Raw genomic sequence first — 57,671 nt, forward strand, 5'->3', positions numbered from 1 at the left:
GGCCACCGCGGCCAGGTACTCACGAATAGCATCTTGAATGTTCGTCAGCGCCTCTTCCTCCGTATCGCCCTCGGACCAGCACCCCGGAAGTCCGGGTACCGAAACGCTGATACCTTCTTCGGTACGGTGAAAAACCACGGTGTATTTCATTTCGAGCGACCTTCTGGTAGGTTCAAATCGTTTTTTAAACCCGCGTCCCGCCCACGGTCAGCCCATCCACCCGCAATGTCGGCTGGCCGACGCCCACGGGCACGCTTTGGCCGTCTTTTCCGCAGGTTCCGACACCGGTGTCGAGCTGCAAATCGTTGCCGACCATGCTGACACGCGTCAGCACATCGGGGCCGTTGCCGATCAAGGTTGCACCCTTGACCGGTCGGGTGATCTTCCCATCTTCGATCAAATAGGCTTCGCTGGCGGAGAACACGAATTTGCCCGAGGTGATGTCCACCTGGCCGCCACCGAAATTCTTGGCGAACAGCCCTTTTTTCACCGAAGCGATGATTTCTTGCGGATCGTGCGGTCCTGCCAGCATATAGGTGTTGGTCATGCGGGGCATGGGCAGGTGGGCATACGATTCGCGGCGGCCGTTGCCGGTGGGCGATACGCCCATGAGTCGGGCGTTGAGCTTGTCTTGCATGTAGCCTTTGAGGATGCCGTTTTCAATCAAAACCGTGCATTCCGTTGGCGTGCCTTCGTCGTCGATGGTGAGCGAACCGCGCCGGCCGGGCAGGGTGCCATCGTCGACCACGGTGCAGAGCGGCGAGGCCACGCGTTCGCCGATACGTCCGGCGAAGGCCGAGGTGCCCTTACGGTTGAAATCGCCTTCCAGTCCGTGGCCTACCGCTTCGTGCAGCAACACGCCCGGCCAGCCGGGGCCCAGAACGACGGTCATGGTTCCTGCCGGAGCCTCGACCGCTTCCAGATTCACCAGGGCCTGACGCACCGCTTCCCGGGCATATTCGATCGCCCGGTCTTCTTTCAGGAAATAGCGGTAATCGGTGCGGCCCCCGCCGCCGGCACTGCCTTGCTCACGGCGTCCGTTCTCCTGGACGATCACGGTGACGTTAAGCCGCACCAAGGGACGCACGTCGCCGTGGAGTGCACCGTCCTGTCCTATGACCAGAACGACCTCGTGACTGCCGGCCAGGTTCACTATGACCTGCTCGACGCGTGGATCGAGCCTCCGGCATTCCTCGTCCAGACGTTTCAGGAGGGCGATCTTTTCTTCCTCGGGCAGCGACTGGAGCGGGTCGATCGGCCGATAGAGCTGTGGTGGACGAAGGATTCCGGCAATTTCCCGTTTGCCTTGCGCTCCCTCTCGTGCGATGGTCCGCGCGTTCTTGGCGGCTTCGAGTAGGGTGGGGAGCGTGATTTCGTCGCTATAGGCGAAACCGGTCTTTTCACCGGAAACAGCGCGCACTCCGGCTCCCTGTTCGATGCTATGGCTGCCTTCCTTGACGATGCCGTCTTCCAGCACCCAAGACTCGAATCTGGTGGATTGAAGATAAACGTCGGCGGCATCCACCGACGCGCTCAGAAGCTGCCCCATGATGCGATCGATGTCGCTGTTCATGAGACCTGCCGGCTCCAACAGGGTTTGCCGGGCGATGATGAGGGGATCGTGATTCATAATATGCGTTTGGAGTTGAACTGGTGGTGAGCGCTAACCTATTTTGTTGGAGCTTTCAGCGGCAACGCAGTTTACGGTGCGTCAGCGCCGGAAACGCTGTCCGGACTTTCTGCAAGCGGTCGCGATCGAACTCCGCAGTGACCACTCCTGCGCCTTGGGGAAGACAGGCGACTACCTGGCCCCAAGGGTCCACTATCATACTGTGGCCGAAGGTTTCGCGGCCGCTGACGTGAAAACCGCCCTGATTGGCGGCGATCGTATAGCACAGGTTTTCGACCGACCGCGCACGCACGAGAATCTCCCAGTGAGCGGCGCCGGTCTGCGCGGTAAAAGCCGACGGGACGGCGAGTATATCCATACCGCTGTCCGCCATCTGCCGGAATAGTTCGGGGAAGCGGAGGTCGTAGCAAATCGACAACCCCAGCCGGCCGAATGGCGTGTCCAGAACCAGCGCTTCATGACCGGGATCTATTGTATTGGACTCGTGATACTGCTCATCGGTGCCCGGCACGCTGACATCGAACAGATGAATCTTGTCGTAGCGGCCTACCCGCTCGCCCTTGTCGTTGTACACGAGGCAGGCAGCGTAGACCTTGCCGTGATTGGCGCGGATCGGCATGGTGCCGCCAACCAGCCAGACTTTTAGCCGTTCTGCCGTCCTGGCCAGAAAATCCTGAATAGGTCCGGAACCGTCCGTTTCGGCAACGCTTAGTTTGTCGGTTTCGGATTTACCCATGATGGCGAAATTTTCCGGCAGCACGATCAGGGTGGCACCCTGGGACGCGGCTTTCTCGATTAACCGTCCCGCTTCAATCAGATTGCCGCTGACGTTGGGGCTGGATGCCATTTGGATCGCGGCGAGAACCGTTTTACTCATTCGTGTTTGTCTCCGTTTCGTTGCCAAAACCCGATAAATCTTTCATGCCGTTCCAGGCGCGGTCGAGGAGGTCGAGCGGCAAGCTGCGGCTGATCTTGGTGATTTCCGGTTCATCCCAACTGCCCTTGACGGCATACTGGGTTGCAGTGATGCTGTCCACTTCCTCGCCGACCAGTTGTTGCGCCAAAAGCACGGCGGCACCGACCGCAGGCCCGCCGGCCAAAGCGCCTGCGATGGGTAGCGCAACGCTGGTGCGGGGAATGACAGTGACGATTTGATCCAAATCTCTCGCCACCAGTCCGGCACGTCCGTCGATGACGATTTTGGCGGGAACCGCGTCGATCAGAAAGCCTTTCGTCACAGCTTGACCCCCGCCTAGCCTAAAGGTTCCCGTGACGCTGTCGTAGGCCAAGCCCTCGCCGAATAGATCGCTGAAATCAAAGGACAGTCTGCGCCACAGGGTGCTCAAGTTTAGCATACCAAGCACCCGGCCCAGCCCCGGTTCGACCTTAAGAATCGCTCCCTTGCCAAGTTTCATCCGAATCTCGCCGGTAACGCTCTCGCGCGCGAACTGCTGCGGCCCGCCCGGCCAGGACAAGGCAAAGTCGATATCCGAAGCGGTATCCCTGACTTCCCCGGCATAACCGACCGTGCTCAATAGCTCGCCGAGATTTTCGGTGTGGAGTTTCCCTTCGAAACGAGTGGACACGGTCTGATCTGCCGATCGGGTCCAGCTGCCTTCAATGTCGAAGCGATGGTTCTTGGTTCCGCCGGATAAGGTTTTGATGATCATGCCGTGGGCCCGACGTTCGGTTCGAAAGCCGAACGGTCCCAGATCGGTGTTCTGCCAGATCAGCCGCTTCGCATTGAGCTCGAGATTCGGCACCGCGGACGGATCGATGGTTTCTCCACTCCCCGGCTCGGCTTTGACGGCTTTCAGTCTGGGGAGCTTAAGGTATTCCAAGTCGAAAGCTATTGAATCGGCCGTAGCGTTGAAGCTTCCTCTGCCGTAAGCACTGTCGATGTAGCCCCGCCAGTCCTGGTTTTCGCGCGTCATGTCCAGGGTCAGGGAACCCAGAGGGTCGCCGCTCCAATACAGTGTTCTGATGTTCAGGTCCAGTTTTCGTAGAAGCGGAGCAGGGGACCGGTGGTCCGGGATGTCGAGCAGCAAGCGTCGCCACTCGGCGGCGTCGAGTTCATCCAATTGGGCGGCGATCGCCAGTCCGGGTTCCTGGGTCATAGCAGGTAGCAATCTCCCGATACCCACGCTGCCGCCTTCCAGGACGAAGCCGGCATCCGCCTCCGAAAACCTGAGTTTGGCGGTGACGTTGTGTCCATAATAGAGCTGAACCGGAATCTTGCTTCCGGCGCTAAGCGAGGTTTCGATGTAGAGGTTTTTCTTTGCTTTTTCGCGCTTTCCGAGCGGTGCCGGCAGGTCCAAGGCTACGCCCGTCATCGTGGAGGACAGCGATAACGCCAGTGAATCGCTTTCGCCATCGAGCGAGTTCGGGATCCGAAGACCGAACCGGTAATCGGTGGAGCCGCGCGCGAAACGCCAGAAATTTCCCGGGACTCGTTCCCGAAGATCCGGTACGCCAACGAGGCCTTTGATTTCAACTTCGGTTGATGCCCTTTCCTGCGAGACGCGGATGAAGGCGGGGTGATTGAACACCGAGGCGCGAATGGCGTCGGCGCTCAAACCGCTCTGTGTGAAATGTAGGGGGCCATTGATGTGTTGCAGCTCCACCCCAATGTTCTCTACATCAAACGTGGCGTCTTTGAATTCGACTTGACCGTCGATTTCGATCTTGCCTAGCTCCCGATTCAGCGGAACGGCTAAATTCAGTGAAATATCCGTATTGCCGGCCGTGGTCACGAATTTGCCGAGTCCGGCGGGAATTTCGCGGAGAGGCGTTTGAGCGAGGAAATCCAGGATAGCAGGCACCGTGGCTCGGACGTTTCCGCTCAGTTTAAGCCAGGGTGAATGCTGCAGATCGTTGGCTTCGGCATGCGCCTCCACGATCTCGCCCTGACCGATGCGGCCTTTGGTCAAGGCGAGCTCCAGACCTGGGCCGTAGAAGCGCACGGCGGCATTCGTTTGGGTTAGCGGCGGCCAATCCGGATGAAAGCGGAATGTGAGGTCTTGCGCATCGATCGACGCCTGGAATACGCCTTCGTTCCGATGAAACGGGAAATCGGCGACAGCGCCGTGGAACAGAAGATCGACACTGCGGACCTGTCCGCCGATGAGCGCCGTTTCCAGCTGGCGCGAGGTTTCGGGAGCGATTGCGAACGGCAGGTAATGTTTGATGGCGGCAATCGGCGTCTCGCCGAGTCGTACGCGAAGATCGACAAAAGGCGAGGAATCCGCCTTTTTAGGCAGGACGATGCTAAATCGTCCGTGCGCGGTGAAATCGGCGTTCTCGAGTGAAAACGAGCGTGACGAAATCGACCAATCGGTGTCGGCTTGCTGCCAAGACAGATCGGCTGCTGCCTTGGTGAGTTGGATCGGACTTTTCAGCCCCATTGTGGCCGGCTGGATCGTTCCGTTTTCAGTGGACACCGAAATCCGGCCAACTCCATCGGTACCGCACAGCGTTCCGCTCAGGCCAGAAACGCCCGGAAGCGATTCCCAGGCATTAGAACCAAAGCTATCGAACGTTCCACACAGGGCCAGGCGCTCGCCGAGCGGGCCATCGGGTGCGAAGTAAAAACGGACATTCCGCAGGGTGCCGCGCGGCTGAAGTTTTTTCAGAATTGCTCCCGTTTTTTCGTCGAGTAGCGGGAACATGTGTAAGACCGTGTCGACGTCGTTCAAATCCAGATACGACGCCGCGGCACGTATGGTGGAGACTGTTCCGTCGGCGCGCCGGGAGAGAGCGAGCGCCACCTGGGTTTCGGGCCAGGCGTCGGTCAATGCCGGCCTGAAACGGTCGATGTCCAGGCGCCAACCCTCGTTATCCCGCTGCCATCGGAACCGGCCGTCCAGGGAGGCCATGGCCAACTGGCTCTCGGTTTCGGCACGCCCTTGCAGCGCGAAGACCGGTCTCGCCAGCTCGATTTTGCCCGCCGCCGAGTCCAGTCTACCAGCCCAGTGTCCCCAGAGCTCGAAGTTTGCCAGGCCGGACTTGATGGCGAAGTCCGATGCCGGCAGGACATCGGCGATTCGAGCCATGTCCACGCGCTTGGCTTCGAGGTAAAGCGTTCCGGACCATTCCTTGGCGTGGAAGAGATTGCCTTCCGCAACCAGGACGAGCCGAAAGGATTGGCCGAGGCTTGCTGGCAAGGCGATATCAGCGCCGAGCCGGTGTTTTCCGTTGTCGTTGACGAGTCGGATGTTTGCCTTTCCGAGAGGTAAAGGAGGAAGGTTCCGCTGCAAATCCTGCCACTCCAGCTCACAGTCCAGCAGCTCGAAGCGGCCATCGGCTATGAGCCAGGCCGGCGGCTGATCGTGCACTTGCAGCCCCGCGATACCAAGTGTGCCGTCTTGCTCGCGTCTTATCGACAGTTTCGCGCCGACGATCTCGAACCGGTCGAAGCTGGGCTGGCCGGTCAACAAGGTGCGTAGCGGATCAAGGTCGAGACGGACGGTTGCGAAGCTTATTGCCGATTGGCCCAGCGCGTCGAGGATGTGGAAGCCGTCGACCGACAATACGGGATGGAATCCTCGCAAGCGGGCGGACAGACCCTCGATTCGGAGAGTTTCGCCAATCAGGGAACCGATTTGTGTTTCCAGGCTATGGCGATAGTCCGATGCCTTGGGAAATACCCAAAAGCGCAGGGCGGTAACCGTCAGTGCCAACGGAATGATGAGGCAAAGGCAAAGATAAAGCGCCGTCCGACGGATGAAACGGAGAAGGCTTTTCAAGAGTACGCACTAAAGCAGGACGACATCGTATTGCTCCTGGGTGTACTGCGCTTCCGCACGGAACTTGATGCGAACCCCTAGGAACGTCTCCAGTTCCGACAAAGTGTCGGCCTCCTCGTCTAGCAGGCGCTCGACGACTTCGTTGGATGCCAGCACGAGGAGTTCCTGAACATTATATTGACGCACTTCGCGAATGACTTCCCGGAAAATCTCCAAGCAGACCGTCTCCGGGGTTTTCAGCACACCCCGACCACCGCATGCGGGGCAGGGTTCGCACAGGATATGTGCCAGGCTTTCTCGAGTGCGCTTGCGCGTCATCTCCACTAGCCCGAGCGAAGACACCTCGCTGATGGTGTTCTTGGCATGGTCTTTTTCCAGGCTTTTTTCCAGTGCGTGCAGGACCTGCTGCTTGTGTTCCTCGTCCCGCATGTCGATGAAATCGATGATGATGATCCCGCCGATGTTGCGTAGCCGCAGCTGCCGTGCGATGGCCTGTGCCGCCTCCAGGTTGGTCTTGAAGATAGTCTCTTCGAGGCTCCGCCCGCCGACGAAGGCACCTGTGTTGACGTCTATGGTCGTCATCGCCTCGGTCTGGTCGAACACCAGATGTCCACCGGACTTGAGCATGACCCTTCGCTCCAGAGCCTTCTGGATTTCATCTTCTACACTGTAGAGATCGAACAAAGGCCGTTCGCCGGAATAGTGTTCGATGAGGGGGGCTAGTTCAGGGACGAATTCCTTGGCGAATTTGAGCAGGCGACCGTAGGTTTCACGCGAGTCAACCCGAATCTTTTCCACTCTGGCCCGGTGCAGATCGCGCAGAACCCGCATGCTGAGCGGCAAGTCCTCGTGCAGCAGGGTTTTCGGCTTGACCGTCTTGATGCGTTGCGCGATGGAGTTCCACAGCTTGAGCAGGAACAGCATGTCGTTGCGGAGTGCGGACTCTTCGACGCCCTCCGCGGCGGTGCGCGCGATGAACCCGCCCGTCGCGTGTTCTCTCTGAAAAGTTTCGATCACGTTGCGCAGCCGCATCCTCTCCTTTTCACACTCGATGCGCTGCGATACGCCGCAGGTACGGCTATAGGGCATGTAGACCTGGTACACCGACGGAATCGCGATTTCGGTGGTGAGCCGTGCCCCCTTGGCGCCAATGGGGTCTTTTACGACTTGTACGACCAGTTCTTGTCCGTCGTGAAAAATCAGCTCGATCTGGTCGGTCGGTGCCTTTTCGCGATCGACCGCGCCTAAATCTGAAATATGTAGAAATGCCGCGCGTTCCAGCCCAATGTCGACGAAAACCGCTTGCATGCCCGGCAGTACCCGGCAGATCTTGCCTTTGTAGATGTTGCCGACCAGCCCGCGGTTGCGGGTCCGCTCGATCATGACCTCTTGCAAGACGCCGTTTTCGACGAAGGCGACGCGGGTTTCCCGCAGCGTGACGTTGATGAGTATTTCGTCGCTCATGCGTCGGCTAAGGAAAAGGGATGTTCAGGACCGAGATACCGACCCGTTTCAAAAGCTCCGCCGTCTCGAAAAGCGGGAGGCCCATGACCCCGGAATAGCTGCCGGAAAGATGCCGGACGAAGATCGCACCTTTGCCCTGTATGGCGTAGGCGCCGGCTTTGTCGCGGGGTTCGCCGGTTGCCCAGTAGGCTTCGATTTCTTTTCGGCTTATCGGGCGAAACGTTACACAGCTCACGTTCAGGGCTTCCCAATGCGCGTCTCCTTGTCGCAGCGAAACGGCGCTCAAGACCTGATGTTCCCGACCGGCCAGCCGTGAGAGCATGTGCAAAGCGTGCTCGAAATCTTGCGGCTTACCCAGGATGATTCCGTCCAATACGACCGCGGTATCAGCCGCCAGCACTGGAAGTCTGCCGCCGCTATTGCGCCAGGTTTCCAGCGATTTTTCCGCCGCCACACGTTGGACGTAGGCTTCGGGCGACTCTTCCGGGTGCGGTTGCTCTTGAATCTCCGCTGGCGCCACGTCATAGCTGATGCCGAGTTGATCCAGCAGTTCACGACGGCGGGGCGATGCGGACGCCAAGATGATCTGTGGACTTTCGGTGTACATGCTAGCGATGGTAAGGGTGATGCTGCAGGATGCTCCAGGCTCGATAGATTTGTTCGGCCAGGATGATGCGAACGATCGGGTGAGGAAACGTCAATTTCGACAAGCTCCATCGTTGATTCGCTCGTTTCAAGCAGGCCGGCGAAAGCCCATCCGGCCCCCCCACCAGAAGCGCCACGTCGCGTCCACTTTCGAGCCAGCGTGCCAGGGCTTCGGCCAGCTCAGGCGTACTCCATTCCTTTCCAGCCACATCGAGTGCGACGACATACACGTCGCGCGGCAACGCCGCCAGCATTCGATCCCCTTCATCCTCGGTCACCCGGGCGATATTGACGGTCTTCCCTCGCTTTCCGGGAGCGATTTCCTTCAACACCAGTTCGCACTCCCTAGGGAGGCGTTTAGCGTATTCGGAATAAGCGTCAGTCACCCAAGCCGGCATTCGGTTACCGACCGCCACCAAATGAATCCGCATAGCACAGCGCGTCGCAAAAAAGCCGATTATAAGGCAAGCGACCGCATTGGCTGACTGCTGTGAATGCGCCGTGGGTGGTGCCGAACGAGGTGAGACCGCGCTGTATGGTCCCGTCCCCGGAAGTCCGGATTGGGCGGGACCAGCATAAATCGTATCGGTTGCGAACGAGGGCTATTCCAAGCCGAGTCGAAGATCGTCTCCTGATTCTCACCGATTCATCTTCGGTGCGTGACCAATCACGCCAGTTGCAGCATCTTGTTGAGCGCCAGTTTCGCCCAGCGCGCGTCGCTCTCCGGCACCTTGATGCGGTTGACGACATGTCCTTCCACCAGATTTTCGAGCACCCAGAGCAGATGCTGCGGGTCGGTCCGGAACATCGTCGAGCACATGCACACGGTAGGGGACATGAAATAAACATCTTTGCCCTGCGGCCTGAGTTCCTCGGCCAGGCGGTTAACCAAGTTGAGCTCCGTACCCACCAGCCAGCGGGTGTTCGGCTCCGCTTCGCGCACGGTTTTCAGAATGTATTCCGTCGAGCCGATGCAATGGGCTTTCTGGCAGACCTCGAAGCAGCATTCTGGATGGGCGATCACGCGCGTGTCCGGGTAGCGCTCCAAGAAGCGGTCGATGTGCTCGGGACGGAACATCTGATGCACCGAGCAGAAGCCTTTCCAGAGGATGATTCTTGCCCGGCGGATTTCGTCCTCGGTTAGACCGCCCATGGGCTTAGTGAAATCCCAGGTCACCATTTCGTCGAGCGGAATGCCCATGCGATAGCCGGTATTACGCCCGAGATGCTGATCGGGGAAGAACAGCACCTTTTGCCGCTGACCGAAGCTCCACTCGAGGATCTTTTGGGCGTTGCTGGAGGTGCAGACGATGCCGTTGTGTCGTCCGCAGAAGGCTTTCAGATCGGCCGCCGAATTGATGTAAGTGACCGGCGTCACGATCTCGTCGGGATCGAACACTTGCCCGAGTTCACTCCAACACCGTTCGACCGCGGCCAGGTTTGCCATGTCGGCCATTGAACAGCCTGCAGCGAGGTCGGGCAGAATCGAGACTTGTTCGGGACGCGACAAGATGTCCGCTACCTCTGCCATGAAATGTACGCCACAGAATACGATGTATTGGGCGCTGGATTTGGAGGCTTCGCGGGACAGCTTGAGCGAATCGCCGGTCAGATCGGCGTGGCGGAAGACTTCGTCGCGCTGGTAGTGATGGCCCAGAATCACGCAACGATCGCCGAGCTTTCGCTTGGCGGCGATGATTCTTTCCTCACACTCGGCGTCATCCAATAGGGCGAATTGCTGTATGGCAAGAGCGGATGTGGACATGATTCGGCAGTAACACGACTGTAATGAGGCGGTGTTAAAGCCGATAATAACACAGCAAAATAGTGTGTAATAGTTTGCGTGATAGTCAGGGCGAACCAAACGATGGCGCGACCTTGCGGTGAACTATATGAGAGTCGGATCGCAATGCATTTCGGGTCTGCCAAAGCAACAACGAATAGTCGTCTAGCCATCGTCGAAAAGCATAGCCAGTCGGGGATTCACGGTCAGCACATATGCATCGGTGTCGTGAAAGAACTCACGGACCAGGGATCCGGATAAGTCAGCTTGCCGACCGAAACCTCCACGGCGGTAGCCGTCAACCGCGTGAGCACCGCTTTCAACCATTCCCTGCTTTTCTTCCCCTGCGATCGCCCAATGTCGTTCAAAAAATCGTACGCGCTGAACCGCCATCGAACACCACCTCAGTCCACCCTGTCGGCTCCAAACCAACGTCGGGTTGAGCGTTTGGTGGTGAACAACTCGGGAATGATGAAGCCTGAAGTAGATCAATGCTTCAGAGGGCTCAGCGATGGTGGTTTAGATGCTTCTCTGTCAGCACTGCGGATAAGCGAACGTACGGAAGCCACGGCCCGCCAACTGTGGAACCGTCTTTCGGCGAGCTATCGTGAGGCCCAGGTTTACACCGATGGCTGGGAACCGTATGCCGCTGTGATTCCCATGAACCCACATCGGCCTTGCCCGAAATCGGCGGGTCGAACGTTGGAACAAGACCTTATGGCAGCGCCTGGCGCCCTATACCCGCAAATCGATCCCCATGCATGAAGCCTGCATCAGGTTTTTTCTCCACGAGGACAATCTCGATCGCATCATTCTCTAGTTAATCACTACCCGGTGCGGAACCGACCACTGAATAGGTCGAAGCGCCGATCCGACCACCACCCGAGCGGCATTCTCTGCACCGTGAGCGAATGGCAGAGGACGGGCGAAAGTCCGCCCGCGGCGAAGGCAGTAATGGCGAAGCGCCAGCCCCAAACCAGCAAGCCACAGGATCTGCTTATCCACAGTTTTTGTGGATAACGTTGTGACTCGACCGTCGATATTCGCGCTTTTGACTTGATTTCCAATACCTTACGCTCGGTGTAAAGAAAATGAACGATCCGTTACAGTCGTCCGATTTTGGGGCCGAAGACGATCAGATCACCACAGCATTTGATGCGGATGTCAACATCGCCTCTTGGCTTAGCCATCGGGATATCGTGACCGCGATAGAGTCCCGTATCGAGGTTCGGCGGTCCTTCGGAGGAAAACAGCAGAAGGCTAGCGGGTATCGTGCGAAACAGGCGAAGCATACTCGGCTAACAAGGCCATGATATCCGTATCGCAGGCCCCGCAGCCGGAACACGCACCAGTCGCTCTCGATAGGCTCTCCAGGTCGTTGACGCCTTTATCGACGAGTCGCTTAATCTGTGCCGTCGTCGTCCCGCTGCAGCGGCAAATCACATCCTTTTTCTGGTCTGGATAGTCAATGGTCATTTCAGCAAAGGAAATCTCGAATGCTATCAGAGGAGGTTCAGCATTATTTCAGCTTAAAAAGTAGGGGAGTTTAGCGATCCGGTGAGCGAAGACCGTGCGAAAGCCGGCCGTGTGGCTACGGTCTCCGCGTCCCCGTTGATTGGGAAGAATGCTGGACCAGAAATGTGCGACTGGGCAGAAATCGATCCCCAATGCAAGGAATAAGCCGCCGTTCGCCCCACACATTGCGGGCGAAGAGGAGCTCGTCACCAGGCGCGATATTATATCGTGGTGTTTACACGAGCCGACTTGGTACGTCGAACAGGGCGGCAAACGTCGACACAGAAGAAAAACGGGCGAAGCGGCCGTACATAGTTAAGACCAGTTCATCGCCCGGGGCACCTGTAGAAAGCAATTTGATTTCGACCGAGAGCATGGGGGAACACAGCAAAATCGAGTGGACCACGCACACCTTCAATCCCTGGGTGGGGTGCACGAAGGTAAGCCCGGCCTGTGACCACTGCTACGCCGAGACCTGGGCGAAGCGGAGCGGTCTCGTCACCTGGGGACCCTCCCAGCCACGCCGGAGAACCAGCGAGACTTACTGGAAGATGCCCTTGAAGTGGAATTGCGAGGCCAAGGCAACGGGCACCCGGCCGCGTGTCTTCTGCGCGTCGCTGGCGGACGTGTTCGATAACGAAGTGCCGGACGGCTGGCGCGCCGATCTGTGGGCGCTGATTCGGTCCACGCCCGAGTTGGATTGGATACTCGTAACGAAGCGGATCGGCAATGCCCCTCGGATGCTGCCGCCCGACTGGGGACCGCTCGGTTACCCGAACGTCTGGTTGCTGATCACTGTCTGCAATCAGGACGAGGCCTCCCGTGACATTCCGAAGTTATTGACCGTACCGGCACGGGTTCGTGGCCTGAGCGTCGAGCCACTGCTTGGAGCGATTGGTTTAACGACGCTCTTGGCGGGTGAAAACCGCAGGCTCGACTGGGTCATCGTTGGCGGCGAGTCCGGCGGACATGCCCGGCCGATGTCTCCGGATTGGGTGCGGGCGCTCCGCGACGAATGCGCCGCCTTGGGGACCGCGTTCTTTTTCAAGCAATGGGGCGAATGGGCGCCTGTGTCAGAGGGAGAAACGTATCCGCGCACGGCGCGGCTGATCGATGTCGAGGGCAAACGCCTCCGCCGGGCGGGCAGGAAGGTCGCGGGTCGCCTGCTCGACGGATGCGAATGGAACCAAATCCCGGAGCCGCGCCGATGAAGGAACCGACCGCGCCGTACCGGGTGCAACTGCGCCGTACCAAGGGGTGGCGTATGCCGCCGAATACCGTCAAGGTGGATCGCTCGACCCGCTGGGGCAACCCACATCCGCTGGACGCTTACCCTCGAGAGTGGTCAGTCGACGAGCGGCGACGACGTGCGCAGGCGGACTTTCGGGCCGACCTCGAGGCCGGCCGGTTAAGTTTCACCGTCGCCGATGTGCGCCGTGAACTTCGCGGCAAGAACCTTGCGTGCTGGTGTCCGCTGCCGAAGCCCGGAGAACCCGACAACTGCCATGCCGCCGTGCTGCTCGAAATCGCCGGGTCCGATCCTGCGCCTCAAACTTCGAAGTGCCCGGATTCGCGGGAGCGGAGAGGCGAGTAATGAATCCGATCCACGACCTCCTGCCCATCTGCAATTCGTCAACCCAAACCCTCTGCGCTTTTTCTGGACTTCGATGGCGTGCTTCATCCCGGCCCATCGGGGACACTTCGATACCGGCCGGCGTTTGAAGAGATCCGGTCAGGCTATCCGGACATCACATCGCCATTTCATCGAACTGGCGGGAAGGGGAGCCATTTGACGAACTCCTCGACTAATTTTCGGCGGGCTTTCGAGATCGCATCATCGGGGCGACGGAGGTCATTTCCGGACCGTATGCTCGGCAGCAGGAGATCGAGGCGTATTGCCGTACGTTTGGCATCGAACGCTGGCTGGCGATCGATGACGATGAAACGCTGTTCGTGCCAAGTGCCCGCAACTCATCCTGCTCTCGGGTAAGGATGCCCTGGACGAAGTCGGTCGGAGAAAGCTGGCGGATCGCCTCTCGGCGTGGACCCACTCTTCCTGGATGCGGTCCTAGACAATGCATCGAAAAAGTAACGGGTGAGGCCTAGAACCCGCCGATCGGGATCAAATTCCATGAAGCTTGCCCGGCTGACTCAGGTCGCCTGGGCAACCGGCTCTACCAGCGTGGGATCGTCGTTCTTCGGGCTGTTCACCCGCCGGCTTACGGGATAAAGCCGCATGGGTTCGACCGCAAACGGTTGTAGGAGAGCCTGGACGGTCTCCAACGGGGTTTCAGGATCAAGCCATACGTCATAGGCGGACGGTGGCAGGATCACCGGCATGCGGTCGTGGATCGTCGCCATGAGGGTATTCGCCCGAGTCACAATGATCGTGCAGGATTCGATCGTCTGTCCATCGCCCTCCCAGCGGTCCCATAGTCCTGCCAAGGCGAACGGTTCTCCGGATTGAAGGCCAATCGCATAGGGTTGTTTGCCCGTTCCTTCCGCTTTCCATTCGTAAAAAAAGTCTGCGGGAATCAGGCAGCGGCGTTTTCGGAATGGCTGCCGATAAGCGGGTTTGTCGGCCACCGTTTCCGCCCGCGCGTTGATAGTGGAGTAGGGCAGTTTAGACTCCTTGGCCCAGAAGGGCAGAAGTCCCCAGGTCAGCGGGACCATCTCTCGCTCGCCCTCAGGATCCAACCGCACAGCTAGGACGGGCTGTGTTGGCGCGACGTTATAGCGAGGCCGGGCATCGAAAATCCGGATCTTCGTTTCCGAAATCTCGAACTGCCGCGCGAGTCGTCCCGGAGGAGTGTATTGGGCAAAGCGTCCGCACATGGGGACAGTGTAACGCGATTGGGCGACAGTCGTCTCCTGATATGGGCACACCGAGCCGTTACGAAGATAAACCGGAGGTCGGTCCGAAGACCAGCCTCCGGCGAATTGAGTATGCAGCCGGTTGTCATGGACCGTCTGCTTGTTCGCCTAACTGTCGCGTCTCGTGTGATTATTTACCGAGAAGGAGTTATGCTCTGTTCGAAGCCCGGAGCCTTCTCCAGGAGATATTCGGTTCGTCCAAGTGAGGTTTCTCTCCATGCAGATTCGTCTTCATAAGAACGCCCGTACCACCCCGGCCGTTCGGCAGGCCATTCAAGCGTCCACGTTGAGCGAGCGCGCCTTGGCCCAAAAGCATGGCATTAGCCGAACGACCGTCCGCAAGTGGAAACACCGCTCCTCGGTCGAAGATGCCTCACACCGGCCCCACACCCTCAGAACCACGCTCACGCCCGCCCAGGAAGCCATCGTGGTCTACCTCCGCCAAGCTCTGCTCCTCCCCTTGGATGATCTCCTGGCCGTGACCCGGGAATTTCTCAATCCCGCCGTGTCCCGTTCCGGGCTAGACCGCTGCCTGCGCCGCCACGGGGTGGCGTCCCTCAAGACCCTGCTTCCGCCTACAGAGAAGGCGAAGGTCAAACCCTTCAAGGCCTATGAGCCCGGCTTCCTTCACCTGGATGTTAAGTACTTGCCCGCCATCGACGGCGAACCCCGCCGATACCTGTTCGTCGCCATCGACCGCGCCACCCGCTGGGTCTATGTCGCCCTCAAGCCCAACCGCACCGCCTTAAGCGCAAAGGACTTCCTCAAAGCGGTGATTCAGGCCGCGCCTTTCCGCATCCAGAAATGCCTGACCGACAACGGCTCGGAGTTTACCGACCGTTTCCTGACCCGAACTCGGCAGCCCTCGGGGACGCATGAGTTTGACCGCCTCTGTACTGAACAAGGCATCGAACATCGCCTGATTCCGCCGGGCCGGCCCCAAACGAATGGCCTGGTGGAACGCTTCAATGGCCGCATCGAGGAGGTGTTGCAAACCCATCACTTCGATTCAACCGCCGATCTGGACACCACCCTGCACCGCTATGTCGAGCTGTACAATCATCACATTCCCCAAAAGGCCTTAGGCCATCTCACCCCGATCCAGGCTCTCAAAAACTGGCAACTGTCCCATCCTCATCTTTTTCGAAAGAAGGTTTACGATCTTGCGGGACTTGACACAAACACGTTTCCGGCCGCTAGCGATCCTAAACTACTAAATCAGATACTCGTCCGCATAAGCTAATTAGTTAAGGAAACACAATCCACCCAATGACCAATGAATCAGATGCCTTATTCTCTTAACGGCAAACGCCATTCCCTCGATATGGGTAATGTCGATGTGACGTTTTTCTATCCGTCTGGCAGTGAAAGGCAAGGTGTCTGCTTCGACGCATAATCAATCTTTGGCAACGCTCTTGCGTTTTCTATAGAGAGCGATTGGCCAGCGATTCACCGGGGCTCAAAGACGTGAGCACCATCAGGATTTATATCCACGGTGCTGAATCAGATAGACGAGGTGTGGTCAGTGCCTTGAACGGATTGAACTGGAATTCTTCCCGTCTGGTGTAACGGCCCAACACTTTCGTCAAGAAAGGATCGCCAATCTACACCGGATATCCGGCGCCGGCACTTTCGGCCGGGACCAACGGTACTTCGCCCAGAGGACAAGGCTTTTCAGATCTTGTTTTGGAAACGTTCAGGGTAATTCAAATTGCTTTCAATAAGGCCGCGGAATCGGTGGGTTACGGCGCGTTCATAGCCCAGTGATCGAGAAAAGCTGTCTGGTACGCGCCTAACCCACCCTACGTAATGTTCACTTGAATGCCGAATAGAAGTAAGAAACTTAGCACTGATATGAGGTTGGCAAAGTCCCTCTTCGGCAAGCTGTGATAGGCGCTGCCGTTTAACAAGTATCCGGCCTTTTTGTGTCCTAGTAAAAGCAGGAACAGCTATTCAGCGTTGCCGCGGAACCAAGTGGTCAAAATTGCAACCCGCCGTTGCGCAGCACGTGCGTATCGCGCAGGCGGCGGGTCAGGCCGACTCGATCGAAGTATTCCAGGATATGGATGGCGAGCTTTCGGCCGGTGCCGATGCGGTCGCGGAATGTCGCGGCCTTTATCGTGCCGTCGGGGGTTTCCCGGGCAAGGCCGCGGACGATATCGGCCAGGGTGGCGACGGCCGTTCGGTCGAAATAGTGATCGTGCGCGACACGGTAAACCCGGCCCATGCGCGCCGCCTGCATCAGAAGCTTCCGCACCGCTGTTTCGTCCAGGGATTCCGCGCGAGCAATATCGCGCACCCGGGGCGGCTGGAAAGGACGTTCCAGGAGCAGGGGCGAAATTCGCTGCCATAGCTGTTCGTCCGCTTCGGAAAGGGTGATTTCGTGGCCCGGCAGGTGCCACCAGGAACCGTCCCGCGCACACAGCCCTTCTTCGAGCAGTTCGGCCAAGAGCTGTGCGAAAACTGCCCGTTCCAGCCGTGGTGCGGTACGAAGGCGCAGTTGCTCGGAGTTGAGACCTAGCGAGTCGGGCACGTCTTCGTGCTCTTTCTTGAGCGTTTCGATTACCGCCTGTTTAAGCCGGCTCCAGTATTCTGGCGCGAAGGCGATCGGCTTTGTTCCTGCAACGCGCCGGAGTTCTAGATTTCGGCAAAGATCGTCCAGTTCAGCCGCTGTCAGGTTGGCGTTGGCGGCGAATCCCTGCAGGTCGACCCCGTTGGGCGAAATGGAGAGCATTGTCCGCAACATCGCCTGCGGTTCGGCTTGCTCCCAGGCTGATAAGATCTCCAAGCGCTGTGCCGTACGGCGGCCACGCACTGGCGGCTGGGCATCCAGAACCCGTCCGCCGGCGAGTGTGCGCCGCGCGGAGGCGTCGCGGAGAATGCAACGATCGCCGTTGACGGCGCAGGTGGGTTTGTCCAGAACCAATTGGGCGAGAGCGTTGCCACCCGGCTCCAAAGGAGCGTCCTGCAGCAAGGCGACCCGCGCGGTGGCGTGGATAGCGCCGAGATGGACGTGCACCGGCGTCCAATGCTTCAACGGCCTGGTTTCGCTGGCGAGCAGCGTGAGCCGTACGTCGAGGCGGGTCGTCGGCAGATGGAGTTCCGGTGCCAATACCCAATCGCCCCGCTGCACTTCGCGTTTTTCCACGTCGGCCAGATTGAGCGCGCAGCGTTGCCCTGCCAACCCCTCTTCGGCCGGGCGGTTCTGTGCGTGAATGCCGCGTACCCGGACTGGGCGGCCCGAAGGCGAAAGAAGCAACCTGTCACCCACCGCGACTCGACCGGAGAAGACGGTACCCGTGACTACCGTGCCCGCACCCGCTATGGTGAAACAGCGATCGACCGCGAGTCGAAAACCGCCGCGGATGGTTCTTGTATCGAGACTCGCGGCAGCAGCCTCCAGATGGGCTCGTAGCTTGGCTACCCCCTCTCCCGTGACTGTGGAGACGGGAAACAACGGGCAGCCTTCGAGTCCGGTGCCACCAAGCAGAGTCCGGATTTCCTCGGCAACCTGGGCGATGCGACCCGGGTCGACGAGATCGGTCTTGGTCAAGGCGACGGCACCGTTTCGGATGCCGAGCAGGTCGAGAATTTGGAGATGCTCCAGGGTTTGCGGCATGGGGCCGTCGTCCGCCGCGACGACCAACAGGGCGAAATCGATCCCGGTCGCCCCTGCCAGCATGTTGTGAATGAATTTTTCGTGGCCCGGCACATCCACGAAGCCGAGAATGTCCCCGTTGGCCATCGGCGTGTAGGCATAGCCCAGGTCTATGGTCATGCCGCGCGCCTTCTCTTCCACGAGGCGGTCGGCATCCACCCCGGTAAGTGCCTTGACCAGGGCGGTTTTACCGTGGTCGATGTGGCCGGCGGTGCCTACAATCATCAGGAGGCACTATGTTGCCTTTGCCGATAAGCAAGTTCCTCTCGTGCCCAAATTACTTTGGCCGTGGATGTCCTTCCTTCACACCATCGCTGATACTGGGGATCGGTTTGATTCCCTGACGGATGAGCGACGTGAACCCAACTGAGATGGTCGCTGCGATATGTGGTTGGTTTTATGTGTCGCAATTCGCCATACACTTCCGAAAAGGCGCTCTTACACCAACTGATGAAGCTTTTATCGAGTCCGAACAAGATAAAAGTGCGTCCGGGACGCTCCGTTGAAAGGTGGGTCTTAATACACGTACGTAGAATTTTTCTAACCATGCCGTCTGCGGAACTGTCTGCACCAAGTATGTCCTCCAACTTGTAGGAGTAACTGCCATCGGCTTTAAGAACGCTGATTGAGCACTTGATAATAGAGCCAGATTGGCACTCCTTTTCGGAAGGACGGAATAGTTCATCGGGATCGTTTAGGTCTCGTAACCCAAGGCCTTTAAACAGCCACGGAAAGCGTTTTCGCATTCCTTTGAATGGGATGGATTCAAAAGTTGCCCGGCCTTTCTTTTCTTCTGCCATTGCCTTGTTTTGTGTTTCGCCTTTCGAAAATCCTAACAACCGGTACTTTGGGTCTGCCGCTCCCCAGCTTGCAGGGTTGTTTATCAATTGAACGCGCTCTCCATGTCCCCAACGTTCGAAGCCATGTTCTTGGTCGTAATTGCGAAAAAATTGCTTACACACCGTGCAGGAAATATATCCGTGACTCACTAAAAACCTCTCATTTCTCGTGGTTAACTTATAAGGACATTAAAGGGATTCCGCCTCATGATTCGATAGGTTCGCCACATTAAAATGTTACCGTTCGCCCCAAGCCATTTGATAGGCTCGGGCCCGCCCTATCAAAGCATCAAAGCACTAAATTAGGGATTTCTAAAGTCTCAAAAAGGCCAACTGGTCGGTAAATCCCGCTTCATCCTCCAGACAGCGAAGATCAAAGCGCAGAGCGCCGTCCTCCAACCGACCAATAACCGGAATCGGCAGCTCGCGAAACGCTTGGGCCAGACGGTTCAAGGCACGTCCGCCTCCCCTCCCCTTCGGCTTGAGCACGAGGCAGGCACTCGGCAGGAGGTCCACGGGCAGGGAACCGCTGCCGATTTGGCTGCGGCAGGATTCGATGGACACCTCGGCGTGCGTGTTCACGGCAGCCTGCACCATCGGCAGGATGCGCTGCGCCAGCGTTCGTATCTCTTCCTCCGTCCGCGTCAATAGACGCAGGGTCGGCAGCTGCCGGCCCAACAATTCCGGACTCCGGTAAAGCCTGAGTGTGGCTTCCAGCGCGGCCAGGGTCATCTTGTCCACCCGCAGAGCGCGTTTGAGCGGATTGCGCTTGATCTTGGCGATCAACTCTTTGCGGCCGACCAGTATCCCGGCCTGCGGCCCCCCCAATAGTTTGTCGCCGCTGAAACACACCAGATCGGTGCCTTTGGCTAGAGCTTGCTGCGGAGTTGGCTCCTTGGGCAAGCCATAGGCTGTAAGATCGATTAGCGTGCCGCTGCCCAGGTCTTCGACAAAAGGCAAACCGTTTTTGTGGGCGAGTTCCGCCAACTGTTCCTCCGGCACCGTGGCGGTGAAGCCCATGATGGCGTAATTGCTGCGATGCACCTTCATGATCAAGGCCGTGTGCGGATTCAACGCTTCGACGTAGTCCTTCAGGTGAGTACGGTTGGTGGTGCCCACTTCGCGCAGTTTCGCCCCGGCCCGTGACATGATGTCGGGAATGCGGAATGCACCGCCGATCTCGATCAGCTCTCCACGAGACACGATCACTTCTTTGCGCATCGCGAGCGTATTGAGCAGAAGAAAGACCGCTGCCGCGTTGTTGTTGACCACTGTCGCAGCTTCGGCCCCGGTCAGCTCGCGAATCAGGCCATCGATATGGTCGTCGCGATCGCCCCGGCGGGCGCTGGTAAGCTCATATTCCAGATTGCTCGGCCGGGCCAGCACCGCCAACACCGCATCGATCGCCGATTCTGCCAGCAAGGCTCGCCCCAGGTTGGTGTGCAACACCGTGCCGGTGAGATTGAATACGGGACGCAACGAGGGCGCGAACTCGGCTTCCAGGCGTTTCCGGCAATCGGCCACGAGACGCATCGTATCCGGCACCGAATCGGGCTGCGCTTTCAACGCCTCGCGCCGCTCGGCCAGCACAGCCCGTACCGCGGCGACCACGGTGGTGTGCCCGTAGCGCTCCTTCAAACCGGCGATATCGGGATGTGCCAATAGGCTGTCCACGGAAGGTAAACGGGTGTACGGATTGTCGGGGAGAGACATAGCGTTTTTGGCGGGCTATCGGATAAATCGGCCGAATTTTAGCGAGATTGGGGCGGCTCGTGGGGCTTAGAGCGTTTTTCTTTATGGCGTGGCGGTGGCTTACGAAGGACCTACTTAGAGCCTATCTCAATAGGCTTAAGAAACCCTTCGACAAGCCTGTCCTGAGCGAAGCCGAAAGGCGGTTCGCTTCGCTCACCACATCCTACCGCCGATATTAATTCCAAATCGCTTTCAATAAGGCATTAATTTTTGTAGGGTGGGTTAGGCCGCGAGGCCGTAACCCACCGCACGACCTCGAACCTGTCCTGAGCCAGGTCGAAGGGTCGGTGGGTTACGCGGAGCCTGTCCCGAGCGGAGTCGAGGGGCTAACCCACCCTACGATTCATGTTTCATTCGAATGCGGCATGGAATAACCCGTAGCCCGGTTGGAGCGCACGCGGAATCCGGGACAAACCCATTCCCCGCATTCCGCTACGCTGCATGCGGGCTACGAACTTGGTGAAGTGGGGTATAAGGTCGCGGGCTAAAGCCCACTCCCACGCTTTAGAGCGTTTTCATTTTGCTTATACGGCATAACCAGCGTTGCGGAAATCATTGACGCACTCTCCTGGCGTGAACTGGCTCAAGAGCGTTCCCATCGTGGTCGCAACCGCGTCGAGGGTGCGTTGACTCGCCTGGCGAAGCCGTGCTTTGAACTTCGCGAAGACTTGTTCGATGGGATTGAAGTCGGGGCTATAAGGCGGCAAAGGCATCACTTTGGCTCCACAGGCTTCAATCGCTTCGCGAACCCCCTTCACCTGATGGGAGGACAGATTGTCCCAGATGACCACATTCCCCAGAACCAACGTCGGACAGATAAATTCCGGCACATACGCCAAGAATAACTCGCCGTTCATAGGCCCTTCGGTGATCATGGGGGCCGTCACCCCCTCCTGGCGTAAAGCCGCCACGAAGGTGATCGTCTGCCTCTGTCCCTGCGGAACCGTTCCAATGACCCGTTCGCCTCGAGGCCCCCAGCCATACCGCCGAGTCATCGCCGTGGTGACAAAGGTTTCATCGATGAACACGAGCTGAGCCGCGTTCAGAGTCCCTTGTTCGGCTTGCCAGTGAGCACGGGCGAGGCGGACATCCTCTCGGTCTTGTTCGCCCGCCCGGAGCGTTTTTTTGAAGGTCAGGCCCAAGCGGTCAAGGTGGTACCAAAGGGTTGAGAGTTGAACCTTCACCTCCAAGACCTCACGCAGTTCCGCTAAGGTGGTGTCGGGTTTAGCGTTCAGGTAGGCGCGTATCGCCTCGTCGTATTCGGCCAAAAGCGGCCGACCGCCGCCCGCATGAGGCTTGGGTGCCAGCGTCCCGCGTTCGCGCCGCTGGCGTTTGAGTTTCTCGATGAACGACACACTCACCGAAAACCGTGCAGCGACGGCTGACGCACTCTGTCCCTCATCACAAGCGCTGATCACGCGCTGGCGAAGGTCGATGGAATAGGCTTGGCTCATCACGGATCTTTCTATCGGGAAAATTTGTAATCAGACGATTTCCCGTTTCCTCAGTTCCTTTCGGTAGAGATGAAAACGCTCTAGCTGCCGGGTATCAGCAGCAGATTGAATCCCAGGCGCTGGTAGCCTTCCTCGACCATCAGGATATCGAGACCCAGGGTGGCGAGATCGTCGGCGAAGGGGTCGACGAATGGCTCCTTCTCCCGGTTCATGAGCTTCACGTAGGTCTTGCAGCCGGCGCAGGCTTCCGCCTTGACGGCCTCCCCTGCTCCTTCGAGGCCGAAATAGGACACGTCCTTGCTGGATCCGCAGTGTATGCAATGGATGCGGGGCCGGTTCCATTCGGTGGAGCACAGGCTGCAACAGACATAGCGGAGGCCGTGCACGGAGCCGCCGGTCTGCAGCATGCTTGCCACTAGCCATGAGCCGCAGATCGGGCAGCGATACCCGCATTCGATTGTCCTGACCCTATCCTGATCCAGGCGAGCGGCAAACGATGACCAACTCACTTGCAAAGCGGCGGCCACGAAAGGGGCGAGCCCAGGATCAATGCCCTGGAAGTTGGCGCTGAGTAAACAGGTCGCCCAGCTCTCGAGTTCCTCGTCCGTCGCCTGCCGGATCCGCTCGCACAGCGCAGCGACCGGCTCCGATCCGGCACCGAGACGTTCGGCAATGAGCCGTAGCGCTTCACGCCAAGCAGGTACCTGTTGATTATCCAGCGGTCGCCTGATGATGTGAGAATCCGGCAACGGCGTCTGAAGAAACCGTTCCCACAGATCGTGCTGAACCTCGACCAGATCGGCCATCAATGCCAGGTAGCCGGCCAAGCTCGCATGGCTTTCGGCAAGTCGCCGAAAACGCGCCGCCCGCTTGGCGAATGGCGACTGCCGGGGCGGCAAGCGCAATAGTGGCGGAGCCCCTAAGCTCTGACTGCCTTTTGGCATCCCTTCGCGTGAGGAACCGACTTTTTCCAATCCGCTCAATGTTTCTCTCCCTCGGTCACCTGCTTGTACCATCCGGGATGATGTTTGCGCGCCCAAGCGCGGGTGACGGTTCCGCGTACCATGGCACCGAGGGTCCCTTTGATCCACAGCGCAGCATAGATATGAACGATGATGCTGCAAATGATGATGAAGGCGCAGACGGCGTGTAGCAGTAGCGCTAGGCGCACGATATCGATGGGGAAGTAGTGAGCGAACCAAGGTCGCCAGATGACGATGCCGGTCAGCAGAAGGACGGAGATGGTACCGATCATGGTCCAGAACAACAGTTTCTGGCCGGCGTTATAGCGGTCCACTTCCGGCAGCCCTTCCTCGCGGTTCCGCACCACGTCGCCGATGCGACGAAGCCAGACGATATCGTTGCGGGTCAGAAGGTTGTGGTGCCAGAACTTGAGGGCCAACAATGAAAAGGAGACGAACATCACGAGGCCGATGTAGGGATGCAGGATGCGCGTCCAGGTGGGACCGCCGAAGAACTGGGTGAACCAGAACATCGACGGATGGAACAGCGCCAGCCCGGAGAAGGCAAGCATGAGGAAGGTGATCGCCGTGATCCAATGGTTTAGCCGTTCCGAAGGGCTGTAGCGGTCGATCAGTTTCGGGCCGTGCTGGGTGTTCATGGCTTCTTCTCCTCGTCTTCCTCTTCGGTTTCGTTGGGACCGACGGTGATGTAATGGAAGAACCCGGCCAGGGCGGTGAAGAATATCGCGGCGGTGGCGAGGGGCTTGAAGATGCCTTTCCACAGTCCGACCATGGGGCTGATGACTGGGTCCTTGGGAAGATCGTTGTAGAGCTCGGGCTTGTCGGCATGGTGCAGAACGTACATGACGTGCGTGCCGCCGACGCCGGGAGGATCGTAGAGTCCGGCGTTCTCGAAGCCGCGTTCCTTAAGGTCCGCGATGCGCTCGTTGGCATACTCGATCATATCTTTCTTGCTGCCGAACACCAGCGCCTGGGTCGGACAAGCCTTGATGCAGGCCGGCTCCAGGCCGACCGCCACCCGGTCGGAGCAAAGGGTGCATTTGTACACCTTGTTGTCTTTCTTGGAGAGGCGCGGAATGTCGAACGGGCAGCCGGCGATGCAGTAGCCGCAGCCGATGCAGTTTTCCTCGTGAAAATCGACGATGCCGTTCGCATATTGGATGATCGCGCCCGGCGAGGGACAGGCCTTGAGGCAGCCGGGGTCGGCGCAGTGCATGCAACCGTCCTTACGGATCAGCCATTCCAGCGTGCCGTTTTCCTCGGTCTCGGCGAAGCGCATCAGCGTCCAGCTGTTGGCGGTGAGATCGTGCGGATTGGTATAAGAACCCTCGTTGATCCCGACTTCCTCGCGCAGGTCGTTCCATTCCATGCAGGCCGACTGGCACGCCTTGCAGCCGATGCACTTGGTGACGTCGATGAGCTTGGCCACCTCCATGGTCTGCCGCTGCTGCGGACTCGGCGTCGTGGTGGCGGATCGACGGACGATATCCAGGGATTGTAATGCCATTGTCTAAACCTCCGTCCGGCCCTTGAGGATGCGCACCAGCCAGGAAATCTGCCTGGCGGGCTCGTTGTCCTCCAGGAGGACCTCGGGACGCTTGCGTTCTTCATGGCCTTCGCCCGGCTTGTGGGTGTGCGGCATGAGTTCGCTCAAGTCCTTCTCCACGTTTACGAGGAACGCCTTGAACTCCGGGGTCTGGGTGTTGGCGTCGCCCAGGAAAGGCGTCAGGGTGTTGGCGATGTAGCCTTTACGGGTCGCCCCGGTGAAACCCCAATGGATCGGAATACCGATCTGATGCACGGTCTTCCCGGCCACCTTCAGCGCCTTGATACGCTTGGTCACCATCGCTACCGCTTTGATCGAACCACGCTTGGAGCGGACCGTAACCCTCTCGCCGTTGGCGATGCCGAGCTCGCGGGCCAGTTCCTCGCCGATCTCCACGAACTGCTCCGGCTGGAGCGGGGCATTGATCTTGGAGTGCTTGGTCCAGAAATGGAAATGCTCGGTCAGACGATAGGTGGTCCCCACATAGGGAAACGCCTCGTGGTCGCCGAGCATGGCCTTGTCGTTGGCGAACACGCGCGCTGCCGGGTTGCTGATCACTTTGGCGTGCAAGGGGTTGGTGCCCAGCGGGTTTTCGAAAGGCTCATAATGCTCGGGGAACGGTCCCTCGGCCATGAGATCCCGCACGAACAGGCGAGCGACGCCCTCGTCGGTCATGATGAATGGCGACACACCGCTATTTGGCCCGGTATCGACCTTGAAATCGGGCACGTCCAGACCGGTCCATTTCGAACCGTCCCATTCGATCAGCTTGCGCTTCTCGTCCCAAGGCTTGCCCGAGGGATCACAGGAAGCTCGGTTGTACAGAATCCGCCGATTCGCCGGCCATGCCCAAGCCCACCCGGGCGCGATACCCAGCTCGGTCGGGTCGGTCGGGTCTCGCCGCACCATCTGGTTGCCTTCTTCGGTCCAGGAACCGCAGAAGATCCAGGTACCGCAAGCGGTACTGCCGTCATCCCGAAGCTGGGTAAAGCTCGACAGCTGTTGGCCGGCCTTGACAAGTACCTTGCCCGGGTCTTTCGGATCGGGAATGTCGACCAGCGCATAGCCGTTGAATTCCTTCGCCAGTTCCTCAGCCGACGGCGCCTCCGGTATCCAATAAGGCCAGTGCAGATTCAGGATCGGATCGGCGAACACGCCGCCCTCCTGCCGGTAGAGTTCGCGCACTTTCAGGAACAGCTCGGCCATGATGTCGATGTCAGTGCGACATTCGCCAGGCGGCTCGGCGCCTTTCCAGTGCCATTGCAGCCAGCGCGAGCTGTTGACCAGTGATCCTTCCTCCTCGGCGAAACAGGTCGTCGGTAGCCGAAATACTTCGGTCTGGATATCCTCCGGCTTCACGTCGTTGTACTCGCCGTGGTTTTGCCAGAACTCCGAAGTTTCCGTGGCCAAGGGGTCCATGACCACCAGGAATTTCAAGCGGGACAGAGCGGAAACGATCTTGCCCTTGTTTGGGAAGGACGCCAACGGATTGAAGCCCTGGCAGAAATAGCCCGTCATCTTGCCCTGCTCCATCAGGTCGAAAACGCGCAGGCCGTCGTAGAGCTGGTCGACTTTGGGCAGCCAATCGTAGGCGAAGTCGTTGTCCGGTGTCGCCGCCTTGCCATACCAAGCCTTCATCAGGCTGGTATGGAACTTCGGATAATTCGACCAGAAGTTGACCTGTCCGGGCCGAAGCGGCTTGGGCGTGCGCTTCGCTAAATAGGCGGCACGGGTCGTTTCGTCGTCGTGGGCGAGATTCAGATAGCCCGGCAATTGATCCGACAACAGCCCGAGATCGGTCAGACCCTGGATGTTGGAATGACCGCGCAGCGCATTGACGCCGCCACCCGGCATGCCGATATTGCCCAGGAGTAGCTGTAAGATCGCCAGGGTCCGGATGTTCTGGGCCCCGATGCTGTGCTGGGTCCAGCCGAGCGCGTAGAGACTGGTCAGGGTCCGGTTCGGCACGGCAGTCGAGGCGATCGTCTCGCACACCTTTAGGTAGACATCCTTGGGCGTCCCGGTGATATCGCAGACCACGTCCACGGTATAACGAGAGACGTGCCGCTTCAGCAGATTCAGGACACAACGGGGGTGCTGCAAGGTCTCGTCGACCTTAGCGTAGCCCTTTTCGTCCAGCTCATACTGCCAGGTGCTCTTGTCGTAGCTATGGCTTTTCTCGTCGTAGCCGGTGAAAAGCCCCTCGTTGAAGCCGAAGTCCTCGCGTACGATGAAACTGGCGTTGGTATACGCCTTGACATACTCGTGGTGTATGGCGTCGTGCTCGAACAAATAATGGATCACACCGTTGAGGAACGCGATGTCGGTTCCTACCCGGATCGGCGCGTACAAATCGGCTACCGAGGCCGTGCGGTTGAACCGCGGATCGACCACGATGAGCTTGGCCTTGTTATGGGCCTTCGCCTCAATCACCCATTTGAAGCCTACCGGATGCGCTTCGGCAGCATTGCCGCCCATCACCAGAATGACGTTCGCATTCTTGATGTCCATCCAGGTATTCGTCATGGCGCCGCGACCGAATGTCGGAGCAAGACTTGCCACCGTCGGTGCGTGTCAGACGCGTGCCTGGTTGTCGAGCGCTACGATACCAAAACTGCGGAGAACCTTATGGGTGAGATAACCGGTTTCGTTGGAGGCGGCGGAAGCAGCCAGAAATCCGACCGTCGGCCAGCGGTTGACCGTCTGCCCTTTATCGTTCTTGGCGACGAAATGACGATCCCGGTCTTCCTTCATGAGCCTCGCGATGCGGTCCAGCGCAAAATCCCAAGTAACCCGTTTCCATTCCCGGGCGCCCGGCGCGCGGTATTCCGGAAAGGTGACGCGAGTTTCGCTATGAACGAAACCGAGCAGGCCGGCGCCTTTGGGACACAGGCTGCCGCGGCTCACCGGATGGTCCGGATCACCCTCGATATGGATGATTTCGGACTTGGCATTTTTCGCCTTGTCGCCGAGGCTGTACAGAATGATGCCGCAGGCTACCGAACAATACGGGCAGGTATTGCGGGTTTCCGTGGTGCGCGTCAGCTTGAACGTGCGCACTTCCGCCAGCGCTTCCCTCGGGGAAAAACCCAAGGCCGTGAGCGTGGACCCTCCTAGCGTTGCGGCACTCAGCTTAAAAAACTGGCGCCGAGTGACTTGCATGATGTCGTACCTCCTGGCGAACAAAAACTAAGTTGGAAGGTAGGAAATTTAACCCTAATGTTGGCACGGATTGATTACACCCTCAACACCCAGTGTTGAGAGGAAATAAACTGTCCGGAGTTGTAGCACGTCATCTGCCCGGTTTCATGAGAACCCGAGGAAGGGAGGAGTGAAACAGACGGAATGGCTGCAGGAGACCGTGAGAATGAGGTTTTTGGAAGCGTATGACGGTTGGCGAGCGCGGCGTACTGGTTTAGGCCTTTGGCGGTAGACGTCTGAGCGCCTTTGACCGCCCCGTCCCATTGATAGGCGTCGTTGCTCCAGGTGAGCCCGGTGATGGCCCGGACCTGATATCCGTTTTAGGCGCTTCATCCCAGGAATTGATGCGGCATCCAGGGCCGAGAGAATCAACAGCCTGCTAAGAGCTACTCCTCGGCCTAACCTGTCACAGAATGAGCGGATTCCACTATGGCTATTGGTTTGTTAGCTGTCAAGTCCCGCACGATCGTAAACCTTCTTTCGAAAAAGATGAGGATGGGACAGTTGCCAGTTTTTGAGAGCCTGGATCGGGGTGAGATGGCCTAAGACCTTTTGGGGAATGTGATGATTGTACAGCTCGACATAGCGGTGCAGGGTGGTGTCCAGATCGGCGGTTGAATCGAAGTGATGGGTTTGCAACACCTCCTCGATGCGGCCATTGAAGCGTTCCACCAGGCCATTCGTTTGGGGCCGGCCCGGCGGAATCAGGCGATGTTCGATGCCTTGTTCAGTACAGAGGCGGTCAAACTCATGCGTCCCCGAGGGCTGCCGAGTTCGGGTCAGGAAACGGTCGGTAAACTCCGAGCCGTTGTCGGTCAGGCATTTCTGGATGCGGAAAGGCGCGGCCTGAATCACCGCTTTGAGGAAGTCCTTTGCGCTTAAGGCGGAGCGGTTGGGCTTGAGGGCGACATAGACCCAGCGGGTGGCGCGGTCGATGGCGACGAACAGGTATCGGCGGGGTTCGCCGTCGATGGCGGGCAAGTACTTAACATCCAGGTGAAGGAAGCCGGGCTCATAGGCCTTGAAGGGTTTGACCTTCGCCTTCTCTGTAGGCGGAAGCAGGGTCTTGAGGGACGCCACCCCGTGGCGGCGCAGGCAGCGGTCTAGCCCGGAACGGGACACGGCGGGATTGAGAAATTCCCGGGTCACGGCCAGGAGATCATCCAAGGGGAGGAGCAGAGCTTGGCGGAGGTAGACCACGATGGCTTCCTGGGCGGGCGTGAGCGTGGTTCTGAGGGTGTGGGGCCGGTGTGAGGCATCTTCGACCGAGGAGCGGTGTTTCCACTTGCGGACGGTCGTTCGGCTAATGCCATGCTTTTGGGCCAAGGCGCGCTCGCTCAACGTGGACGCTTGAATGGCCTGCCGAACGGCCGGGGTGGTACGGGCGTTCTTATGAAGACGAATCTGCATGGAGAGAAACCTCACTTGGACGAACCGAATATCTCCTGGAGAAGGCTCCGGGCTTCGAACAGAGCATAACTCCTTCTGGGTAAATAATCACACGAGACGCGACAAATAATCACAAATACTTCGAATAGCCAATTCGAGGTTATACGCATCACTGGCCGGTCTTATACACCGGGGACAGGTATCTAGTACAAAGTTTGCGGATCAAACCATTCGTATGGCCGGTTATGACCTTAAGACAATCGAATCCCAAGTCGACTTTGCATCTAAGCTCTTATCTCTTGCCTTCAAGATAGGGGTTCTGCTTGGAGGAGCGTGTCTTCTCTTCTACTGCTACCGACTCGACTACTTTCCCGTCGGCCTCTCCGTCGGTGATTGTCAACGCCGACTGAAAAGTGACCCCTTTTGAGGGTTTATCGCCGAAGTAAAATTGACCCCTTGAGGCCCAAAAGTTATTCGACGGCCGCTGTCTGCGGCGGGGTTGTTCCTGCCTTGCGCTTGTCCTTCAATCGGTAACTGTCGCCGGTGATTTGCACGATGTGGGCGTGATGCAGGAGCCGATCCAGCATCGCGGCCGTCAGGGTCTGATCATCGGCAAAGGTGCCCGCCCACTGGGTGAACGGCAGGTTGCTGGTGAGAATCAGGCTGCCGCGCTCGTAGCGCTTGGCGACGACGTTGAAGAAGAGATTCGCTTCGTCACGTCCGAGCGGCAGATAGCCGATCTCATCGATGACCAACAGCCTGGGCGCCATCACGACCCGGTTGAAGTACTCCTTGAGACGCTCCTGGCGGTGTGCGGCGGTGAGTTGCAACATCAGATCGGCGGCGGTGACGAAGCGTGTCTTGAGGCCGGCCATCACCGCGCGGTAGGCCAAGGCGATCGCCAGATGGGTTTTACCAACCCCGCTGGGGCCGAGCAGGACGATGTTCTCGGTGCGCTCGATAAAGCTCAAACCCGCCAGTTCCTGGAGCTGGGCCCGGGGCGCTCCCAAGGAGAAAGCAAAGTCGTACTGCTCCAAAGTCTTCACGACCGGCAAGGTGGCCATCTTGAGCAAGGTCTGCCGGGTGCGTTCGGCGCGGGCCTTGGCCTCGGCGATGAGCAGTTTCTCGAGGAAGTCGGCAAAGCTCTCCTCGCGATCGGCGGCCTGCTGGGCCAGGTGGGGCCAGTCCGACCCGATCCGCTCGAGCTTCAGGCTTTGGCTGAGTTCGGTAATCCGGGCGTGCTGCAGATTCATGCCGTCACCTCCAGCAACTGGTCGTACACCGACAGGGGATGTTGCAGGCTGTCATGGGGCAAGACGCGGCCAACGTGCCGCTGGGGTGCCGGCAAGCCTTGGGGTGCCTGAACCGGCAACGGCCGCAGGGCGAGGCGCTCTTCGGCCAATCGCACCGCGGGCTGTACGCCGGTGGTGCCGTGCACCCGTTGATGCGCCACCTGATCGAGCCAGGGGCCGATCTGGGCATTGGCGGTCTCGACATCGAGTGTCAAGCCGGCGCTCTTGAGCGTGGCCGCCAGTGGCGTGATGAAGCTGGCTTTCAGGTATCCGTTGAAGCGCTCCACCTTGCCCTTGGTTTGGGCCCGGTACGGCCGGCAGACCTTGGGCCGGAAGCCATACGCCCCGGCCAGCGCGTACAGGGCCGGGTGCCAGCGGTGCCGGCCTTCACCGTAGGCGTCCCGTTCGGTGATGATGGCGCCGGCATTGTCGAACAGCACCTCTTCGGGCACCCCGCCGAAGTAGTGGAGGGCCTCGCGCAGCCCCGTCAACCAGGCCGCGCTGTCCTCGCGGTCGGAAAAGCGCACGAACGTGGCGCGACTGAACCCCAGCGTGGCCACGAAGGCTTTGAGCGGATCGCGCCCCCGCCGGATCGTCGTGAAATCGGCCTGCATCTGGCGGCCCGGTGGGGTTTCAAAGCGGACCACCGGTTCTTCCGGTCGCCGTTTGAAGGGGGCGAGATACGCCTTGAGCTGGCTGATGCCGCCTGCATAGCCCCGTTCACGAAGCTCTCGCAGCAGCACCGTGGCCGGAATCCAATGCGGACGTGCCGCCTCGATGCGTTGCTGCAGATAGGCTTTGAAGGGATCCAACTTGCAGGGGCGGGGCGCCCGCAGCCGGTACCGGGGCAACGCGCTTTCGCTGCGCAGGTACTTGCGTACCGTGTTGCGCGAGACGCCCAGCTCCCGCGCGATGGCTTTGATGCCATGGCCCTGTCGGGCCAATACTTTGATCTCCACTGACTGCTCCTGAGTCAACATTTCCGCGGCTCAAAAAAGCCGCCATTTTCCCCCAAGGGGTCAAATTTACTTCGGTGTCAGGGGTCATTTTTACATCGGCGGTGACAGGTGATGCCTTACTGCTAATTCTGTTGGCCACGAGCTTTGGCATCGTATATGGGCTGTTTGTCATTAGTCTCACAGCCCTAGGTTTGTGGCTAACCCAGTCTTGCGCCCCATTCAGAAGTTTGTGTTTTCCATACGTCAACGGTTTTCGAAACGCAGGCTAAACGAACCACTAGAACTTGTACGTCCAGATTTAAATGCTGTCATATTCGGCGTGTTTGGCTTGGTATTCATTGACGCGATATCTCAAGTGGAGCCATCAGCTATCTGGACCTTACCTGCGATTTCGTTTCTTCTTGGGTTTTGGTTGCGGTCTATCAGAAGGCTTCGTCAACACTTCGTGAGGTACTAATAGCGGAAACTGCAGCCGTTCTCCCACCTGCGAATGACTCGCGGGCATCACATCTCGATAAGGTGCGCCCGAAAACAGCTCATGCTCTTTCGCTAATCGCCATCTTCGTCATACCTTTAGTTGCGGGAGGGGTGTCTGGAGTGTTGCTGGAAGGAGCGATGCGTTTTGCCAACATCAAGAAAGGCCCGTCCTATGTAATGCTTCACGCGCCTTATAGCACCTTTATTCCTTCCCGTTTTCAGGCAAAGCAGTCGCCTCAGGCTCCCGACTACACTACATTTGGAGGTATTGATGTCATGTTTTCAGGCATCGGGCAGAAGTCCGTCATTGAGTTTAAGGACGGCAGGAGGGCTCGGCGTCTGGAGATTCCAAATGAAAGCATTCTCATCGTGCCCCGCTAACTCGTCTCCCCCCAGACGCTGTGTGATAAGGCCGAGCAGAGCCGGTGAATTCAGATGTTAGCCGCTATGGTACCTCGCATCCAAGCTAGCCAGTGTTGTTGCCGCTGCCTACGTCTCGGTCGCTGTAGGATGCATGCTCCTTCACTTTCTTAACACCGGGGACCTTGGCACTCTCGGGTACAGCATCATGCTTCCCGCCACGCAAGCCGCAATTTTCTTCCTGATTAGCGATGAACGTCAGCCAAGCGAAGTCGCCACTCGGCTCGGGGTTGAGTCAACATCGCAGCACGGGCCAGCCGTCGAAGCAGAATTTTGAGATCGAAACGCCGATTGAAACATATTGGAACTCGGCCAGATATCGCTTGGCATATTTCCTAAATTTGATCGCATGATAGGTGCCGGAAAGGGCGGTCTTCAGGTTGCTCAACAGCGTGTTGACCCAACGAAACGCCGGATGTTGGGCCGATGGCCGCCCAGAGCCCAGAATCAGGCGTTGATGCCCCGCGATGACCTGGTGCACGCTCCGAAACCCGCTCAGGCCATCGGTGAGGGCGTAGGTCGACGGGGCCAAGGCGCGTTGGGCCCAGTCCGCGATCGCCTGCTGGGTGAACGGCAGGGGATCAAGGCGCACAAACCATGGGTGACCGTCGTCCGTGGTTTGTACCGCCATCACAAAGCTGACTTTGTTTTCGCAACCCCGTCCGCGTTTCCCGGACCGTTCACCGCCCAGGTAAGCATCGTCAATCTCGACCCGCCCGGTCAATTGTCGATCCGCTTCCTGCTCCGCCATCACCTGGATCAGCTTATGTTTCACCAGCCAGGCGGTGCGATAACACACTCCGAGATGACGCATCAATTCCAGTGCTGAGACATTGTTCTTGGCCTGGGTCAGGAGATACATCGCCAGAAACCAGGTAGAGAGCGGCAGCTTGGTCGCTTCGAAGATCGTCCCAGCGGTCAGCGTCGTTTGCTTTCGGCAGTGCCCGCATTGCCAGTATTTTCGCCCGCTCCGTTCGAACACCGTGTGGTGCGCGCCACCACAGGCTGGGCAGCGGAAATCCTCCGGCCAGCGTAGGGCTTCCAGTGCCGCTTCGCATTGCTCTTCACGGCCGTATTGGGCCAGAAACTCGGCCAACGACAACCCCTTTTGAAATTGCACTCGGTTCATCGGCATGGGACACCTCTTTTGTGATCGATGCCCCTAGTCTAAGCCCCCTAGTGGCTCACAGCGTGAGCCGATACTGAACTTCATCGCTAATCAGGATTTTCTTTGGCCGCCTGGTCTCATGGGGTATTTGGTATCGTTTTGCCTAGGCGTGGTAGTTAGGCTTGGCCGCTGTTTGCGTCCAACTCATTCGCTTCGGTAGCTGGTTCATTGGCCGCTTGAGTGTCGGTACCGTGTCCGTGGTTTTCTGGGGCATCGCCTTTCTGCTCTTGGCCCTCTTGCTTCTGTTGCTCTCCAAGGCCACGTGCCAATAATGCACTCAATTTTGCGGTCAGTCGCTGTGGGTAGGCTAATCTCATATCCGAGGCTCTCGGCAAGTTTGAAGAAAATGGCCGCTGTGGATGCTGCTTGGAATCAGATAGCGGGAAAGGGTCATCCATCTGACAACGCCGTCGTGGCGAGGTTACTTCATAAATCTCCCGACGTGGCCCCACTTCGTGTTGCCATCGAGCGTCACGGGTACGAGTTTAGCGGCTTAAGCGTGGAGAAGGTTTGGGTGACTTCCGTGAATGGTTTACGGCTGCCGTATGACGCCATCCTATGGTTGGTTGTCGAGCAAAAAAATAGTGTCATTCAACCATGCGTTCCAAGCGACGGCCCCTATCCTGCGGCCTCGGGAAGTGCCTGAGCGCGGACGTTAGCACCCTCACCATGTATCGCATCGTAGCAAACATTATTTTTCTAATCGGGCTGTTTCCGTGGGCTTTTATTTTCATGTTCAGCTTCATGTTGTTCGACGCACCGGGCTCAGAAGCTAGCGCGTTGACTCGCGGCTTGTTCTATTCCATCGCTGCTTACCCGGTACTTGTCATTGTTGGCTTCTTCGGCAGCAACGGCTTCTGGCGACTCAATGAGGCGTATCGTCGGCGCGGGCGCTTGGCTTTCCTGCCATTGCTCAGTCCGATTTGCGCTACATTTTTCCTGATAGCGATCGAGATATTTTGCGGTGGCCAGTTTGTGTGCCACTTTTAAGGGCATCAGCGAGGATGTACCCGTGCGGACTGTAGCAATTCATTCAGGTTGAACCCGCTTTGTGGGGCGGATTGACTTAGGCATGGAGCTAGAAACCGGTGCCTGGTGGATAGTAATGAAAAACCACAATACTCAGTAAGGCGCCTTTGCGAGGTCCATAACCTGGTTTCTGAACACTCGCAACAGCGCTTTGTTGCTCCATTTGCAAACCTATTTCGGGCGAACTTTTCGTTGGAGAACGTGCGTCATCTAGGTGTGCAATGAGCCATGCGTAAATTTGATAATAGGTCTGAGTTTATGTGTCCATGCTAACGCGGTGCGCAACTCGTAAACGTTAGGCTGTTAAATCACTCATGGACGTGTATATGCAGTGGCAGGCTATCCTTCAATCGAAAGGAAGAGCGTGATCATTCCTGATGTAAAAACCGTGTTTCGTGAGACTGATAGATAGCGCCATTAGCAGGAAACGTAGTGGCCTAAATCCATTTGTCGAGGGGAAACGCCTACGCGAGGAAAGGTAAAGAAATTAAAACTGTTTTAGCCTTTAGACTCCTATAGATGTCACAACGGGAACGATAATATGAAAGAAGTGCATGAGTGGTGCAAAAACAAAGTCGAGAAAATAAACGCACTGGTGGAGAATTTCTACAACCAGAGGCCCGATAGGGAGCAACGCCCCCCAAAGCTTGATGCCAACCGCCTGATCCTCCTAGATGGCAGAATAGCCTCGGATCTCAGCACTCTCAGATACGTCACGCGCAAGCGCAAGAATGTGCTGAAGGAATTAGCGGGCATTGTTGGCAACGAGCGTACTCCGGACAATGCTTTTTTTGGGCCAGCTCCTCACCTGTCTCTTGGGGATCCGGCGGGAATGGCATCCGCGGCTGGGCTATTCGCAGACCTCGGCAGTGCCCTTATCACGGTTTTCAAGGGGGCTCGCGCTGAGATGAAGCTCGTCAATAGTCTCAATCAAAACACGCAGGCTCGTGAGGAATACAAGCAGAAGATATTGCGGAACTACGGGGAGTTGGTGCTACTCCTGCGCCATGTAATTCGGCGCGGCGCAGAGAACGAGAGAGTTGCCAATATATTTTGGAAGGAAGGACTGAACACCCTGATCCTAGAGAACTGTTGGACTACGGTGATAAACAATCAGTGGCTGGTGCTGGCGGGATAGGGCGCTCGAAAAGAATACACAAATAAGGTTTATGCGGAACGTCTGCAGCTAAACAAAAACGATGGAAACACACGCTGAATTGTCGAGCTGCCGGACGTACCGCTATGCGCTCTGGCGTACATGGGACAAGAGCAAGGAAAAGGTCATGTTTATCGGCCTGAATCCATCTACGGCCGACGAAGTGGAAGACGATAGAACGATCACTCGCTGTATCAGCTATGCCAAGCAATGGGGTTATGGCGGAATCATAGTGGCTAATCTTTTTGCCTACCGGACTCCAAGCCCTGCCGAAATGATGGCAAGCACGGATCCAGTCGGTCCTGAAAACGACCGCTGGTTAGGAGACCTGGCGCACCAAGCGTCCTTGATCGTTGCCATGTGGGGAAACTCAGGGACGTTTCGAAACCGGGCTTATGAAGTTGTCAAAATGTTTCCTGAGCTAAGGTGTTTACGCGTAACCGGAGCGGGTCAACCGCACCACACAAGAGGTCTTCCGAATGGTCTGCTTCCGATCCCGTACCGTTGCTAACACTTCGCTCCAGCCGACATCAGGTCGCGATGCGGTCTTCATCAGCTGAGCTTGGCGTTGGAGAGCGCTATGGATGATAGCCAATACGTCGAGTGCGGCATCCATGGCAGACGGGTTGCCACGTATGTTTGCCAGCACATTGTTCAAACGCTAAGGGATGGCCAGCCCCGCGGATTCTGGTCTGCTGAAGCTGAAGCGGGTGAGTTATACCCTGATTCATGGTGTAGCGAGTGTGAAGCGATGCTGCAGGAGGCCGGCGAGTGGAATGACGAGACAGAAGCAAAGGCAGGGGTTACGCTCATTTGCAGTGCTTGTTACGAGTGAGCAAAAGCTCTAAACGAGGGCGGCGCAAGTACTCTCTAACATTCGGTTCCAAGCAACTCGCAAAAGCGGCGCGGGTTCCATATTTCGGTTAGGCCTTCTGTGCGCCGCTTTTTCGGTCGCCTGAACCGAGCGTTAGGCGCCAAGGAGACATCATGACAGTCAAGCGTATGGACAACGTCGGCATCGTGGTAGAAGACATCGATGCTGCCATTGAGTTCTTCACCGAACTCGGCCTTGCCCTCGAAGGCCGCATGCCGATCGAAGGCGAATGGGCCGGCCGTGTCACCGGACTACGTGATCAGCGCGTCGAGATCGCCATGATGCGCACCCCCGACGGCCACGGTCGCCTCGAGCTCTCGCGCTTCGACGCCCCCGCCATTGCGTCCGATCACCGCGCAGCCCCCGTGAACTCGTTGGGATACCTGCGCGTCATGTTCACTGTCGAGGACATCGACGACACCCTCGCCCGGCTCAGCAAGTTCGGTGCGAAGGTGGTCGATGAAGTCGTCAATTACGAAGACATCTACCGGCTCTGCTACATCCACGGCCCCGAAGGAATTCTCATCGGGCTCGCCCAACAGCTCAGGCAGCAGACATCCCGAGAGAATCCCATGGAACGTCGTTGAGTTCCTAGGGCGCAATGACGTACTCGCGTATTGCGCCGCATGAGTCTTAAGCTCGCTTGCCCGAGGCCCCGTCGGCGTCCGGCCCATTGGCCGAAGTCAACGAACAATCACTGCGTTCGACTTAGCAATGAAACGTCGAATGAGGCCAATCCGCCACGCGTTGGACATAGCCATGTTTCACCGGGTTGATGTGGCAATCATCCACGTGTGTTGCATCATCCTCTTCATCGCGAATTGCGTGTTCCCAAAATCAACGTTGCCAAATGCCGCGTTCGCCACGTGCGATGCGTACCTTCGAATGCCGTTCCGTTGGCAGCAAGCCTTTACAGAAACCTTGTTTGATTAACCGCCATCGATTGGTGAAATCGTCATCGCCGGGTGGGAGCGTCCATACGGCGTGCAGGTGATCCGGTAAAACGACCCAAGCGTCGATGTGAAATGGCCGTTGGGTTCGAACGTGCCGTCCCACCGTTCGAAGTAAGTCGATCCGCCTGATAAGCAAGTCACTCGGGTAACGTTCGCGCAGATTAACGGTGAAGAAATAGGTGCCACCGGATACGCGATAACGTCGATAGTCGGGTATTGCGATATCAATCTCTAGGCGACAATGGAGCAGCGATACGCCGGGAAATACGGACATTAGTGGAACGAGGGAATGCGGCGTAATACGCGAGTACGGTATTGCGCCCTACGTGTCAAGTCCCGCAAGATCGTAAACCTTCTTTCGAAAAAGATGAGGATGGGACAGTTGCCAGTTTTTGAGAGCCTGGATCGGGGTGAGATGGCCTAAGGCCTTTTGGGGAATGTGATGATTGTACAGCTCGACATAGCGGTGCAGGGTGGTGTCCAGATCGGCGGTTGAATCGAAGTGATGGGTTTGCAACACCTCCTCGATGCGGCCATTGAAGCGTTCCACCAGGCCATTCGTTTGGGGCCGGCCCGGCGGAATCAGGCGATGTTCGATGCCTTGTTCAGTACAGAGGCGGTCAAACTCATGCGTCCCCGAGGGCTGCCGAGTTCGGGTCAGGAAACGGTCGGTAAACTCCGAGCCGTTGTCGGTCAGGCATTTCTGGATGCGGAAAGGCGCGGCCTGAATCACCGCTTTGAGGAAGTCCTTTGCGCTTAAGGCGGAGCGGTTGGGCTTGAGGGCGACATAGACCCAGCGGGTGGCGCGGTCGATGGCGACGAACAGGTATCGGCGGGGTTCGCCGTCGATGGCGGGCAAGTACTTAACATCCAGGTGAAGGAAGCCGGGCTCATAGGCCTTGAAGGGTTTGACCTTCGCCTTCTCTGTAGGCGGAAGCAGGGTCTTGAGGGACGCCACCCCGTGGCGGCGCAGGCAGCGGTCTAGCCCGGAACGGGACACGGCGGGATTGAGAAATTCCCGGGTCACGGCCAGGAGATCATCCAAGGGGAGGAGCAGAGCTTGGCGGAGGTAGACCACGATGGCTTCCTGGGCGGGCGTGAGCGTGGTTCTGAGGGTGTGGGGCCGGTGTGAGGCATCTTCGACCGAGGAGCGGTGTTTCCACTTGCGGACGGTCGTTCGGCTAATGCCATGCTTTTGGGCCAAGGCGCGCTCGCTCAACGTGGACGCTTGAATGGCCTGCCGAACGGCCGGGGTGGTACGGGCGTTCTTATGAAGACGAATCTGCATGGAGAGAAACCTCACTTGGACGAACCGAATATCTCCTGGAGAAGGCTCCGGGCTTCGAACAGAGCATAACTCCTTCTCGGTAAATAATCATACGGGATGTGACATCTAGCACGCGTTGGATATAAAGTCTCACCACGTTTCACTGGGTTGATGCGGTAATAGTATACGTGCGCTGCATAATCCTTTTCATCGAGAATTGCGTGTTCCTGAATTCGACGTTGTCGTAATCCGCGTTCGCCCGACGATGCATGCTTTCGAACGCCGTTCGTTCCGTTGATGGCAAGTCTTTGCAAAAACTTTGTCTGATTAACCGCCAATGATTGGTGAAATTATGATCGTCGGGCGAACGCGTCCATACGGCGTGCAGGTGATTCCGTAAAACGACCCAAGGGACGATGCGGAATGGTAGTTTGGTCGTGTCGTGTCGCCGGTCGCAGTAGGTTGATTTTCCTGATAAGCGTGTCATTCAGGTCCACTCAATGTTTGACGGTCGTAGTAGATACTCCACGGCTGTTTAGGCCTAGAGTGTTAAAACACGTTCGAGGCAGTATTCGCCTCATTTCCTCTCGATATAGGATGGTCCCGCCAGGAGCGATCAATAAACGCTTTCGGTAAAATGCGTGCCTTTGCCGGAAGAGCATCGTCCCCGGTGGGGCGGCCGGTCTTCAAAACCGGTTGAGGCCGTGAGACGGTCTCGGGCGGGTTCGACTCCCGTTCTCTTCCGCCACTTCGGTTGGCACTCCCATCGCCAGGAATCGTGCCGGCGCGCGTAAAATCCCCCAATGGATGTGCCGGTCTTGAAGGCATGCCATAAGTGATTCACCAGTAGTGACCACGGATGGTTTCGAGCGTTCACAACCCCTGTGAACTGGATTCCGGCAATCCCTGCCGGAATGACGGCCCAGCGAAATTGGGAGAAGACCTGACTTGTCAGCATGCTGCGGGAACGCATGGTTCGTGTGACAATGGGCGCCCCCTTTTCATGTAGCAGGTCTGCCCATGAAGATATTCGAATCCCTCGAAACCATCGTCGAAACCGTCGTTGAACCCGCCGCCGAGGCGGTGGATCGTGAAGCCTTGTTCCCGCGCCCCGCGATCGAAGCCTTAGGCAATGCCGGACTGCTCGGGTTGATCAGCGCACCGGCAGTCGGCGGTCTCGGCGGGACGCTCGCTGATGCCAGCCGGGTCGTATCGCGCCTGGCGCAGGCTTGCGGTTCGACCGCGATGATCGTCACCATGCACTATTGCGCCACGGCGGTCATCGAGAAATACGGGAACGATACCTTGCGACGCGAGATTGCCGCGGGCCGCCATCTTTCCACCCTGGCATTTTCCGAACCCGGCTCGCGCAGCCATTTTTGGGCCCCGTTGAGCGAGGCGCAGGCTGACGGCGACGATGTTCTCCTGACCGGCGCCAAGACCATGGTCACCTCGGCGGTCGAGGCTGATTCCTATGTGTGGTCTTCCCGCCCGGTTGCCGCGGAAGGTGCCAGCACGATCTGGCTGGTGCCGTCCGACAGTCCCGGGTTGGCACAGACCAAGCCGTTCGACGGGCTGGGCCTGCGCGGGAACGCTTCCGCACCAATCACGGCGGATAACGTCAGGGTTTCGTCTTCCATGCGGCTTGGCGGCGATGGCGATGGTTTCGCCATCATGATGGAGACCGTCCTGCCCATTTTCTCGGTGCTGAGTGCGTCTTGCTCATTGGGGCTCATGGAATCGGCGCTGAATCGCGCTTCTACTCATGTCAGCCGTTCCCGCCTGGATCACCTCGGTTCCAGCCTCGCAGAATTGCCGACTCTGCGCGCTTATCTGGCGCGGGCCCGCATTCGGACCGATATGGTCCGGACGCTGCTGGACGATACCATCGACGCTTTGGCCGGCAAGCGGCCGGACACCCAGTTACGGGTGCTCGAAATCAAGGCAGCCGCGGCGGAGGCGGCGCTGGAAGCGACCGATATCGCCATGCGCGTCTGCGGCGGAGCGGCGTTCCGCAAGGATCTCGCCATCGAGCGCGTGTTTCGCGATGCCCGCGCGGCGTCGGTGATGGCTCCGACATCCGACGTGCTGTTCGACTTTATCGGCAAGGCCGTATGTGGCCTGCCGCTGTTCTGAGGGAAATCCTATGCCTGAGACTTTGATCATGGGCGCGGTCGCCTATGCGCCCAAGGTGGTGACGATCTGGGAGGGCTTCAAGGCGTATTTCGCCGAAAGAGGGCTGGCCTTCGATTATGTCCTTTATTCCAACTACGAACGCCAGGTCAAGGCGCAATTCGAGGGCGCCATCCATGTGGCGTGGAATTCGCCATTGGCCTGGGTGAGAGCCGATCGTATGGCCAAGGCGCGCGGTGTCGCCGTTTCGGCCGTGGCGATGCGCGACACCGATCGAGACCTGACCTCGCTGATCGTGGTCCGTGCCGATGCCGGCATCGAATCGCTCGCGGATCTTAGAGGCAGGACCGTCGGTTTCGGCGCCGTCGACTCGTCCCAGGCGACGCTGATTCCTCTTGAACACCTGAGCCGTCACGGCTTGCAGGCCGGCCGGGATTTCACCGCCCGCCGCTTCGATCTGCTCGGCGGCAAACACGGCGATCATATCGGCGGGGAGAGGGATGCCGCTCTGGCGCTGATGCGCGGTGAAATCGATGCCGCCTGCATGATCGATGGCAATCATCTCGCGTTCACCACCGAGGGCGTCCTTCCGGCTGGCGGTACCCGCATCCTGGCGCAGACCGATGCCTACGATCATTGCAATTTCACGGTGAGTCCCGGTGCGCCGAAGGAACTGGTCGACCGCTTCGTGGAGCTATTGCTGGCCATGTCCTGGGATGATCCGGCGGTGCGCCCCTTGATGGAACTGGAAGGGCTCAAGCAATGGCTGCCGGGACGCACCACGGGGTACGCCTTGCTCGAGCGAGCGGTGGACGAACAAGGTTTCTACGCTGCCGATGGATGCATCCTCGCCGCCGACTATCGATATTGAAACGCTGGGTTTCGACCGGGGTGCGCATCTCCTCGTGAAACACGCCTTGGCGGGCGTTCCGGTCGGCTCGACTCTCCGCGTTGTTTCCAAAGCGTCCGGGTTTCGCGCCCACGTTGTTGCCTGGTGCCGCAGTCAAGGGCATGGCGTGAGTTTTGACGAGGCAGGGCACGCGCTGATCGTGCGCGGCGGCTATCAGAGCGGGCGCTGGTGCGGTGCGGAGCGCTCCGGCCGGTCCGATTGCCGCTCGCCAGGCGCCGTGGCCGAACGCGCCAAAGCCAGTTGGGGCTTGGCCGCGCGCGGTTCGACGGTGGAGGCCGGCGGGCCGGAGTGGAATTTCGCGCTGGACCGCAAGCACGAGATCTGGGCGGACGAGGCGGCGGATCTCTACCGGCAGGCGCTCGCCGCGCAGTGGGATCCGGAAACCGCGGTCGATTGGAACGCGCCGTTCGAGTTGCCGGATGAAGTCGAGGATGCGGTCGTGCAAGTCATGACCTATCTGATCGAGAACGAAAACGCCGCGTTGTTGGTTCCTGCCCGCTTTCTCGGCCGGATTCATCCGCATTACCGCGAGATCGTGCAGCTCCTGGCGATACAGGTGGCAGACGAGGCGCGCCATGTAGAGGTGTTCACACGGCGCGCCCGGCTGAAAGGACGGGAGTCGGCCTTGTCTACCGCGGGCGGCCAGCTTTCGCTCAAGACGCTAGTCGACGAACCCGATTTTTCAGTCGCCGCCTTCCTGCTTTCCGTGCTGGGCGAAGGAACGTTCGTCAACCTGCTCAATTTTCTCCATGTCCATGCGCCCGATCCGGTGACGCGGCGGATCGCGCGGCTTGCCGCACGCGACGAAGCCCGCCACGTTGCTTTTGGCATGGCGCATCTGTCACGCCGTCTAAACGCTGAGCCGGAGCTCCGCACGCGCTTGGCCAACGCCATCGAGTTGCGTCACGATACCCTGTCCGCAGGCGGCGCTGGCCTGAACGAAGAAGTATTCGATGCCCTGGTACTGCTGGCGGCAGGGGAGTGGACTCCCGCTGCGATTGCGGCGGGCTTCGAAAAGGTACAGGCGCTGCAATCCGAAATGGCTGAAGGCCGGCGCCTGCGACTCTGCAGGCTCGGTTTCGACGAGGCCGAAGCCGAGCGATTGGCGAGTCTGCACACGCGGAATTTCATGTAGGACGGTGCTTATGTTTTTTCACGCTCTTCGGAGTGATCCATGACCGAAATTCGATTGACCACCCTTTCCCACGGCGGAGGCTGCGGCTGCAAGATCGCGCCTACCGTACTCTCGCAGATGTTGGCGGAACTGCCGCTGCCGAACCGGTTTCCCGACCTCTTGGTCGGCACCGACAGCAGTGACGATGCGGCGGTCTACCGGCTCAACGACCAGCAGGCCGTTGTCGCGACCACCGATTTCTTCATGCCTATCGTCGACGACCCGCATGATTTCGGCCGCATCGCCGCGACCAATGCGCTGTCGGATGTGTACGCCATGGGCGGCAAGCCGATCATGGCCCTGGCGGTGGTCGGCATGCCGGTGGATAAACTCCCGGTGTCGATCGTTCGCCGGATCCTGGCCGGGGGTGCCTCGGTGTGCGGAGCCGCGGGCATTCCCCTGGCCGGCGGCCATTCGATCGACGCGCCCGAGCCCATCTATGGGCTAGTCGCGCTCGGGTTGGTCCATCCGGACAAGGTGAAGCGCAACGACCGGGCGCAGCCGGGCGACGTGCTGATCCTTGGCAAACCGCTGGGCATCGGCATTTTGAGCGCGGCCTTGAAGAAGGGCGAATTAGACGACGCGGGCTATGCCCAGATGATCGAGCACACCACCCGGCTGAATAGCGTGGGCGCGGTGCTGGGAGAATTGGACGACGTTCATGCCATGACCGATGTCACCGGCTTTGGCCTCCTTGGACATCTGTTGGAAATCTGCCGGGGATCGAACCTGGGTGCCGATATCGCGTTTCGCGACGTTCCGCTCATTGACGTAGCTGCGGACTTAGCGAGCCGGGGCTATGCCACCGGCGCCGCGAAGCGCAACTGGGACAGTTACGGGGCATCGGTCGAGATCGGGGATGGCTTATCCGAGTGGCAACGCAAGTTGCTCTGCGATCCTCAGACCAGTGGTGGCCTGTTAGTCGCTTGCGAGCCGGGCAGCGCCGCCGACGTTCTGGCCTTGTTCCGGGAGCACGGCTTCGACCAGGTTCGGCAAATCGGGCGAATGAGAGAAGGGGATTGTATCGTTCGGGTCACAGCTGAGTGAGCCCGGCTTCAAATGCGCGTTTATCTCGGTTTTGGCGGATCGAAGGCGCGTGCGTGGTATTGGCTGTGGATACGGCAAAGTGAGGAGTAGGGCGGATATTCTTGCTCGACGGTTTGAACGCCGGTGTGGACGCGGGTTCCGCGTAATGCTGGTGAGCCTGTTCATCTGATCGCACCCCTGGGGCACTTCGCGGTGCTCAGCCTGAGTTGCCACCGATGCTACCAAAGGATCTGGCATTGTTACGCCGGTCTGGCGCTAGTTATGGCTGATGGTAGCCATTCGATCATCGTTCCGCCGTTTTGCTACCGCTATGGATGGCGAGATGTGCTCGCAACGGCGCGTACTTAGAGCCTATCCCAATAGGCTTAAGAAACCCTTCGACAAGCTCAGGGCGAACGGCCTATTGGGATAGGCTCTAAGGCGGGTGTGAATATTTCACAGAAAGGGCAGTCTTTTCGGTCTTAGTCTTCCAAACCAGGATCCGTTCTGAGTGCCGAAGCAGCAAGTTAGCTAGAGACAAGGCTTAATCGGCGCCTGTTACCTCGGTTGTTTGTTTGCCATCTCGCCTAGTGAGCCAGGGAGGCAAGACATGGACAGGAGACGCGAGAAAAGGATATCGGCACTTGTGCCCTTGTGGAACTCTGCGGCGGACGGGTCCTTCAACCGCCGATATCGGCTGACTCGGCTGCGGACACTCGTCCACCGGATTCTGGGACTGCTGCCGCCCGCGTGGCGGGAGACCGTCGCCGAACGCCTGCTGCGCCGGCGGGAGCGCCGGGACCAGCAGCCGAACACGTCGTGCAGTACCTCCTCAGTGCCGAAAAACCCGTTCGTGGCGAGCGAAAACGAAGGGAAGCCACGATCGCCAAGGGCGCAGATCACTTTTACGAGCGGCAATATCGGCAATGCCTCAATCCCACTATGGGCGCCTTTGCCATGACCGCCGTCCAAGTGCTTGTGGCGAGCGGTGGTGCTCCGCAAGGCAGGCTGTGGCGGCGTCATCGAAGGACCTATGCCGCCCTGCTGGAGGAGACGGACGGTGCGCCGCCCCTCATCGTGGTCGATCATCAGACGATAGCCGTTCCTTTGCTGTTGCCTCGTACGAAACTGCCGGAAGAGGACGACGCAGTCCAGCGCTGGCTCAACGGCCGTCGACCTATGCCCAGGCTCTACCGGAACATTGTTGCCGGCGAGGAAGTGCGTTCCGCGGATGCCGCTGTGCGCGCCCGAGAGCGCCACGCTGACGGCGCCGTGCTTGAAATCGTGGACGCCGTGATGAAAAGCAAACGGTTGGCGCTGCTCGTGCTGCACCCGTATGACCCCGATGCCATGGGCCTGCATATCACGTTGTTCGGAGTCGAAGTGCTTGGGCCGGAGCAGCTTGAGCGGGACCACGGACTTAAATCAAGCGAGCTGGAGCCCTACAAGAGCACAGCGTGGCACACCGGCCGCCGGTTGGTGTTTTGTGTAGGCGGTACCGAAGAAGTGTTTACCCAGTGTTCACAGAATCTTTTCATCAAACGGCGCGTGGCCCCTTCGGCTCCCTCGAGTCGGCCTCTCGCGCCAAATGCCTGGGATCCAGCGCTTCCGCTGGAGCGACTGATCGGCACACAATTCGAGATGATCCAGGTCACCGTCTCCGCGCATGGTCCACCCGGTGCCTCACCGCGCAATGGCGATATAGGTAAAGCAGCCTTCGTGGAGCGCCAGGGCAAGCGGGTCTTCGTCCTAATTCCCTATCATCCCGGCAATTCGGTTCATGGCCACGCAGCCAAGCTGTGGTCCAACCCGTACGGCACGATAGTGATCTCGGATGATCATCGCGCTCTGTGTCGGGTCACGCTCTCTGGTCCCGCGTGGGTGGTGAGTCACGATCGGGTGAAACGGGATTTTCCGCGTGCAGCGGCTCAGGTTGCCGCCCAGTGTGGCCATCACGACAAGGTGATTCCGGATCCCGAGTATTGGTTCTTGCAAGAGGTCGCAGAGCTTGTGCAGCAACACGAACCCCTCGCCGCAAACCGCCTGGATCCCATCCGTCCGACGTGCAGTATCAGCGCCGGCGGCCAAGCCTGCCATGGTAAAAAACCCGCTTACTTTGCTGCGGATACCTTGCCGCCCTACGATCAAGCCCTTCAGCATGCGCGGGAGGCGGCTGGACGTCCTGTCGACCCAACGGGAGTCGAGCACCGCCGGTGGCTCGAGACTGTGCGAGATGCCTTGGATGCCCGCCAGGCCCATCTGCAAACGGGTGCTCTGTTCAAGTAACGAGGAGCTTGCGGATTCGAACGCCGACCATCGCGCTTTGTTTTTGGGTTCGGACTATGATGCCGGAGCTAGGACTAAGCGAACTCAAGGCAATCTCCTCAGTGTTTAGTGGAAAACATCGGAGCGTCTTTTATCGGTTTCGGCTTGGGAGCGCCGATTTTTTATGGCTTAAACCGCATGTCCGGCTACGGCTGCTGAAGGGGTATTCGGGAGAAAACGCCAACGGTCAACGGGGACAGCACGTACCCGCATCGACAGATTCGTGCGTAAATCGCACGTTCCCAGCACACGCTCGCCTTTGTTAACCATAATGCGTTGCTAGAGCACATTCATACCTACTGTATAGGCGCTGTGGAGGGCGGGAATCCCTTCCAATCGCAAACGGTGTCTTCGGGAGCACCGAGGCCACCCTTTCCGACAGTGTCGTTGTATTAACGGCTTTGTCGGCGAAGGATGGCCGGCCTACTCTCTCCCGCTGGACGCGGGTGTCTACGTAACCTCGTAAAACCGTCGTTCCGGCAAAAAGGACAATGTTGTAGGCCGGAATAAGCGTCAGCGTTTCCGGCATTCCCATTGATCCTGCTTTCTCCCGCTGGACAGTGGTGTCTACGTAAGCCCGTAAAACCGTCATTCCGGCATGGATTGCCGGAACCCAGAAACCAAGGATGGCGAGGCACCTACATCCCTGTCATCTGGACCCCGGCAATCCCGGCCTAGGCGACGCGCTTGAACCGATGGAAGTCTGGCATGACTGGTGCGGCATCAATTCTCGGTTTCCGGACACAAGGAATGCTGGTTGGGTGCTCAGGGCTGGCTCCCTGGATTCGGTGGTTTACCACCGCCGACGCGCGGATCAAACTCTGTAACCTTTACCCCACACTTTACGGGTGACAGAGCATTGGGCAAATCAGGCCTACGAACTTGCTGACCGACGACGAAAATTCCCCCAAAAGCCGTATTGACAAATAAGACGACCGGTCATATTGTTCATGCCCCATGAGGAGACGAGATTCTACCGAAATTCGAGAAAAGCTGCTCGACCATGGCGTCATGCTTCTGATGGAGCAGGGCTACCATGGCACGGGAATCCAGGAAATCGTGGAAAGCGTCGGCTTGCCGAAAGGATCGTTTTACAACTACTTTCCCAGCAAGGAAGCCTTCAGCGCCGAGGTCGTCAAGCACTACATCGAGCCGTTCATCAAGCAGCTCGACGGACATCTGAATCGCAAGAATGTTAGTGCGGAAGTGGCGTTAAAAGCGTATTTCAACGAGCTCATAGAAGAGACCGAACGGCGAGATTTCAAAGGAGGGTGCCTGCTCGGCAACCTGATCGGCGAAATAGGGGAAACCTGCGACCTTTGTCATACCTCGTTGCGTAAGGCCGTCCACCGTTATCGAGACAAGCTGAAGGAGGGTATCGTTCGCGGGCAAGCGGAAGGAAGCTTCCGGAAAGACCTTCCAGCCACGTTCATGGCCGATCTGGTGCTCAATCTCTGGCAGGGCGCTTTGCTTCGCATGAAAATCGAGCGTTCGGTTCAGCCGCTCACGCAGGTTCTCGAGTTTCTTTTCGACGATTATTTCAAAGCCTGATTTTTTTACTCGCTGATAAGACGACCGGTCATTTTATTGTTGTGTGCAAACCGAGAGAGGGGAGAAACGAGATGCTTAATACCCTGAAATGCCAACCCTTTATCCGGGCCTTTTTACGAGCGTTGAGCTTGAGCGCCTTAGGCGTCTTGGCGCCGGCCACGGCAAGCGCTGAGCTGCTCGCTATGCTCAACTACGAAAGCAAGGTCGGGCAGCCGAATCGCAGAGAGGGTATTGCGGTCATCGACGTGGATCCGAATTCCCCCACGTTCAACCAGATCGTCAAGGACACGCCCTTGCCCCCGGATTTCGTGGCGCATCACATCTACTACAACAAAGATGTGACCAAGGCGTATGTCACCTCGCTAGGGCATACCGAGCTCTATGTTTACGATCTGTCGAAATTCCCTAATGAAAAGAGCATCGTATCCGTCCCGAATTGCAAGGTAGGCGAGGACATAACCTTCTCGGATGACCGCAAGTACTGGTATCTGAGCTGTATGGGTTCCAACAACATCATTGTCGGCGATGCTCAGTCGGATAAGCCGATCGCAACCATCGAGAACGATGGATCCAGCGATAAATTCATAAAGTATCCCCACGGCGTGATGCTCAACGACGAGATCGACCGCATTCTCGTTACGAGCACGGTCAACCCGAATGATCTGAACGACGCCGGCGAGACAATCTCCGTCATACAAGCATCGACCCGGAAGATTCTCTCAACCCACAAGCTCTCGCATAAACCTTCGCCGTCGGGAGATGCGCCGGTCGAAATTGCCTTCATCCCCCATCGAAAGCCCCAGATCGCCTACATCAACAATATGTATGGCGGAGCCTTGTGGGCTGCTACTTGGCGTCCGGGGAGCGAGGACTTCACTTTTCAAAAGGTGTTCGATTTTGCGGAAACCGGCCAAAGTCTCCCGCTGGAAATGGGTTTCAACGAAGCAGTCGACCGCCTTTATATCACCACCGCCAAGCCCGGCGCCTTCAACATCTTCGACATCTCCGATCCCTACAAGCCAAAACTGTTGTCGACGATCCCGACTGCCGGCGGAGCGCATCATTTCATACTCTCGCCCGATGAACGCTATGCGATCGTTCAAAACAGCTTTCTCAATTTGCCGGAGATGGACGACGGTTCAGTGAGTGTTATCGACTTGCATCAGAACAAGGTCGTCGCGACCGTCGATGTCCTCAAAAAGGCTGGACTCACGCCGAACTGCATCATCGCGATGCCGAATTGGTATAAGACCGATCACTGAGATGAATGCGGCGAGACCCTCGGAAGGCCAACGGAGTGCGGGAAACGTGAGCGCTCGGCGGAGGCGGACCAACGAATGACACTCGCGCGAACAGAGCCGCGACGCGAGTAGGCGAGGAGGGGCGGGATACCTGATATCAATACTCGCACGCCAAAACAGGCCGGCATGCGAGGACTGCCCGGACAAGCGCGGGAGAAAAGCTTAACCGTGAAGGCTGTTAAACCATCGGCGCGCCTGATTCGCCTTTAGTGGGATTGTAGAGGCGCGCTTGGTGTGGCAGATCGGTTAGCGTTTCGTCGCAGAAAATCCGGGAGCGCGGCGGTATCTTCCCAAAACAGCATGCCGGACAAGGGTTTGATCGGCTGGGGCGTAGTGGCCATGAGTTGCGGGATCCAGTCCGCCGGAATGGCAAAGTGCCCGTTCTTGCCATCCGCGGAGAAGAAAGTCGCGAGACCGACCAGGCGTCCGTCCTGGTCGAAAATTCCGCTGCCGCTCGCGCCCTGGACGAAACCCGCGTTGGTTTCGATGATCAGGGCGCCATCGTAGGGATGCAAGCGCTCGACACGACCTTCCGCGAAAGCGATGCCGATCGCTCGTGGATAGCCGTACATATAGATCGGTTCGCCGACGGACAGTACCGATGCGGTACCCAAACTCGCGACCGGCAGCGACATTCCGGGTGCTTCAAGTATGCACAAGTCGTGCTTCAAATCGGCGCGCTGGTTGGCAGCGCGATAGCGCAAAGCGCCTTTTCCGACGACGATTGTGTCGGCATGCCTTGTGATATGGCAGTTGGTCGCCACCCGATCGTAATCGACGACGACACCGGAGCCGACAAAAGCCTTGCCGTCCCTTGGATAGGCCTGGACCTGAACGACGCTGAGCGCAAGCGTGTGATTCACTTCCGCTGCCGAAGCGAGGTTTAACATCCAAGGTCCAAGCACCGTAGCGATTAAGTTGATCGGGCGCATGGGTCTCTTCCTGTTTCCCGTTATTCCGAGGGGAGCCTTTCTGTTTTGAGCACTCAAGCATAACGGAAGTTTATACGGTTTCCTTTGCATTTTTATCTTCAACGGTTTCCGTGAGAGCGATATGGAAATCGCATGATTCGGCTTCGAATATTGGATGACCGTGTCTGTGTGTTCCGACGTTGCGTTTTACCAAATGCGGGCTGCGAAATCCTCAGGAGCCTCGACATACATCGACGAGCCGTCACGCCCACGTTGGATGTGAACCTGAGTGACCCCGTCCCAAATAAGGACGCTCCGATCAATTCGATCCCGTTCATGTCCTTCCACATGACCGCCTTCCTACCAGAAAACGGCGTGCTTGGGTCAGTCCGGCTGCCGAGTTGAAAACTAACTCTTGACCTAAAAATGAGAATCGTTATCATTTGCATTATGGAGGATGCGTCATCATGGGTTCCATAACTCCCCCGTTGAACGAGATAGACAGCGTCAGGCTTCGAATTAGCGTCGACAAGCTCTCTGAGCTCATTGAGGCAGGGTGCCTCTGCGCGACCGATTTCTCCTGCCTGGATCACCGGTCGAAAACCACGGTACAGGGTTTGTTCCTGCGGTGTTGTTTGGATGGATGTCACGCCCATCGAAACGTAAGGGTTAACCGACCGCTCCCCGTGACCGACCCTCCGGTGTAGGTGGAGTTAAATCAACACAGGTCCCGGCAGATTTTGAAAGCTTCGCTCAAATATTCCGAGCGAAGGCTTTTAAAGGAATTAGCGCGCTCGGCTTTGAATGTATAGGAACGACTGACGTCGACCAAAGTCGTTGCGACTGCACTAAAGACTGCAATCTGCAGTCACTTTTACACACCAAGGCTAATGCGTTCCATTACCTAAGGAGAGACCCGTGCAACGAAAATCTTGTCATACCGAAACGCTAGCCCGTAGCGAAGTCTGCTCGGTCGAGTACTGCCGCGGGTGTGCCGTGTTCCATGTCAATTTGGGCGCCGTCACGTTGCATTTCCGGCCGTCCACGTTTCGAGTGTTGTGCACCACTCTGAACACAGCACTTGCGCGATTCAGACATGTCCGTCCGGTGTTGTCATCTTATGCCTCGAACCAAGACGAGATCGTTGATAGCACACCTTGAGAGGCAAGAAACGCCTTCAAACGGTTGGTTCGGTTTCATTTCCGAGGTCGGGGTGAGCGGTGAAACTGCCGCTCCTACCGAGAGTGCCCGGGATCGCCCGTTGTTTTAACGATCGAGTCAGTATTGCCAACGTGGTGCCATTGTGGAGCATGCCGGCGGCGATGGGAGGCAGCCATCCGAAGGTCGCCGCTACGAGAAGGAGAGAATTGACAACCACGTCGAGGCGGAAATTGCTATGGATGAGATCCAGGGTGCGAACGGCGAGTTCTCGTGCCTGGACCAGACCCTCAAGATCATCCCGCAGCAGGATCACGTCGGCCGCTTCGCGTGACAGAAGCGCTCCCCGCGGCATGGCGATGCCGATATGGGCAGAGACGAGCGCGGGCGCATCGTTGACGCCGTCACCGACGAATACGACTTTACCGCCGGCCGCTTTAAGCGTTTCGACGATTCGCAACTTGTCGTCCGGCGACTGCTCGGCGTACAGCTGATCGATACCCAGTTCCGCCGCCAGGGCTTCGGCCCGGTGCCGGGCATCGCCGGTTAGCATGATTCGCTGATCGATTCCAAGGGTCTTGAGCCGAGCGAGTACGCCAGCGGCATCTTCGCGGACCTGATCGCGCAAGGCGACGTAGCCGATCAAGGTCTTGTCCTCCGCAACGTAGAGTAAGGTCTTGCCTTCCGCGAACCGATCGGAAAGGGCCTGTTCATGGGAAGCGAACGAGATACCGACATGTTTTTCCAGATAGTGGCGGCTGCCCACGAAAATCTTTCTTCCATTCACCACCGTATTCAGACCGTGAGCAATCACGAATTCGACAGCGCCGTGATCCACATGGCGATACCCGCGATGTTCGGCATATTTCACCAAGGCTTCCGCATACGGATGGCGGGTGTGTTCTTCCAACGAGGCCGCCAAGGCCAGAAGCTGCTCGGCGGAACGGTCAGACCTCAGAGGGACGACATCGGTGATTTCCAGCCGACTGTGGGTGAGCGTGCCGGTCTTGTCGAACACGACGGTATCGGCACCCGCCAGGTTTTCCAGCGCCTGCGCCCCCCGGAACAGAATGCCGGCCTCGGCAGCATCGTGCATCCCCGAGATGAAGGCGAGCGGCGTGCCGAGCTTGATGGCGCAGGAATAATCGATTAGAAACACCGAGGCTACTCGCCTGGGGTCTAGGGTCAGGGCGAGGATCAGCCCTCCCAAGGCGAAGGTCAGGTACACCAGGCGGTCGCCCAGTTGTTCGGCGAGGCGCTGGGTGTCGGACGGGCGGCGCAGGGATTCCTCGATATAGCGCCCCAGCGCCGCCGCCGCGGTGTCCTCGCCGACCCGAATAGCCCGGAGCACCAATCGCCCTTCCGTGACCAAGCCGCCGGCCAAAACCTCTTCGCCTTGCTCCTTGCGAACCGGCACGCTTTCGCCGGTTAGGGCGGATTGGTCGAGCAGCGCCGAGCCGTGTTCAACCCGGCCATCCACCGGAACCGAATCGCCCGGTCCTACCACGACATGCTCGTTTTCTCTGATCTCCGAAGCGTCGACCCGGCGGAGTTCTCCGTCCCGTTCCACCCAGGCCTGTTCCGGCGGACGTTTCAACAATCGTTTGAGAAGACCGTGGGCCTGCCGTTCGGCGCGGGCCTCAAGATAACCGCCGGTCTGGATCAGCAGGTGGGTGGCGTTGGCGGTGAAAAAACCGCCTTGTGCCGCCGCGATGCTTACCGCCAGCGCGTCCAGCACTTCCATCTTGACGCCGCGACTCAGCAGGGTTCGGATGCCCTTGATGACGGTAGGGCTGATCGACGCTAAGGTTACCGCCGCCTTGAGCGGAGCCGGCAAAAGCGGCAGCAAGAGGAGCGCCAGGGACGAAACGATGAGCGGAGCACGATTCGGGCGGGAGGATGGTTCAGGATCGCATCTGTTCAAGAAGGCGTTAGGGGGCAGGGCAGCGAGCCATTGCAGCAGACTAGCGCGGACTTCGGCACGCCCATCATAGGTCACAACCAGCGAGCGGGCCGGGCGATTGGTCCTGACCGTTCTTACCCCGTCCAGATCGGCGATCTGGGCTTCGAATTCAGGGACAGCGAAATAGGGTTGGGCCAGCCGGGCGAGCCGCAATCGGATTCGATCGGGTAGTTCATGGATGATTCGAAAGCCTTCTGTCTGCGTCTTCATGTTTCCTTTGACGACCTTCAACGGCTGCGTTTTTTCCTGCTAAAGCTTCTGGGTGTTACGGAAGCTCTGATTATGTCCTTTGACAGGCTTGTCCTGAGGTTCTATGGTTCATGGCAAGCTGCCGACCCGAGTTTTCCGCCGCCCATATTTCTGACTACCCGACCCGATCTGGGAGACGTGTCCCAAGGCAAGTGGGTCACGACTGCCAACTACTACGACCTCTTCAACGGCATCATCAACCCCAAGCAACTGGAAGGTTTAAGGCTTTTGGTCACGCCGTTTTCTCAGCAACAGTTCAACGCGACGGAGGACAGTCGGTCTGAGAAACCTTCTCTCGGCGTAGCCTGCTTCGATTGCCATGTCAACGGACATACCAACGCCGCCACACATCTCGTCGGCGATATTCGTCCGCAGGAGTTATGCCACCGCATCGACACGCCTAGTCTCCGCGGCGTGAACGTTCAGCGCTTGTTCGGTTCGCAGCGGGCCCTCAAGACCACAGTGCGTCATTTCGGACATTCAACTGCGATTATTCGGATCAGTAAACCGCATCCGATCTCTCGAACGAATGCTGGATATGCACTGGGCGTTCGAATCCTTGTAAGAAGAACTGGAACGTCGACTAGCTTAACCAGCAAGCCAATGCCTGTGATGACCAGGAACTGAAAGCGCAAGATTCGTCGGCAAGGAATTGCCGACAAATGTCTGACTCGGTTCGCCCTAGCCGAAGGCGCCAACGACTTCCGCCAAGCCTGGTTAGCCATGTGAACAAGATGAAAACGCCCTAACGGCGCGCCTGCTGGTCTTGATCGGGAGACCTGGGGTCGCAAAGTCCGTGGTGGGGTTTCAGCGTGAATTTCGCTTGACGTGAGCGCATTTAAAATGATAATGATTCTCAATCAAATATCCCTCTCGTTTGCGACAGATGTGCGGTTATCGCGTGTCCCACAAGGTCGCGATAGTCGATCGAACGCGACTCTGAATGGCTTGGAACACGCTGTCGGCCACGTTGCCGAAGATCGAATCCGCCGGTCGGCGTCTTCAAGGACCTAAAAGGTGACTCGACGATGAAACTTGAATACGACTGCTCTTCGCCTAGATCGGGCGTCATCGAACTGGCGGCTGAAGACCGTCGCCGGCTACGGGAGGCTTTCCGCTGTCTCGAATACCCCAGTTTTGCCGCTCATCTGGCTCATGTCGTCGGTACACCGGTCGACAAGGGGCTCAAGCTGATACCGCCGCGCTGGCACCGCCATTTCTCCCGTCTTTTGCAGGCGTGCATGGCCCGCCTCTTGGATGTCGCAGTCACCTGCCTCGGGCCGCGACGACTTCGCAGCGAACGCTATTACCGTCGCATGGCGCGGACCGCGGGCGTGATCGGCGGATTTCTGGGCGGTTCCGCATTGTTGGTGGAATTGCCTATCACGACCTTGATTATGCTCGCTGCCATTGCCGAAATCGCCCGCAGCGAAGGCGAAGATCTGAACCGGCTGGAGACCCGTCTGGCCGGCCTCGAAGTTTTCGCCCTCGGAGGACGCTCGAAGGTCGACGATGCCGCCGATACCGGTTATTACGGCCTGCGCCTGGCTCTCGAAGCCGCCGTCAAACAGGCGTCGCGCCAGATTGCGGAGCAAGGCTTAAGCCGGAAAGGAGCACCCGCCATCAGCCGCATGATACTGATCGTATCCGAGCAATTCGGGCTGACGCTGTCCGAAAAAGCCGCCGCGGAAATGCTGCCCTTAGTCGGCGCGGTCGGCGGCGCTTTCATCAACGATCTGTTCGTCCGGCATTTTCAAAGCATGGCTCGCAGCCATTTCGTCATGCGGCGGCTGGAACGCCGTTACGGGCGGTCTTATATCGAGGCCGAGTACCGGAAGCTGAAATCGGTTCGGCATGAGCGCGAAGTAGATACGTCGGCCATGGCGGCTCGGTCCGCATGATGCCGACGAGGATTATTCGTCGAAAATCGCCAAGCATTTCTACTCACGCCTGCTTTGCGATCTTTTGATTAAAGGTATCTCTGAGCAAGTGGATTCGGTTCGTGCCCTTCGACAAGCCCGGGACTGTCCTGTCGAAGGACTTAACCCAAGTCCGGCAGCTGGGTAGAACCTGAAAAGCGCCAGGCCCTCATCCCCAGCCCTTCTCCGAGAGGGAGAAGGGACTTCGGCCCCTCGCCCTTTGGGAGAGAGGTTGGACTGAGGGAATGCGGCGACTGATGGGGCAGTGCGTCATTCTGGAAATTCAACTGCGGTTATTAGGTTAATCGGAGCTACCAAAAAGATGGGTCAAGTGTCGCCCCGCTCGCCCTACCGCCTTTACCCAGAACACAACGCGGCGGTATCGAAACTATCTCCGACCACAACGTCAAGTACCCGGCAGAAGGGCATTTGCGAAACGCGCGCATTGTTTTTCGTACCGATCAATTCGGCCGTTCGCGGGGCTTTCGGATACAACGCACCGCTTAGAATGCCTTGATTTCGAATTGAAGGTGCAATGTCCGCTGTCACTGCTCCACCGCTTTCGCGGCACCCAACCCGCCCGCGCCGGCTAACGGTGCGGCAAACCGAACGCTTGAGTCCGCATCTGCTTCGTGTTCGCTTCTTTTCCGAAGATTTGCATGATTTCCCGGACGCCGTGCCCGGTGCGCACCTCAAGCTGTTCGTGCCGTCGCCCGGCGCCGCGGCGGTCTTGCCGACGATCGGGCGCGGCGGTCCGGAATGGCCGGAAGGACCACGCCCGGCGGCGCGTACCTATAGTCTGCGGCGTTTCGATCGCACGCGTCGAACGCTGGATATTGAGTTCGTACTGCACGGCAACGATGGACCCGGCTCGCGTTGGGCGGCCCGTGCCCAAGCCGGAGACAGCATCGGAGTGGCCGGCCCGGGCGGGCCAAAGCTTTCGTGCAGCGATGCCGATTTCCACCTGCTCGCGGGCGATTTGACGGCGCTGCCGGCGATCGCCGCGGTTCTGGAAACTCTACCGGCGTCGGCGCGCGGCGCGGTCTTGATCGAAGTGGAAGATACCGGTGACGAGCTTGATCTTTGCCATCCGCCCGGCGTGAAGCTGCACTGGCTGCGGGGCGGCGCTACCAGCCAGTTGCCGGACGCAGTGCGCGAAATCGATTGGCCGTCGTCGGCCCGGATCTTCGCCACCATCGCCGGTGAAAACGACGCGGTGCTCGCCATCCGCCGCCATCTACGCAGGGACCGCGGCGTGCCGGCCGAGTCGCTGTACGCGGTGCCGTACTGGCGTCGCGGTCGACGGGAAGAGGAGTATCACGAAGAACGCCATCGTCTGATGGAGACCGATTCATGAATCCGGCGCTGAGTCTCGCATCGATTGTTCTGCTCGTGTTGTTAACGGCCTGTGACCGTTCCACCACCGGTTCGAACGCTCCGGAGCTTGCGAGCCAAGAAATGACCGATGCGGTGGGGCGCGTGGTACGGATACCCGCAACCCCGCGGCGAATACTGGCGCTGAGCGAACTGGACCTGGACGCCTTGCTCGCTCTCGGCTTACGGCCGGTCGGCGCGACGAACGCCCGTGGCAGCGATAGCCCGCCCGCTTATCTCGGCACGCGCGCCGCCGGCATCGAAAGTCTCGGCAATGTCGCCCAGCCCTCACTGGACCGCATCGCGGTCTTGCAGCCGGACCTGATACTCGCCGGCGGTCAAGCCGATCCGGAGCGGCTGGCCCAGTTGGAAGCTATCGCGCCGACCGTGGTCAGTTTCACTCCCGGAGAATTCTGGCAGGACAGCTTTCGGCGGATCGCCGAGGCCGTAGCCCGCCCGGACGAGGCGCAACGGGTCCTCGACGAGTACCGCAAACGGGCAGCGGCCTTGCGGGAAAAACTTGCGGCCCATGCCGGCGAGTCAGTGAGCATCGTTCGTCTGACGCCGAACGGCCCCATGTTCATGCTCGGCGACGCCTTCGCCG

General features: G+C 58.5%; 43 protein-coding genes, 1 tRNA gene and 5 pseudogenes (2 of these 49 cut by a window edge). 22 read left to right on the plus strand and 27 right to left on the minus strand.

Translation table 11 applies throughout. The features are described from left to right. The 8 genes from QEN43_RS00315 to nadA form a co-directional block, all read right to left on the minus strand. Positions 1-150: the 5' portion of a type II toxin-antitoxin system HicB family antitoxin gene (locus QEN43_RS00315; RefSeq protein WP_026608904.1), read on the minus strand. Its footprint begins 48 nt before the window's first position; 150 of the gene's 198 nt are visible here — the first part of the coding sequence; it begins with the start codon at positions 148-150; its stop codon lies beyond the left edge, outside the window. Positions 151-184: 34 nt separating this feature from the next. After that, positions 185-1,630: a metalloprotease TldD gene (gene tldD, locus QEN43_RS00320; RefSeq protein WP_026608905.1), complete on the minus strand. Its 1,446-nt coding sequence runs from the start codon at positions 1,628-1,630 to the stop codon at positions 185-187. Between the two features lie 55 nt (positions 1,631-1,685). Next, positions 1,686-2,507 carry a carbon-nitrogen hydrolase family protein gene (locus QEN43_RS00325; RefSeq protein WP_026608906.1) on the minus strand — a complete coding sequence of 274 codons (822 nt, stop codon included), beginning with the start codon at positions 2,505-2,507 and terminating at the stop codon, positions 1,686-1,688. Further along, entirely contained in the window at positions 2,500-6,375 is a 3,876-nt protein-coding gene (locus QEN43_RS00330) for a YhdP family protein (protein WP_026608907.1), read from the minus strand. The genes QEN43_RS00325 and QEN43_RS00330 overlap by 8 nt, the downstream gene beginning before the upstream one ends. A gap of 9 nt (positions 6,376-6,384) precedes the next feature. After that, the gene (gene rng, locus QEN43_RS00335) at positions 6,385-7,839 is read right to left on the minus strand and encodes a ribonuclease G (protein ID WP_317963600.1); all 1,455 of its coding nucleotides are present in this window, start codon (positions 7,837-7,839) and stop codon (positions 6,385-6,387) included. Between the two features lie 7 nt (positions 7,840-7,846). Further along, positions 7,847-8,446, minus strand: coding sequence for a Maf family protein (locus QEN43_RS00340; protein ID WP_026608909.1), 600 nt, complete (start codon positions 8,444-8,446; stop codon positions 7,847-7,849). Between the two features lies 1 nt (position 8,447). Next, positions 8,448-8,915: a 23S rRNA (pseudouridine(1915)-N(3))-methyltransferase RlmH gene (gene rlmH / locus QEN43_RS00345; RefSeq protein WP_026608910.1), complete on the minus strand. Its 468-nt coding sequence runs from the start codon at positions 8,913-8,915 to the stop codon at positions 8,448-8,450. Positions 8,916-9,151: 236 nt separating this feature from the next. Beyond that, positions 9,152-10,249, minus strand: coding sequence for a quinolinate synthase NadA (gene nadA, locus QEN43_RS00350; protein ID WP_026608911.1), 1,098 nt, complete (start codon positions 10,247-10,249; stop codon positions 9,152-9,154). A gap of 285 nt (positions 10,250-10,534) precedes the next feature. Between nadA and QEN43_RS00355 the strand changes: the two genes are divergently transcribed. Further along, positions 10,535-11,032, plus strand: a complete 498-nt coding sequence (locus tag QEN43_RS00355) for a hypothetical protein (protein WP_156912620.1) — start codon at positions 10,535-10,537, stop codon at positions 11,030-11,032. 495 nt (positions 11,033-11,527) lie between these two features. Here QEN43_RS00355 and QEN43_RS00360 read toward each other — a convergent pair whose 3' ends face one another. After that, positions 11,528-11,743, minus strand: a complete 216-nt coding sequence (locus QEN43_RS00360; RefSeq protein ID WP_084161568.1) for a (2Fe-2S)-binding protein — start codon at positions 11,741-11,743, stop codon at positions 11,528-11,530. 413 nt (positions 11,744-12,156) lie between these two features. Here QEN43_RS00360 and QEN43_RS00365 point away from each other — a divergent pair, with 413 nt between their 5' ends. From QEN43_RS00365 to QEN43_RS21585, 3 genes and pseudogenes are all read left to right on the plus strand, one after another. After that, on the plus strand, positions 12,157-12,993 hold the full coding sequence (locus tag QEN43_RS00365; protein WP_026608914.1) for a phage Gp37/Gp68 family protein: 837 nt from the start codon (positions 12,157-12,159) through the stop codon (positions 12,991-12,993). Then, the gene (locus QEN43_RS00370) at positions 12,990-13,376 is read left to right on the plus strand and encodes a DUF4326 domain-containing protein (protein ID WP_084161570.1); all 387 of its coding nucleotides are present in this window, start codon (positions 12,990-12,992) and stop codon (positions 13,374-13,376) included. The genes QEN43_RS00365 and QEN43_RS00370 overlap by 4 nt, the downstream gene beginning before the upstream one ends. Positions 13,377-13,609: 233 nt before the next feature. After that, a pseudogene (locus QEN43_RS21585) lies at positions 13,610-13,888 on the plus strand (hypothetical protein); the annotation flags it as partial. A 45-nt stretch (positions 13,889-13,933) separates the two neighbouring features. Here QEN43_RS21585 and QEN43_RS00375 read toward each other — a convergent pair. Beyond that, positions 13,934-14,617, minus strand: coding sequence for an SOS response-associated peptidase (locus QEN43_RS00375; RefSeq protein WP_026608915.1), 684 nt, complete (start codon positions 14,615-14,617; stop codon positions 13,934-13,936). A gap of 256 nt (positions 14,618-14,873) precedes the next feature. On the opposite strand from QEN43_RS00375, the pseudogene QEN43_RS00380 reads away from it, so the two are divergent. Then, positions 14,874-15,833, plus strand: a pseudogene (locus QEN43_RS00380) (IS481 family transposase); the annotation flags it as partial. A gap of 801 nt (positions 15,834-16,634) precedes the next feature. On the opposite strand, the gene selB reads toward QEN43_RS00380, so the two are convergent. The 11 genes and pseudogenes from selB to istA form a co-directional block, all read right to left on the minus strand. Beyond that, on the minus strand, positions 16,635-18,539 hold the full coding sequence (selB, locus tag QEN43_RS00385) for a selenocysteine-specific translation elongation factor (protein WP_026610361.1): 1,905 nt from the start codon (positions 18,537-18,539) through the stop codon (positions 16,635-16,637). Then, the gene (locus QEN43_RS00390) at positions 18,539-19,303 is read right to left on the minus strand and encodes a hypothetical protein (RefSeq protein WP_156912762.1); all 765 of its coding nucleotides are present in this window, start codon (positions 19,301-19,303) and stop codon (positions 18,539-18,541) included. Before QEN43_RS00390 ends, selB begins: the two co-directional genes overlap by 1 nt. Positions 19,304-19,465: 162 nt before the next feature. After that, positions 19,466-20,866, minus strand: a complete 1,401-nt coding sequence (selA, locus tag QEN43_RS00395) for an L-seryl-tRNA(Sec) selenium transferase (protein WP_036268853.1) — start codon at positions 20,864-20,866, stop codon at positions 19,466-19,468. Positions 20,867-21,429: 563 nt separating this feature from the next. Beyond that, a complete protein-coding gene (locus QEN43_RS00400; RefSeq protein ID WP_317963601.1) occupies positions 21,430-22,359 on the minus strand; it encodes an IS630 family transposase in 930 nt (309 codons plus the stop codon). 80 nt (positions 22,360-22,439) lie between these two features. Further along, entirely contained in the window at positions 22,440-23,303 is an 864-nt protein-coding gene (gene fdhE, locus QEN43_RS00405; RefSeq protein ID WP_026608919.1) for a formate dehydrogenase accessory protein FdhE, read from the minus strand. Positions 23,304-23,338: 35 nt separating this feature from the next. After that, positions 23,339-23,980, minus strand: coding sequence for a formate dehydrogenase subunit gamma (locus tag QEN43_RS00410; protein ID WP_026608918.1), 642 nt, complete (start codon positions 23,978-23,980; stop codon positions 23,339-23,341). Then, positions 23,977-24,849 carry a formate dehydrogenase subunit beta gene (gene fdxH / locus QEN43_RS00415; RefSeq protein ID WP_026608917.1) on the minus strand — a complete coding sequence of 291 codons (873 nt, stop codon included), beginning with the start codon at positions 24,847-24,849 and terminating at the stop codon, positions 23,977-23,979. The genes QEN43_RS00410 and fdxH overlap by 4 nt, the downstream gene beginning before the upstream one ends. A 150-nt stretch (positions 24,850-24,999) precedes the next feature. Further along, positions 25,000-28,050: pseudogene (gene fdnG, locus QEN43_RS00420) on the minus strand (formate dehydrogenase-N subunit alpha); the annotation flags it as partial. 483 nt (positions 28,051-28,533) lie between these two features. Further along, positions 28,534-29,499 (minus strand): IS481 family transposase, encoded by a 966-nt coding sequence (locus QEN43_RS00425; protein ID WP_317963602.1) that lies wholly within the window; start codon positions 29,497-29,499, stop codon positions 28,534-28,536. Positions 29,500-29,948: 449 nt separating this feature from the next. Then, positions 29,949-30,731: an IS21-like element helper ATPase IstB gene (gene istB / locus QEN43_RS00430; protein ID WP_026609733.1), complete on the minus strand. Its 783-nt coding sequence runs from the start codon at positions 30,729-30,731 to the stop codon at positions 29,949-29,951. After that, positions 30,728-31,750 carry an IS21 family transposase gene (istA, locus tag QEN43_RS00435; protein WP_026609734.1) on the minus strand — a complete coding sequence of 341 codons (1,023 nt, stop codon included), beginning with the start codon at positions 31,748-31,750 and terminating at the stop codon, positions 30,728-30,730. The genes istB and istA overlap by 4 nt, the downstream gene beginning before the upstream one ends. Positions 31,751-32,344: 594 nt before the next feature. On the opposite strand from istA, the gene QEN43_RS00440 reads away from it, so the two are divergent. Then, positions 32,345-32,587, plus strand: a complete 243-nt coding sequence (locus QEN43_RS00440) for a hypothetical protein (RefSeq protein WP_317963603.1) — start codon at positions 32,345-32,347, stop codon at positions 32,585-32,587. Between the two features lie 224 nt (positions 32,588-32,811). On the opposite strand, the pseudogene QEN43_RS00445 reads toward QEN43_RS00440, so the two are convergent. Then, positions 32,812-33,761, minus strand: a pseudogene (locus QEN43_RS00445) (IS1595-like element ISMsz1 family transposase). A gap of 149 nt (positions 33,762-33,910) precedes the next feature. Then, positions 33,911-34,111: a hypothetical protein gene (locus QEN43_RS00450; RefSeq protein ID WP_026610362.1), complete on the minus strand. Its 201-nt coding sequence runs from the start codon at positions 34,109-34,111 to the stop codon at positions 33,911-33,913. Positions 34,112-34,463: 352 nt separating this feature from the next. On the opposite strand from QEN43_RS00450, the gene QEN43_RS00455 reads away from it, so the two are divergent. The 4 genes from QEN43_RS00455 to QEN43_RS00465 all read left to right on the plus strand — a co-directional run bounded on the left by QEN43_RS00455 (position 34,464) and on the right by QEN43_RS00465 (position 37,440). Continuing rightward, complete coding sequence (locus tag QEN43_RS00455) at positions 34,464-34,784, plus strand: hypothetical protein (RefSeq protein ID WP_156912763.1); 321 nt, start codon at positions 34,464-34,466, stop codon at positions 34,782-34,784. Between the two features lie 580 nt (positions 34,785-35,364). Beyond that, complete coding sequence (locus QEN43_RS00460; protein WP_026610364.1) at positions 35,365-35,961, plus strand: hypothetical protein; 597 nt, start codon at positions 35,365-35,367, stop codon at positions 35,959-35,961. Between the two features lie 61 nt (positions 35,962-36,022). Next, positions 36,023-36,490: a DUF1643 domain-containing protein gene (locus QEN43_RS21590; protein ID WP_026610365.1), complete on the plus strand. Its 468-nt coding sequence runs from the start codon at positions 36,023-36,025 to the stop codon at positions 36,488-36,490. A gap of 476 nt (positions 36,491-36,966) precedes the next feature. Beyond that, a complete protein-coding gene (locus tag QEN43_RS00465; protein ID WP_026610367.1) occupies positions 36,967-37,440 on the plus strand; it encodes a VOC family protein in 474 nt (157 codons plus the stop codon). Between the two features lie 121 nt (positions 37,441-37,561). Here QEN43_RS00465 and QEN43_RS21595 read toward each other — a convergent pair. Both QEN43_RS21595 and QEN43_RS00470 read right to left on the minus strand, forming a co-directional pair. After that, positions 37,562-38,023: pseudogene (locus QEN43_RS21595) on the minus strand (REP-associated tyrosine transposase). A 105-nt stretch (positions 38,024-38,128) separates the two neighbouring features. Then, a complete protein-coding gene (locus QEN43_RS00470; protein ID WP_317963439.1) occupies positions 38,129-39,094 on the minus strand; it encodes an IS481 family transposase in 966 nt (321 codons plus the stop codon). Positions 39,095-39,725: 631 nt separating this feature from the next. On the opposite strand from QEN43_RS00470, the gene QEN43_RS00475 reads away from it, so the two are divergent. The 8 genes from QEN43_RS00475 to QEN43_RS00510 all read left to right on the plus strand — a co-directional run bounded on the left by QEN43_RS00475 (position 39,726) and on the right by QEN43_RS00510 (position 49,454). Next, a tRNA-Sec gene (locus tag QEN43_RS00475) sits at positions 39,726-39,821 on the plus strand. 272 nt (positions 39,822-40,093) lie between these two features. Next, on the plus strand, positions 40,094-41,209 hold the full coding sequence (locus QEN43_RS00480) for an acyl-CoA dehydrogenase family protein (protein WP_051331685.1): 1,116 nt from the start codon (positions 40,094-40,096) through the stop codon (positions 41,207-41,209). A gap of 10 nt (positions 41,210-41,219) precedes the next feature. Then, the gene (locus tag QEN43_RS00485; protein WP_026610371.1) at positions 41,220-42,077 is read left to right on the plus strand and encodes a phosphate/phosphite/phosphonate ABC transporter substrate-binding protein; all 858 of its coding nucleotides are present in this window, start codon (positions 41,220-41,222) and stop codon (positions 42,075-42,077) included. Next, positions 42,043-43,251 carry a hypothetical protein gene (locus QEN43_RS00490; RefSeq protein WP_026610372.1) on the plus strand — a complete coding sequence of 403 codons (1,209 nt, stop codon included), beginning with the start codon at positions 42,043-42,045 and terminating at the stop codon, positions 43,249-43,251. The genes QEN43_RS00485 and QEN43_RS00490 overlap by 35 nt, the downstream gene beginning before the upstream one ends. Positions 43,252-43,290: 39 nt before the next feature. Further along, complete coding sequence (gene selD, locus QEN43_RS00495) at positions 43,291-44,337, plus strand: selenide, water dikinase SelD (RefSeq protein ID WP_026610373.1); 1,047 nt, start codon at positions 43,291-43,293, stop codon at positions 44,335-44,337. A gap of 798 nt (positions 44,338-45,135) precedes the next feature. After that, positions 45,136-46,602: a hypothetical protein gene (locus QEN43_RS00500; RefSeq protein ID WP_317963604.1), complete on the plus strand. Its 1,467-nt coding sequence runs from the start codon at positions 45,136-45,138 to the stop codon at positions 46,600-46,602. Positions 46,603-47,598: 996 nt separating this feature from the next. Then, positions 47,599-48,192, plus strand: coding sequence for a TetR/AcrR family transcriptional regulator (locus QEN43_RS00505; protein ID WP_317963605.1), 594 nt, complete (start codon positions 47,599-47,601; stop codon positions 48,190-48,192). A gap of 71 nt (positions 48,193-48,263) precedes the next feature. Next, positions 48,264-49,454, plus strand: a complete 1,191-nt coding sequence (locus QEN43_RS00510; RefSeq protein WP_051331686.1) for a YncE family protein — start codon at positions 48,264-48,266, stop codon at positions 49,452-49,454. A gap of 245 nt (positions 49,455-49,699) precedes the next feature. Here QEN43_RS00510 and QEN43_RS00515 read toward each other — a convergent pair whose 3' ends face one another. Both QEN43_RS00515 and QEN43_RS00520 read right to left on the minus strand, forming a co-directional pair. Beyond that, complete coding sequence (locus QEN43_RS00515; RefSeq protein WP_162144300.1) at positions 49,700-50,425, minus strand: S1 family peptidase; 726 nt, start codon at positions 50,423-50,425, stop codon at positions 49,700-49,702. A 1,156-nt stretch (positions 50,426-51,581) separates the two neighbouring features. Continuing rightward, on the minus strand, positions 51,582-53,735 hold the full coding sequence (locus tag QEN43_RS00520; protein ID WP_084162048.1) for a heavy metal translocating P-type ATPase: 2,154 nt from the start codon (positions 53,733-53,735) through the stop codon (positions 51,582-51,584). Here QEN43_RS00520 and QEN43_RS00525 point away from each other — a divergent pair. The 4 genes from QEN43_RS00525 to QEN43_RS00540 form a co-directional block, all read left to right on the plus strand. After that, a complete protein-coding gene (locus tag QEN43_RS00525) occupies positions 53,700-54,401 on the plus strand; it encodes a hypothetical protein (protein ID WP_026610377.1) in 702 nt (233 codons plus the stop codon). The two genes, QEN43_RS00520 and QEN43_RS00525, sit on opposite strands and share 36 nt — an antisense overlap. A gap of 401 nt (positions 54,402-54,802) precedes the next feature. Then, the gene (locus QEN43_RS00530; RefSeq protein WP_051331689.1) at positions 54,803-55,675 is read left to right on the plus strand and encodes an EcsC family protein; all 873 of its coding nucleotides are present in this window, start codon (positions 54,803-54,805) and stop codon (positions 55,673-55,675) included. A 553-nt stretch (positions 55,676-56,228) separates the two neighbouring features. Continuing rightward, entirely contained in the window at positions 56,229-57,050 is an 822-nt protein-coding gene (locus tag QEN43_RS00535; protein WP_026610378.1) for a siderophore-interacting protein, read from the plus strand. Next, on the plus strand, positions 57,047-57,671 hold the 5' portion of the coding sequence (locus QEN43_RS00540; protein WP_084162050.1) for an ABC transporter substrate-binding protein. It continues 320 nt past the right edge of the window; the window shows 625 of its 945 coding nt (coding positions 1-625); the start codon lies at positions 57,047-57,049; its stop codon lies beyond the right edge, outside the window. The genes QEN43_RS00535 and QEN43_RS00540 overlap by 4 nt, the downstream gene beginning before the upstream one ends.

Origin of the sequence: Methylocaldum szegediense, assembly GCF_949769195.1 — a bacterium.
GTDB lineage: Bacteria > Pseudomonadota > Gammaproteobacteria > Methylococcales > Methylococcaceae > Methylocaldum > Methylocaldum szegediense.

Bases quoted from the DNA above. Each gene is read 5' to 3' on its own strand.
- tldD (WP_026608905.1), bottom strand. From the start codon at position 1,630: ATGAATCACGATCCCCTCATCATCGCCCGGCAAACCCTGTTGGAGCCG.
- QEN43_RS00365 (WP_026608914.1), top strand. From the start codon at position 12,157: ATGGGGGAACACAGCAAAATCGAGTGGACCACGCACACCTTCAATCCC.
- istA (WP_026609734.1), bottom strand. From the start codon at position 31,750: ATGTTGACTCAGGAGCAGTCAGTGGAGATCAAAGTATTGGCCCGACAG.
- selD (WP_026610373.1), top strand. From the start codon at position 43,291: ATGACCGAAATTCGATTGACCACCCTTTCCCACGGCGGAGGCTGCGGC.
- QEN43_RS21590 (WP_026610365.1), top strand. From the start codon at position 36,023: ATGGAAACACACGCTGAATTGTCGAGCTGCCGGACGTACCGCTATGCG.
- QEN43_RS00340 (WP_026608909.1), bottom strand. From the start codon at position 8,446: ATGTACACCGAAAGTCCACAGATCATCTTGGCGTCCGCATCGCCCCGC.
- QEN43_RS00450 (WP_026610362.1), bottom strand. From the start codon at position 34,111: ATGAGATTAGCCTACCCACAGCGACTGACCGCAAAATTGAGTGCATTA.
- istB (WP_026609733.1), bottom strand. From the start codon at position 30,731: ATGAATCTGCAGCACGCCCGGATTACCGAACTCAGCCAAAGCCTGAAG.
- QEN43_RS00465 (WP_026610367.1), top strand. From the start codon at position 36,967: ATGACAGTCAAGCGTATGGACAACGTCGGCATCGTGGTAGAAGACATC.
- fdhE (WP_026608919.1), bottom strand. From the start codon at position 23,303: ATGCCAAAAGGCAGTCAGAGCTTAGGGGCTCCGCCACTATTGCGCTTG.
- QEN43_RS00480 (WP_051331685.1), top strand. From the start codon at position 40,094: ATGAAGATATTCGAATCCCTCGAAACCATCGTCGAAACCGTCGTTGAA.
- QEN43_RS00360 (WP_084161568.1), bottom strand. From the start codon at position 11,743: ATGACCATTGACTATCCAGACCAGAAAAAGGATGTGATTTGCCGCTGC.
- QEN43_RS00400 (WP_317963601.1), bottom strand. From the start codon at position 22,359: ATGAGCCAAGCCTATTCCATCGACCTTCGCCAGCGCGTGATCAGCGCT.
- QEN43_RS00375 (WP_026608915.1), bottom strand. From the start codon at position 14,617: ATGTGCGGACGCTTTGCCCAATACACTCCTCCGGGACGACTCGCGCGG.
- QEN43_RS00410 (WP_026608918.1), bottom strand. From the start codon at position 23,980: ATGAACACCCAGCACGGCCCGAAACTGATCGACCGCTACAGCCCTTCG.
- QEN43_RS00425 (WP_317963602.1), bottom strand. From the start codon at position 29,499: ATGCAGATTCGTCTTCATAAGAACGCCCGTACCACCCCGGCCGTTCGG.
- selA (WP_036268853.1), bottom strand. From the start codon at position 20,866: ATGTCTCTCCCCGACAATCCGTACACCCGTTTACCTTCCGTGGACAGC.
- rng (WP_317963600.1), bottom strand. From the start codon at position 7,839: ATGAGCGACGAAATACTCATCAACGTCACGCTGCGGGAAACCCGCGTC.
- QEN43_RS00485 (WP_026610371.1), top strand. From the start codon at position 41,220: ATGCCTGAGACTTTGATCATGGGCGCGGTCGCCTATGCGCCCAAGGTG.
- QEN43_RS00530 (WP_051331689.1), top strand. From the start codon at position 54,803: ATGAAACTTGAATACGACTGCTCTTCGCCTAGATCGGGCGTCATCGAA.
- QEN43_RS00520 (WP_084162048.1), bottom strand. From the start codon at position 53,735: ATGAAGACGCAGACAGAAGGCTTTCGAATCATCCATGAACTACCCGAT.
- QEN43_RS00325 (WP_026608906.1), bottom strand. From the start codon at position 2,507: ATGAGTAAAACGGTTCTCGCCGCGATCCAAATGGCATCCAGCCCCAAC.
- QEN43_RS00535 (WP_026610378.1), top strand. From the start codon at position 56,229: ATGTCCGCTGTCACTGCTCCACCGCTTTCGCGGCACCCAACCCGCCCG.
- QEN43_RS00460 (WP_026610364.1), top strand. From the start codon at position 35,365: ATGAAAGAAGTGCATGAGTGGTGCAAAAACAAAGTCGAGAAAATAAAC.
- rlmH (WP_026608910.1), bottom strand. From the start codon at position 8,915: ATGCGGATTCATTTGGTGGCGGTCGGTAACCGAATGCCGGCTTGGGTG.
- QEN43_RS00515 (WP_162144300.1), bottom strand. From the start codon at position 50,425: ATGCGCCCGATCAACTTAATCGCTACGGTGCTTGGACCTTGGATGTTA.
- QEN43_RS00510 (WP_051331686.1), top strand. From the start codon at position 48,264: ATGCTTAATACCCTGAAATGCCAACCCTTTATCCGGGCCTTTTTACGA.
- QEN43_RS00370 (WP_084161570.1), top strand. From the start codon at position 12,990: ATGAAGGAACCGACCGCGCCGTACCGGGTGCAACTGCGCCGTACCAAG.
- QEN43_RS00455 (WP_156912763.1), top strand. From the start codon at position 34,464: ATGTATCGCATCGTAGCAAACATTATTTTTCTAATCGGGCTGTTTCCG.
- fdxH (WP_026608917.1), bottom strand. From the start codon at position 24,849: ATGGCATTACAATCCCTGGATATCGTCCGTCGATCCGCCACCACGACG.
- selB (WP_026610361.1), bottom strand. From the start codon at position 18,539: ATGATTGTAGGCACCGCCGGCCACATCGACCACGGTAAAACCGCCCTG.
- QEN43_RS00505 (WP_317963605.1), top strand. From the start codon at position 47,599: ATGAGGAGACGAGATTCTACCGAAATTCGAGAAAAGCTGCTCGACCAT.
- QEN43_RS00490 (WP_026610372.1), top strand. From the start codon at position 42,043: ATGGATGCATCCTCGCCGCCGACTATCGATATTGAAACGCTGGGTTTC.
- QEN43_RS00525 (WP_026610377.1), top strand. From the start codon at position 53,700: ATGGATGATTCGAAAGCCTTCTGTCTGCGTCTTCATGTTTCCTTTGAC.
- QEN43_RS00440 (WP_317963603.1), top strand. From the start codon at position 32,345: ATGCGTTTTGCCAACATCAAGAAAGGCCCGTCCTATGTAATGCTTCAC.
- QEN43_RS00470 (WP_317963439.1), bottom strand. From the start codon at position 39,094: ATGCAGATTCGTCTTCATAAGAACGCCCGTACCACCCCGGCCGTTCGG.
- nadA (WP_026608911.1), bottom strand. From the start codon at position 10,249: ATGTCCACATCCGCTCTTGCCATACAGCAATTCGCCCTATTGGATGAC.